Origin of the sequence: Streptomyces solicavernae, assembly GCF_029968095.1 — a bacterium.
GTDB classification, from domain to species: domain Bacteria; phylum Actinomycetota; class Actinomycetes; order Streptomycetales; family Streptomycetaceae; genus Streptomyces; species Streptomyces solicavernae.
Genome location: NZ_JASCIR010000017.1, coordinates 1 through 56,522 on the forward strand (window position 1 = coordinate 1; position 56,522 = coordinate 56,522).

48 protein-coding genes and 1 pseudogene (1 of these 49 running past the window's edge) are annotated in these 56,522 nt (G+C 72.2%); 24 read left to right on the forward strand and 25 right to left on the reverse strand.

The window, feature by feature from the left end; genetic code table 11:
• Positions 1-132: 132 nt before the first annotated feature.
• From QIS99_RS19780 to QIS99_RS19795, 4 genes are all read right to left on the reverse strand, one after another.
• Positions 133-2,958 carry a SpoIIE family protein phosphatase gene (locus tag QIS99_RS19780; protein ID WP_282514882.1) on the reverse strand — a complete coding sequence of 942 codons (2,826 nt, stop codon included), beginning with the start codon at positions 2,956-2,958 and terminating at the stop codon, positions 133-135.
• Between the two features lie 27 nt (positions 2,959-2,985).
• Complete coding sequence (locus QIS99_RS19785) at positions 2,986-3,639, reverse strand: TetR/AcrR family transcriptional regulator (protein WP_282514883.1); 654 nt, start codon at positions 3,637-3,639, stop codon at positions 2,986-2,988.
• A gap of 133 nt (positions 3,640-3,772) precedes the next feature.
• A complete protein-coding gene (locus tag QIS99_RS19790) occupies positions 3,773-4,966 on the reverse strand; it encodes an amidohydrolase (protein ID WP_282514884.1) in 1,194 nt (397 codons plus the stop codon).
• Positions 4,967-5,216: 250 nt separating this feature from the next.
• Positions 5,217-5,627: a hypothetical protein gene (locus QIS99_RS19795; protein ID WP_282514885.1), complete on the reverse strand. Its 411-nt coding sequence runs from the start codon at positions 5,625-5,627 to the stop codon at positions 5,217-5,219.
• Positions 5,628-5,828: 201 nt separating this feature from the next.
• Between QIS99_RS19795 and QIS99_RS19800 the strand changes: the two genes are divergently transcribed.
• Positions 5,829-6,743 carry a LysR family transcriptional regulator gene (locus tag QIS99_RS19800; protein WP_282514886.1) on the forward strand — a complete coding sequence of 305 codons (915 nt, stop codon included), beginning with the start codon at positions 5,829-5,831 and terminating at the stop codon, positions 6,741-6,743.
• Between the two features lie 27 nt (positions 6,744-6,770).
• Here the strand turns inward: QIS99_RS19800 and QIS99_RS19805 are convergent, their stop codons facing one another.
• The 3 genes from QIS99_RS19805 to QIS99_RS19815 all read right to left on the reverse strand — a co-directional run bounded on the left by QIS99_RS19805 (position 6,771) and on the right by QIS99_RS19815 (position 9,331).
• A complete protein-coding gene (locus QIS99_RS19805) occupies positions 6,771-7,436 on the reverse strand; it encodes a GntR family transcriptional regulator (RefSeq protein WP_282514887.1) in 666 nt (221 codons plus the stop codon).
• Positions 7,437-7,628: 192 nt separating this feature from the next.
• On the reverse strand, positions 7,629-8,249 hold the full coding sequence (locus QIS99_RS19810; protein WP_282514888.1) for an MBL fold metallo-hydrolase: 621 nt from the start codon (positions 8,247-8,249) through the stop codon (positions 7,629-7,631).
• Positions 8,246-9,331, reverse strand: coding sequence for an S-(hydroxymethyl)mycothiol dehydrogenase (locus tag QIS99_RS19815; protein ID WP_282514889.1), 1,086 nt, complete (start codon positions 9,329-9,331; stop codon positions 8,246-8,248). The genes QIS99_RS19810 and QIS99_RS19815 overlap by 4 nt, the downstream gene beginning before the upstream one ends.
• 310 nt (positions 9,332-9,641) lie before the next feature.
• On the opposite strand from QIS99_RS19815, the gene glyA reads away from it, so the two are divergent.
• Genes glyA through purU form a run of 7 tightly spaced genes read left to right on the forward strand, consistent with a single transcriptional unit; the run spans position 9,642 to position 18,327 of the window.
• The gene (glyA, locus tag QIS99_RS19820) at positions 9,642-10,958 is read left to right on the forward strand and encodes a serine hydroxymethyltransferase (protein ID WP_282514890.1); all 1,317 of its coding nucleotides are present in this window, start codon (positions 9,642-9,644) and stop codon (positions 10,956-10,958) included.
• On the forward strand, positions 10,955-12,175 hold the full coding sequence (locus tag QIS99_RS19825) for a sarcosine oxidase subunit beta family protein (protein WP_282514891.1): 1,221 nt from the start codon (positions 10,955-10,957) through the stop codon (positions 12,173-12,175). Before glyA ends, QIS99_RS19825 begins: the two co-directional genes overlap by 4 nt.
• Positions 12,176-12,198: 23 nt before the next feature.
• Positions 12,199-12,507, forward strand: a complete 309-nt coding sequence (locus tag QIS99_RS19830; RefSeq protein ID WP_282514892.1) for a sarcosine oxidase subunit delta — start codon at positions 12,199-12,201, stop codon at positions 12,505-12,507.
• Positions 12,504-15,404, forward strand: coding sequence for a sarcosine oxidase subunit alpha family protein (locus QIS99_RS19835; RefSeq protein ID WP_282514893.1), 2,901 nt, complete (start codon positions 12,504-12,506; stop codon positions 15,402-15,404). Before QIS99_RS19830 ends, QIS99_RS19835 begins: the two co-directional genes overlap by 4 nt.
• A complete protein-coding gene (locus QIS99_RS19840; protein WP_282514894.1) occupies positions 15,397-16,044 on the forward strand; it encodes a sarcosine oxidase subunit gamma in 648 nt (215 codons plus the stop codon). The genes QIS99_RS19835 and QIS99_RS19840 overlap by 8 nt, the downstream gene beginning before the upstream one ends.
• Positions 16,044-17,417, forward strand: a complete 1,374-nt coding sequence (locus QIS99_RS19845; protein WP_282514895.1) for an L-serine ammonia-lyase — start codon at positions 16,044-16,046, stop codon at positions 17,415-17,417. The genes QIS99_RS19840 and QIS99_RS19845 overlap by 1 nt, the downstream gene beginning before the upstream one ends.
• A 58-nt stretch (positions 17,418-17,475) precedes the next feature.
• Complete coding sequence (gene purU, locus QIS99_RS19850) at positions 17,476-18,327, forward strand: formyltetrahydrofolate deformylase (RefSeq protein ID WP_282514896.1); 852 nt, start codon at positions 17,476-17,478, stop codon at positions 18,325-18,327.
• Between the two features lie 35 nt (positions 18,328-18,362).
• Here the strand turns inward: purU and QIS99_RS19855 are convergent, their stop codons facing one another.
• The 4 genes from QIS99_RS19855 to QIS99_RS19870 form a co-directional block, all read right to left on the reverse strand.
• Entirely contained in the window at positions 18,363-18,569 is a 207-nt protein-coding gene (locus QIS99_RS19855) for a DUF2180 family protein (RefSeq protein WP_282514897.1), read from the reverse strand.
• Between the two features lie 201 nt (positions 18,570-18,770).
• A complete protein-coding gene (locus QIS99_RS19860; RefSeq protein ID WP_282514898.1) occupies positions 18,771-19,877 on the reverse strand; it encodes a CapA family protein in 1,107 nt (368 codons plus the stop codon).
• Between the two features lie 137 nt (positions 19,878-20,014).
• Positions 20,015-20,761, reverse strand: coding sequence for a PP2C family protein-serine/threonine phosphatase (locus tag QIS99_RS19865; protein ID WP_282514899.1), 747 nt, complete (start codon positions 20,759-20,761; stop codon positions 20,015-20,017).
• Between the two features lie 36 nt (positions 20,762-20,797).
• Positions 20,798-21,685, reverse strand: coding sequence for an HAD-IIA family hydrolase (locus QIS99_RS19870; protein ID WP_282514900.1), 888 nt, complete (start codon positions 21,683-21,685; stop codon positions 20,798-20,800).
• 183 nt (positions 21,686-21,868) lie between these two features.
• Between QIS99_RS19870 and QIS99_RS19875 the strand changes: the two genes are divergently transcribed.
• Positions 21,869-23,200, forward strand: coding sequence for a phosphoribosyltransferase family protein (locus QIS99_RS19875; RefSeq protein WP_282514994.1), 1,332 nt, complete (start codon positions 21,869-21,871; stop codon positions 23,198-23,200).
• Positions 23,201-23,323: 123 nt separating this feature from the next.
• Here QIS99_RS19875 and QIS99_RS19880 read toward each other — a convergent pair whose 3' ends face one another.
• Entirely contained in the window at positions 23,324-23,899 is a 576-nt protein-coding gene (locus tag QIS99_RS19880) for a rhodanese-like domain-containing protein (RefSeq protein WP_282514901.1), read from the reverse strand.
• An 82-nt stretch (positions 23,900-23,981) separates the two neighbouring features.
• Here QIS99_RS19880 and QIS99_RS19885 point away from each other — a divergent pair, with 82 nt between their 5' ends.
• Positions 23,982-24,269: a metal-sensitive transcriptional regulator gene (locus QIS99_RS19885; RefSeq protein WP_282514902.1), complete on the forward strand. Its 288-nt coding sequence runs from the start codon at positions 23,982-23,984 to the stop codon at positions 24,267-24,269.
• A 76-nt stretch (positions 24,270-24,345) separates the two neighbouring features.
• On the opposite strand, the gene QIS99_RS19890 is transcribed toward QIS99_RS19885, so the two are convergent.
• The 3 genes from QIS99_RS19890 to QIS99_RS19900 all read right to left on the reverse strand — a co-directional run bounded on the left by QIS99_RS19890 (position 24,346) and on the right by QIS99_RS19900 (position 28,701).
• Positions 24,346-24,846 (reverse strand): hypothetical protein, encoded by a 501-nt coding sequence (locus tag QIS99_RS19890; protein WP_282514903.1) that lies wholly within the window; start codon positions 24,844-24,846, stop codon positions 24,346-24,348.
• Between the two features lie 40 nt (positions 24,847-24,886).
• Positions 24,887-26,851, reverse strand: a complete 1,965-nt coding sequence (locus QIS99_RS19895; protein ID WP_282514904.1) for an oxidoreductase — start codon at positions 26,849-26,851, stop codon at positions 24,887-24,889.
• Between the two features lie 278 nt (positions 26,852-27,129).
• Positions 27,130-28,701 carry a PucR family transcriptional regulator gene (locus tag QIS99_RS19900; protein WP_282514905.1) on the reverse strand — a complete coding sequence of 524 codons (1,572 nt, stop codon included), beginning with the start codon at positions 28,699-28,701 and terminating at the stop codon, positions 27,130-27,132.
• A 297-nt stretch (positions 28,702-28,998) separates the two neighbouring features.
• On the opposite strand from QIS99_RS19900, the gene QIS99_RS19905 reads away from it, so the two are divergent.
• From QIS99_RS19905 to QIS99_RS19915, 3 genes are all read left to right on the forward strand, one after another.
• On the forward strand, positions 28,999-30,411 hold the full coding sequence (locus QIS99_RS19905; RefSeq protein WP_282514906.1) for a family 2B encapsulin nanocompartment shell protein: 1,413 nt from the start codon (positions 28,999-29,001) through the stop codon (positions 30,409-30,411).
• 156 nt (positions 30,412-30,567) lie between these two features.
• Positions 30,568-32,043, forward strand: coding sequence for a family 2 encapsulin nanocompartment cargo protein terpene cyclase (locus QIS99_RS19910; RefSeq protein WP_282514907.1), 1,476 nt, complete (start codon positions 30,568-30,570; stop codon positions 32,041-32,043).
• A gap of 20 nt (positions 32,044-32,063) precedes the next feature.
• Complete coding sequence (locus QIS99_RS19915) at positions 32,064-32,963, forward strand: geranyl diphosphate 2-C-methyltransferase (RefSeq protein WP_282514908.1); 900 nt, start codon at positions 32,064-32,066, stop codon at positions 32,961-32,963.
• Positions 32,964-33,105: 142 nt separating this feature from the next.
• Here QIS99_RS19915 and QIS99_RS19920 read toward each other — a convergent pair whose 3' ends face one another.
• Entirely contained in the window at positions 33,106-33,963 is an 858-nt protein-coding gene (locus QIS99_RS19920; protein ID WP_282514909.1) for an AraC family transcriptional regulator, read from the reverse strand.
• Positions 33,964-34,057: 94 nt separating this feature from the next.
• On the opposite strand from QIS99_RS19920, the gene merB reads away from it, so the two are divergent.
• Entirely contained in the window at positions 34,058-34,789 is a 732-nt protein-coding gene (gene merB / locus QIS99_RS19925) for an organomercurial lyase (RefSeq protein ID WP_282514910.1), read from the forward strand.
• Between the two features lie 80 nt (positions 34,790-34,869).
• On the opposite strand, the gene QIS99_RS19930 is transcribed toward merB, so the two are convergent.
• A complete protein-coding gene (locus QIS99_RS19930; protein ID WP_282514911.1) occupies positions 34,870-36,324 on the reverse strand; it encodes a sugar porter family MFS transporter in 1,455 nt (484 codons plus the stop codon).
• 495 nt (positions 36,325-36,819) lie between these two features.
• On the opposite strand from QIS99_RS19930, the gene QIS99_RS19935 reads away from it, so the two are divergent.
• A complete protein-coding gene (locus QIS99_RS19935) occupies positions 36,820-37,827 on the forward strand; it encodes a LacI family DNA-binding transcriptional regulator (protein ID WP_282514912.1) in 1,008 nt (335 codons plus the stop codon).
• Positions 37,828-38,110: 283 nt separating this feature from the next.
• Positions 38,111-39,664 carry a glycoside hydrolase family 32 protein gene (locus QIS99_RS19940; protein WP_282514913.1) on the forward strand — a complete coding sequence of 518 codons (1,554 nt, stop codon included), beginning with the start codon at positions 38,111-38,113 and terminating at the stop codon, positions 39,662-39,664.
• A 155-nt stretch (positions 39,665-39,819) separates the two neighbouring features.
• Here the strand turns inward: QIS99_RS19940 and QIS99_RS19945 are convergent.
• The 6 genes and pseudogenes from QIS99_RS19945 to QIS99_RS19970 form a co-directional block, all read right to left on the reverse strand.
• Positions 39,820-41,943, reverse strand: a pseudogene (locus tag QIS99_RS19945) (DUF4118 domain-containing protein); the annotation flags it as partial.
• Entirely contained in the window at positions 41,940-42,614 is a 675-nt protein-coding gene (locus QIS99_RS19950; RefSeq protein ID WP_282514914.1) for a potassium-transporting ATPase subunit C, read from the reverse strand. The gene QIS99_RS19950 and the pseudogene QIS99_RS19945, both read right to left, overlap by 4 nt.
• Before the next feature lie 5 nt (positions 42,615-42,619).
• A complete protein-coding gene (gene kdpB, locus QIS99_RS19955) occupies positions 42,620-44,725 on the reverse strand; it encodes a potassium-transporting ATPase subunit KdpB (protein ID WP_282514995.1) in 2,106 nt (701 codons plus the stop codon).
• 104 nt (positions 44,726-44,829) lie between these two features.
• Positions 44,830-46,494, reverse strand: coding sequence for a potassium-transporting ATPase subunit KdpA (gene kdpA, locus QIS99_RS19960; RefSeq protein ID WP_282514915.1), 1,665 nt, complete (start codon positions 46,492-46,494; stop codon positions 44,830-44,832).
• Positions 46,495-46,502: 8 nt separating this feature from the next.
• Positions 46,503-46,592 carry a K(+)-transporting ATPase subunit F gene (gene kdpF, locus QIS99_RS19965; RefSeq protein WP_282514916.1) on the reverse strand — a complete coding sequence of 30 codons (90 nt, stop codon included), beginning with the start codon at positions 46,590-46,592 and terminating at the stop codon, positions 46,503-46,505.
• Positions 46,589-46,732, reverse strand: coding sequence for a hypothetical protein (locus QIS99_RS19970; RefSeq protein ID WP_282514917.1), 144 nt, complete (start codon positions 46,730-46,732; stop codon positions 46,589-46,591). The genes kdpF and QIS99_RS19970 overlap by 4 nt, the downstream gene beginning before the upstream one ends.
• A 307-nt stretch (positions 46,733-47,039) precedes the next feature.
• Here QIS99_RS19970 and QIS99_RS19975 point away from each other — a divergent pair, with 307 nt between their 5' ends.
• On the forward strand, positions 47,040-47,315 hold the full coding sequence (locus QIS99_RS19975) for a chaplin (RefSeq protein ID WP_282514918.1): 276 nt from the start codon (positions 47,040-47,042) through the stop codon (positions 47,313-47,315).
• A 66-nt stretch (positions 47,316-47,381) separates the two neighbouring features.
• Here the strand turns inward: QIS99_RS19975 and QIS99_RS19980 are convergent, their stop codons facing one another.
• Together QIS99_RS19980 and QIS99_RS32200 are read right to left on the reverse strand one after the other, a co-directional pair.
• Positions 47,382-48,248: a tyrosinase family protein gene (locus QIS99_RS19980; RefSeq protein WP_282514996.1), complete on the reverse strand. Its 867-nt coding sequence runs from the start codon at positions 48,246-48,248 to the stop codon at positions 47,382-47,384.
• The gene (locus QIS99_RS32200) at positions 48,232-48,807 is read right to left on the reverse strand and encodes a tyrosinase family oxidase copper chaperone (protein ID WP_349017313.1); all 576 of its coding nucleotides are present in this window, start codon (positions 48,805-48,807) and stop codon (positions 48,232-48,234) included. The genes QIS99_RS19980 and QIS99_RS32200 overlap by 17 nt, the downstream gene beginning before the upstream one ends.
• A gap of 58 nt (positions 48,808-48,865) precedes the next feature.
• On the opposite strand from QIS99_RS32200, the gene QIS99_RS19990 reads away from it, so the two are divergent.
• From QIS99_RS19990 to QIS99_RS20020, 7 genes are all read left to right on the forward strand, one after another.
• The gene (locus tag QIS99_RS19990) at positions 48,866-50,005 is read left to right on the forward strand and encodes a glycosyltransferase (RefSeq protein ID WP_282514998.1); all 1,140 of its coding nucleotides are present in this window, start codon (positions 48,866-48,868) and stop codon (positions 50,003-50,005) included.
• Between the two features lie 173 nt (positions 50,006-50,178).
• Positions 50,179-51,498: an exopolysaccharide biosynthesis polyprenyl glycosylphosphotransferase gene (locus tag QIS99_RS19995; RefSeq protein WP_282514919.1), complete on the forward strand. Its 1,320-nt coding sequence runs from the start codon at positions 50,179-50,181 to the stop codon at positions 51,496-51,498.
• Entirely contained in the window at positions 51,498-52,856 is a 1,359-nt protein-coding gene (locus QIS99_RS20000) for an O-antigen ligase family protein (RefSeq protein ID WP_282514920.1), read from the forward strand. Before QIS99_RS19995 ends, QIS99_RS20000 begins: the two co-directional genes overlap by 1 nt.
• Complete coding sequence (locus QIS99_RS20005) at positions 52,849-54,501, forward strand: lipid II flippase MurJ (RefSeq protein ID WP_282514921.1); 1,653 nt, start codon at positions 52,849-52,851, stop codon at positions 54,499-54,501. Before QIS99_RS20000 ends, QIS99_RS20005 begins: the two co-directional genes overlap by 8 nt.
• The gene (locus QIS99_RS20010; RefSeq protein WP_282514922.1) at positions 54,491-55,264 is read left to right on the forward strand and encodes a polysaccharide deacetylase family protein; all 774 of its coding nucleotides are present in this window, start codon (positions 54,491-54,493) and stop codon (positions 55,262-55,264) included. The genes QIS99_RS20005 and QIS99_RS20010 overlap by 11 nt, the downstream gene beginning before the upstream one ends.
• 8 nt (positions 55,265-55,272) lie before the next feature.
• Positions 55,273-56,388 carry a glycosyltransferase gene (locus QIS99_RS20015; protein ID WP_282514923.1) on the forward strand — a complete coding sequence of 372 codons (1,116 nt, stop codon included), beginning with the start codon at positions 55,273-55,275 and terminating at the stop codon, positions 56,386-56,388.
• 5 nt (positions 56,389-56,393) lie between these two features.
• Positions 56,394-56,522, forward strand: partial view of a YveK family protein gene (locus tag QIS99_RS20020; RefSeq protein WP_349017312.1) — the beginning only. The gene runs 555 nt beyond the window's last position; 129 of the gene's 684 nt are visible here — the first part of the coding sequence; it begins with the start codon at positions 56,394-56,396; the stop codon falls past the right edge of the window.

Below are 56,522 nucleotides of genomic sequence, written 5' to 3' on the forward strand. Positions count from 1 at the left end.
CCCACCTAAAGGTGGGGGTACCCACGAAGGAGACAGGATGGGCGCCACGTTCCGGCCTCACGCGGCGTGCGGGTGGAGCGGCGTGCGGGTCGAGCGGCGTGCGGGTCCGAGCCCCGCAGGACTCTTCGGCGCTCAGAACTCCCCGTCGTCGCCCCACTGGTCGAGCAGGCTCTCCTCGGACTCGGCCTCCGGGGTGCGGGAGCCGTGGTGGAGGGACTGCTCGGTCCAGATGACCTTGCCGCGGCCGGTGTAGCGCGTACCCCAGCGCTCCGCGAACCGGGCGACGAGGAACAGTCCGCGGCCGCCCTCGTCCGTGGACTTGGCGCGGCGCAGGTGCGGGGAGGTGCTGGAGCCGTCGGACACCTCGCAGATCAGGCTGTTGCGGTCGTGCAGGAGGCGCAGCCGGATCGGGTCGGTGCCGTAGCGGATGGCGTTGGTGACGAGTTCGCTGACCACCAGCTCGGTCGCGAACGCCGCCTCGTCCAGGTCCCAGTCGGCCAGCTTGCGGGTGACGTCGGCGCGTACCCGGGAGACGGCCGCGGGGTCGGCGGGTACGTCCCACTCCGCGACCCGGTCGGGGACGAGCCGCCGGGTACGGGCCACCAGGAGCGCGACGTCGTCGCCGGGCCGCTCGGGCAGGACGGTGTCGAGGACGGCCCGGCACACCTCGTCCGGGCTGCGGTCCGCCGTCTCGGCGAGGGCGGCGCGCAGCAGGCCGAGGCCGACCTCCAGATCGCGGTGGCGGTCCTCGACGAGGCCGTCGGTGTAGAGGGCGAGGGTGCTGCCCTCGGGCAGGTGCAGTTCGGCGGTCTCGACGGGCAGTCCGGCGCCGAGGCCGAGCGGCGGGGAGACCGGCACGTCCGGGAACTCGGCGGTGCCGTCGGGGTGGACGACGGCGGGGCCCGGGTGTCCCGCGCGGGCCAGGGTGCAGCGTCCGGTGACCGGGTCGTAGATCGCGTACAGGCAGGTGGCGCCGGTGATCATGCCTTCGCCCGCGGCTTCGGGGTCGGCCTCGTCGGCGTCGATGCGGGCGACCAGCTCGTCCAGGTGGCCGATGAGTTCGTCGGGGCCGCGGTCCAGGGCGGAGAAGTTGTGCACGGCGGTACGCAGCCGGCCCATGGTCGCGGCGGCGTGCAGTCCGTGGCCGACGACGTCCCCGACGACGAGGGCGACCCGGGCGCCGGGCAGCGGCAGCACGTCGAACCAGTCGCCGCCCACCCCGGCCTCGGCGGGCAGATACCGGTGGGCCACGTCGAGGGCGGTCTGCTCGGGCAGGGCCCGCGGGAGCAGGCTGCGCTGCAGGGTGACGGCGACGGCGTGCTCGCGCGCGTACCGGCGGGCGTTGTCCACGGACAGGGCGGCGCGGGCGGAGAGTTCCTCGGCGAAGGACACGTCGTCCTCGGTGAAGGGTTCCTGCTCGGAGCGCCAGTAGTTGACCGAGCCGAGGACGACGCCGCGGGCGCGCAGCGGCACCGAGATCAGGGAGTGGATGCCGTGTTCGAGGACGCGCCGCGCCCGCTCCGGGTCCTGGGCGCGCCAGCCCTCGGAGGCGTGCAGGTCGGCGGCGAGCACGGCGTGGCCGGTCGCCAGGCCTTCGGCCATCGGGCTGCCGGTCACGAAGTGCAGGGACGAGCCGGCCGGGTACAGCGGCGGGTCGGCCTGGACGCCGCGGACGGCGATGCGGTGCATGGCGGCGTCGCCGGCGGCGTCGGTGTCGTCGGGTTCGTCGCCGCGCGTCACCGCGTCAAGGAGCTCGACGGTGGCGAAGTCCGCGAACCGGGGCACGGCGATCTCGGTCAACTCCTCGGCGGTACGGGCCACATCGAGGGTGGTGCCGATGCCCACCCCGGCGTCGTAGAGGAGTTGGAGCCGTTCGCGGGCGAGTTCGGCGCGGCCGGCGAGGGCGCGCAGTTCGGTGGAGTCGCGGAGCGTGGCGACGCTGCCGGCGGGGCCGCCGTGGCGGTCGACGGGCCGTACGTTGACGGCGAGCAGCCGGTCGCCGACCAGGTGCACGGCGTCGGTGACGGACTCGCCGGAGGCGAGGAGCCGGGCGGCGGCGGGGGCGAGGCCGAGCTCGGCGATCTGGCGGCGTTCGGCGTCGGCGGGGAGGTCGAGGAGGCGGCGGGCCTCGTCGTTGGCGAGGAGCAGCCGGCCGTCGGCGCCGACGATCAGGACGCCTTCGCGGACGGAGTGCAGGACGGCGTCGTGGTGCTCGTACATGCGCGTCATCTCGACGGGGCCGAGGCCGTGCGTCTGGCGCTTGAGGCGACGGCTCACCAGGGCCGCGCCGCCCGCCGCCACGAGGAGGGCGCCGCCCGCGGTGGCGAGCAGCACGGGCAGGCGGTGGGCGACGTCCCGGTTGACGTGCTTGACGGTGACGGAGACGGAGACGATCCCGGCGACCGAGCCGTCCGCGCGAAGCACGGGCACCACGGACTGGACGACGTCGGTCTCGCCGCCGGGCAGGACCGGACCCTGGGCGCTCTCGACGATGGTGCGGCCTTCGAGGGCGGGCCCGATGGTGCCCACGAAGGGCTTGCCGATCTGTTCCGGGTCGGGGTGGGTGAGGCGGAGGCCCTTGGTGTCGGTCACGACGACCGCGTCGAGGCCGGAGCGTTTGCGGGCTGCCTCGGCGCGGGGCTGGAGGACCGCGGTGGGGTCGGGGCCGTCCAGGGCGGCCGCCGTGCCGGGGCCGTTCGCGAAGGCCTCGCCGGCGACGAGCACCTCGTCCCGGGCCTGGTCGGCGGCCTGGTTGCGGACCTGGACGACGATGACGAGCAGCGTGGCGACGACGAGGATCACGACGATCCCGAGCTGCAGCAGGAAGACCTGGCCGGCGACGCTGCGCGCGTTGAGGCGCGCCCGGCGCCGCCCCGCCGGCCGCCCCTGTCGCTCGTGCTGTCCGCTCGGCCGGGGCGGGGGACTCGACGTCCGGGGCTCGGATCCGTGCTTACCCATGTGTCCCAGTCTTCCCGACTGTCCCGGTCAGGGGTTGTCCGGAGACATGCGCGTGGGCGCGGGCGCGGGCGTGGAGATACGGGGGATACGGCTGCGGCGGGCCGCCGGGCGGTACTCGACGAGGACCAGTGCCAGTTCGACGTACCGTTCGGCGAGGTCCGGCACGCTCTCCTCGCCGCTCTCCCGGTACCACTGGGCGACGGCGTTGCACATCGCGATGACGCCGCGGCGGGCGTCCTTCGGGTGCGGGGTGCGGAAGACGCCCTGGGCGACGCCGTCCTCGATGATCTGCTCGAACATGCGGGTGCCGTCGAGCCGCCTGCGCCGGAACTCGGCAAGCCCCTCCTCGGACATGCTGCGCCACTCGGTGAGCGTCAGGCTGCTCTCCAGGCGGTACTCCGCGCGGTAGCGCACGGTGGCCCGCACCACCGCCGCCAGCTGCTCGCCCGGGTCGTCGCCGGCGGAGGCCAGCTCCTCGCGGCAGGCGTCGAAGTAGGCCTGGCCGCTGCCGTTCACCAGGGCGTGCAGCAGGTCCTGCTTGCCGGGGTAGTAGTGGTACATCGCCGAGAGGCTGACGCCGGCCCGCCGGGCGATGTCGCGGATGGACACGGCGGCGTACCCGCGCTCCCCGAACTCCTGCCGGGCGGCGTCCAGGATCGCCTCCTTGCCTGTGCCTCGCACCGCTGTCCTCCCTTGTCCTCCTCCGCGCCCCTCCGGACGGCGTCGGGGCTGCATCGTAGCCTCCCGAACGACCGTTCAATCACCCTCTCCCTCACCCTCTCCATCGCCCTCTCCCTCTCCTTCACCCTCACCCTCAACCTCGGTGATCGCGCCGTACGGCCAGGGCGCGGGCCCTCCAGTCCGGGTCGGCGGCCAGGTCGAGGCCCGTCCAGGCCATCGCGAGGGCGCCGGTCAGGGCGGCCTCGTCGGCGGCGGGGCTCGCGGCGTCCTCGGCGAACGTGCGGGTGTGCGGGGTGCCCTGGGCGCCGTCGATGCCGAGGCCGGGGTGGATGGCGGGCAGGGCGTGCGTGACGTTGCCCATGTCGGTGGAGGCGCCGGTGCCGTGCGGGACGGGTCCGGGCTCGGGCACGTCGCGGCCGGTGGCCCGCAGGTTGCGCGCGTACGCCGCCATCAGGGCGGGGTCGTGGCGCAGCTCCAGGTAGTCGGGCTGGACGGGGCGTACGTCGAGGGTGGTGCGGGTGGCGAGGGCGGCGCCGCGGAAGCAGTCGAGGACGCGCTCGCGGAGGGTGTGCAGCTCCTCGCCGGTGGGCGTACGGACCTCGTACTCCAGGACGGTGCGCTCCGGGATGATGTTGGTGCGGTCGCCGCCGTGGCGGACGATCCCGGCGACGCGGTATCCGTCGCGGAGCTGCTGGCGGAGCTGGCCGACGGCGACCTGCGCGACGACGGCGGCGTCGGCGGCGTTGAGCCCGGCCTCGGGCGCGGACGCGGCGTGCGCGGCCCGGCCGGTGAAGGTGGCCTCGAAGCGGCCGACGGCGGTGCTGGAGCCGCGCGGGTCCACGGTGTCGCGGGGCTCGGGGTGGACCATCATCGCGACGGTGACGTCGTCGAAGGCGCCGCGCTGCAGCATCAGCACCTTGCCGCCGCCCTCCTCCTCGGCGGGGGTGCCGAGGAGTTTCACGCGGAACCCCAGCTCGTCGGCGGCCGCGGTGAGCGCGATCGCGGCGCCGACACCGGCCGCGCAGATCACGTTGTGCCCGCAGGCGTGGCCGAGCTCCGGCAGCGCGTCGTACTCCGCGCACACGCCGATGGTGAGGTCGCCGGCGCCGTACGTGGCGGTGAGCGCGGTCGGCAGCTCGCAGGCGCCGCGCCGCACGTCGAACCCGGCCTCTTCGAGGAGGACGGCGACGCGTTCGGCGGCGCGGGTCTCCGCGAAGGCGGTCTCCGGGTCGTCGTGCAGCGCGTGGCTGAGCTCGACGAGCCGGTCCTTGTACGCGTCGATCCGGGCGGCGGCACGGTCGCGCAGCGTGGGGCCGGCGACGGGCATGGGGGTCCTCCAGCTCAGGGCGGGCGCGCGCCGCGCAGGGCGGGGTGCGCGCCGGGAGACGGATACGGTGCGCCGGGGAGCGGGCGGGCTCCTCGGTGATCCCCAGGTGTACCGGTTCGCCCGGCCGATCGCCAACGTAAGGCCTGTTCAGGTACGTACGGAGCACGCGTTGAAGTACGTACGGAGCACGCGTTGAACGGCTCCGGGCGTTGAACGGCTCCGAAACGCGCGGCGGCCTGAGCGCCCGGGCTCAGTGCCGCCGCCCCGGCACCCGGTGCATCCGGCGTATCCGGCGTATCCGGCGCCGCAGCACCCGTACCACTCCGATCGGGCCGAGACCGAGACCGAGGCCGCGGAGTGCGGGGCGGTCGGGGCGAGGGGGCTGGGGGGTGAGGGGCAGCAGATAGCGGGTGTGGTCGCGTTCCATCAGGCACAGCGGCGGCTCGCCGACTCCGGCCACGGGTGCGATCAGGATGCGGAAGGGGCGGGGCGGGTCGTCGGGCAGTTCGGCGTCGAGCACGGCGGTCTCCCGGCCGAGTTCGCGGCGGTACGCGACGACCTTGCCGTCCACCAGGATTTCGACCGTCCCGTGCCCACCGGAGACCTGCACGGTCACGGAGTGGCCGTCCCGGTCGATGTGGAAGCGCTGACCCGTGGCCATGACTGCCTCCTGCCGCGTACGAGGGGCTCTGCCTCCAGCGTAGGCGCGGTCCACGGGCAGGTGGGCCGGGACCGGCCTGTCGACCACCCGGGCGCGCGGACGGCGCGGCGCCCGGGACGGAACGGGGCGGCGCGGCGCGGCACCCGGGACGGAAATGGGCTGAATCGGGCGATTCCCTCGCAGGCCGTGCAAGCTGTCCGCATGATTGATCCCCGGCTCCGGATCCTGCAGATGGTCGCCGAGCACGGCACGGTCACCGCCGCCGCCCAGGCCCTCAACTACACGCCGTCCGCCGTCTCGTACCAGCTGCGCCAACTGGCCTCGGACGTCGGCACCGAACTGCTCGTGCACCAGGGCCGGGGCGTCCGGCTCACCGACGCGGCGCGGATCCTGCTGCGGCACGCCGAGCGGCTGCAGGAGCAGTGGGAGCTGGCGCGCGCCGAGCTGGCCACCGCCGGTTCCGAGCCCGTGGGCCGGATCACGCTGTGCGGCTTCTCCAGCGCCGCGAGCACCCTGCTGCCGCCCGCCGCTGCCGCCCTGCGCGACGCGCACCCGCAGGTGGCGGTGCGGATCGTCGAGGCCGCGCCGGACCGCTGCTTCGACCTGCTCCTGTCGCAGGAGGCCGACCTCGCGCTGCTGGTCGTCACCGCCGACTCGCCGCCCCTGACGGACGGCCGCTTCGACCAGCAGCCGCTGCTCGACGAACCGTTGGACCTCGTCGTACGGCAGGGCCACCCGCTCGCGCGCAAGCGCCGGGTGACGCTCGCCGACGCCGCGCGGGAGGAGTGGATCGTCGGCAACCCCGGGACGACGTACCACCGGCTGGTGCTCGCGGCCTGCATGGGTGCCGGGTTCACGCCGCACATCGCGCACCACTCCGACGCGTGGGACACCGGCACGGCACTGGTCGCGCACGGCTTCGGGGTGTTCCTGGTGCCGCGGCTCGCGCGGCTGCACGAGGACCGGCGGGTCGTCCGCCTGCGGCTGTACGGGGAGCCCGCGCCTGCCCGCCGCATCATGGCGGTGACCCGCCCCGGCGGCCGCGGCGTCCCCACGCTGGCGCACGCCGTGCACACCGTCACCGAGACGGCCGGCCGACTCCTCCCGGCCCCCTGAAAGAGTCTGGCAGAGGAACCGAGCGCGTCAGATCGCCTCGCGGATCGCCCGCTCGAACCCCTCCACGTGCCCCCGCGCGAGCCGCCCCGCGCGGTCCGCATCGCCCGCGACGATCGCCTCGATCAGCGGGCTGTGCTCCTCGACGTGGCCGGACATGTCGTCCAGGCGGTCGACGAACAGGCACCAGATGCGGGTGGCGAGGTTGTCGTGGCGTACGAGGGTGTCCTCCAGGTAGGGGTTGTGCGTGGCCGCGTAGATGGCGCGGTGCACCTGGAGGTCGAGGCGCATCAGCTCGGCGGCGTCCCGGTGCGCGTCGGCCACTGCCCGCAGTTCCGCGAGCAGCGTGGCCAGGGCCTCGCGGTCGGCGGCCGTGGCCCGGCGCGCGGCCTGCGCGGCGGCGAGCGGCTCCAGCTCCTGGCGGACCTCGGAGATGTACGCGAGGTCGGTGATGTTGACCTCGGTGGCGAAGGTGCCGCGCCTCGGGTAGGTGGTGATCAGCCGCTCGTACTGGAGCCGCTTGAGGGCTTCGCGCACCGGGGTGCGGCCGAGCCCCAGGGACTGCATCAGCTGGTCCTCGTTGATCGGGTCGCCGGGGCGGATCTCCAGCATGACGAGGCGGTCGCGGATGGCGCGGTACGCCCGCTCGGCCAGCGACAGCGCATCGCCCCGGGGATCGGTCGCGACCTGCTGCATGAGTCCCCCTTGCCTACCGGGCGCGCACCCTGTGTGCTGCACGCCGAGTCTAGTGACTCACCCGTAGCCCGGTTGACTCGGTCACCTTTCCTCTCCCCCTGGGCGGCCCCCGTTCGCCCCGGACGGGCGGCCCCGTACCGGACCGCCGTGGGTGCAGTCACGGCGGTCCGGCGGCCGGGTGGGCGGTGCGGGCTACGCGGGGATGCCGGCCCGCTCCGCCTCGATCGTGGTGTCCGGGCCGTGCCCGGTGTGCACCACGGTGTCGCCGGGGAGCCGGAGCAGCCGGTCCCGGATGGAGCGCACGATCACGTCGTGGTCGCTGAACGAGCGGCCGGTGGCGCCGGGGCCGCCCTGGAAGAGGGTGTCGCCGGTGAAGACGGCGCCCAGGTCCTCGGCGTGGAAGCACACCGCGCCGGGCGCGTGCCCCGGCGTGTGCAGCACGCGCAGTGCGGTGCCCGCGACCTCGACGACCTGGCCGTCCTTCAGATCGCCGTCCCACCGGCTGTCGGGGTGCGTCAGCTCCCACACCGGCCGGTCGTCGGGGTGGAGCAGTACGGGCGCCTGCGTACGGGCGGCCAGCTGCGGGGCCACGCGGACGTGGTCGTCGTGGGCGTGCGTGCACAGGATCGCCCGCACGCGGCGCCCGGCGACGACCTCCAGGATGCGGTCCACGTCGTGCGGGGCGTCGATGACGACGCACTCCTCGTCGTCGCCGATCACCCACACGTTGTTGTCGACCTGGTGGGTCTCGCCGTCCAGGGAGAAGGTCCCGGAGGTGACGGTGTGCTCGATGCGGACGCGGCCGTGGCTCACAGGACCACCACCGAGCGCAGCACGTCGCCGTGGTGCATCCGCTCGAAGGCCGACTCGACGTCGTCGAGGGTGATCTCCTCGGTCACGAACGCGTCGAGGTCGAGGCGGCCCTGCTGATACAGGTCGATCAGCATCGGGAAGTCGCGCGAGGGCAGGCAGTCCCCGTACCAGCTGGACTTGAGGGCGCCGCCGCGGCCGAACACGTCGATCAGCGGGATGTCGGGCAGCTTCATGTCCGGGGTGGGCACGCCGACGAGGACCAGGGTGCCCGCCAGGTCGCGGGCGTAGAAGGCCTGTTGGTACGTCTCCGGCCTGCCGACCGCGTCGATCACCACGTCGGCGCCGAAGCCGCCGGTCAGCTCGCGGATGGCCTCGACCGGGTCCTGCTCCTTGCTGTTGACGGTGTCGGTGGCACCGAGGCCCTTCGCCCAGTCCAGCTTGCGGTCGTCGATGTCCACGGCGATGACGCGGGAGGCCCCGGCGAGGCTCGACCCGACGACGGCCGCGCAGCCGACGCCGCCGCAGCCGATGACGGCGACGCTCTTGCCGCGGCCCACGGCGCCGGTGTTGATGGCGGCGCCGAGTCCGGCCATCACGCCGCAGCCGAGGAGGCCTGCGGCGGCGGGCGAGGCGGCCGGGTCGACCTTGGTGCACTGTCCGGCGTGGACGAGGGTCTTCTCGGCGAAGGCGCCGATGCCGAGGGCCGGGGTGAGCTCCGTCCCGTCGGTGAGGGTCATCTTCTGGGTGGCGTTGTGCGTGGCGAAGCAGTACTGCGGCTCGCCGCGGTTGCAGGCGCGGCAGTTCCCGCACACGGCACGCCAGTTGAGGACGACGAAGTCGCCGGGCGCGACCTGGGTGACGCCCTCGCCGACGGTCTCCACCAGGCCGGCCGCCTCATGGCCGAGCAGGAACGGGAACTCGTCGTTGATGCCGCCCTGCCGGTAGTGCAGGTCGGTGTGGCAGACGCCGCACGCCTGCACCTTCACGACGACCTCGCCGGGTCCCGGGTCGGGGATGCGGATGGTCTCGACGGTCACGGGCGCGTCTTTCGACCGGGCTACGACGGCGCGGACTTCTTGCATGTCGGTGCTCCTGGATGTCGGTCTGCGTACGGGGAGGAGCCTGCGAGGCAATTGATATATCAGTGCCGGACGCAACGTATGCCCGGCGTTCGCGAGGGTCAAGGGTAGGGCCAACGGGAGGTTCGGCGGGCGATCGAGGGGAGTCGTGCGAGTCGGCCGCACTGACTCGTACGAGCCGGTGCCGCCGACTCGTACGAACCGGCCGCGTCGACCTCTTGACCCGCCCCGGCGGCACGGCCTACCTTCCAGGCAGCGCTGATATATCAGTCGAATATTAAAAGTTCCCAGTGGCTCGAAGGTGGTGTTCGGCATGGCAGCGAATCCGTCGGTGACCGATGACGGAGCTCTTCTCTCCCTCCCTCTGACCGGTCTGGACCCGGAGGTCGCAGCCGCGCTCTCCGCGGAACTGCACCGCCAGCAGTCCACGCTCGAAATGATCGCCTCGGAGAACTTCGCGCCCGCCGCCGTCATGGAGGCGCAGGGCTCCGTCCTCACCAACAAGTACGCCGAGGGCTACCCCGGCCGCCGCTACTACGGCGGCTGCGAACACGTCGACGTCGTCGAGCAGTTGGCGGTCGACCGCGTGAAGGAGCTCTTCGGCGCCGAGGCCGCCAACGTCCAGCCGCACTCCGGTGCCCAGGCCAACGCCGCCGCGATGTTCGCCCTCCTGAACCCGGGCGACACGATCCTCGGGCTCGACCTGGCGCACGGCGGCCACCTCACCCACGGCATGAAGATCAACTACTCCGGCAAGCTCTACAACGTGGTCCCGTACCACGTCAGCGAGTCGGACCTGCGGATCGACATGGACGAGGTAGCGGAGCTGGCCCGCACGCACCGGCCGAAGCTGATCGTCGCCGGCTGGTCGGCCTACCCGCGCCGCCTGGACTTCGCCGCGTTCCGTCGGATCGCCGACGAGGTGGGCGCGTACCTGATGGTCGACATGGCGCACTTCGCCGGGCTCGTGGCGGCAGGGCTGCACCCAAGTCCCGTACCGTACGCGGACGTGGTGACGACCACGACGCACAAGACGCTCGGCGGGCCGCGCGGCGGGGTGATCCTCAGCAGGGCCGGGCTCGCCAAGAAGATCAACTCGGCGGTCTTCCCCGGCCAGCAGGGCGGCCCCCTGGAGCATGTGATCGCGGCGAAGGCCGTGGCGTTCAAGGTCGCCGCGTCCGAGGCGTTCCGGGAGCGGCAGCAGCGCACCCTGGACGGCGCGCGCATCCTGGCCGGGCGGCTGCTCGCCGACGACGTGGCCGAGGCGGGCATCACCGTGCTCACCGGCGGCACCGAGGTCCACCTGGTCCTGGTCGACCTGCGCAACTCCGCGCTGGACGGGCAGCAGGCCGAGGACCGCCTGCACCGCATCGGCATCACCGTGAACCGGAACGCGGTGCCCTGCGACCCGCGGCCGCCGATGGTCTCCTCGGGCCTGCGCATCGGCACCCCGGCGCTGGCGACGCGCGGCTTCGGCGAGGACGAGTTCCGCGAGGTCGCCGACATCATCGCCCAGGCTCTCAAGGACGAGCGGTTCGACGACGAGCGCGCGGCCCTGCTGCGCGAGCGCGTCGAGAAGCTCGCCTTCGCCCTCCCCCTCTACCCGCACCTGAACGGAGAAGCGGCATGACCACCGAGTCGCTGCCGGAGCACCCCGACTGGCTCTGGCGCAACCCCGAGCCGCGCTCCTCGTACGACGTGATCATCGTCGGCGCGGGCGGGCACGGCCTCGCCACCGCCTACTACCTGGCCAAGGTGCACGGCATCACCAACGTCGCGGTCCTGGAGAAGGGCTGGCTGGCCGGCGGCAACATGGCGCGCAACACCACGATCATCCGGTCCAACTACCTGTGGGACGAGAGCGCCGCGATCTACGAGCACGCGCTGAAGCTGTGGGAGCAGCTGCCCGAGGAGCTGGACTACGACTTCCTGTTCAGCCAGCGCGGTGTGCTGAACCTGGCGCACACCCTGCAGGATGTGCGGGAGAGCGTGCGCCGGGTGGGTGCCAACAAGCTGAACGGCGTGGACGCCGAGTGGCTGGAGCCGGACGAGGTCGCCAAGGTCTGTCCGATCCTCAACGTGTCGTCCGACACCCGCTATCCGGTGCTCGGGGCAACCTTCCAGCCGCGTGCCGGTATCGCCAAGCACGACCACGTGGCCTGGGCCCTTGCCCGGCGCGCGGACGAGATGGGCGTGGACCTGATCCAGGGCTGCGAGGTGACCGGGTTCGTCAAGGACGGCAACCGGGTCGTCGGCGTGGAGACCAACCGCGGCCGCATCAACGCGGGCCGGGTCGCGCTCGCCGCGGCCGGGCACAGCAGCGTCCTCGCCGAGAAGGCGGGCGTACGGCTGCCGATCCAGTCGCACCCGCTGCAGGCGCTCGTGTCCGAGCTGCACGAGCCGGTGCACCCGACGGTCGTGATGTCCAACCACGTGCACGTGTACGTGTCGCAGGCGCACAAGGGCGAGCTGGTGATGGGCGCGGGCGTGGACTCGTACAACGGGTACGGGCAGCGCGGTTCGTTCCATGTGATCGAGCATCAGATGGCCGCCGCCGTCGAGCTGTTCCCGATCTTCGCGCGGGCGCATGTGCTGCGGACCTGGGGCGGCATCGTGGACACCACCCCGGACGCCTCGCCGATCATCTCCACCACCGAGGTGGAGAACCTGTACGTCAACTGCGGTTGGGGCACGGGCGGTTTCAAGGGCACCCCGGCCGCCGGCTGGACGTTCGCCCACACCATCGCGACCGGCGAGCCGCACCCCCTCAACGCCCCGTTCGCGCTCGACCGGTTCACCTCGGGCGCCCTGATCGACGAGCACGGCGCCGCCGCCGTGGCCCACTGAAAGCCTGTGGAGAGGAGCAGACCGTGCTGCTGATCAACTGCCCCTGGTGCGGGCCTCGCGACGAGACCGAGTACCACTACGGGGGCCAGGCCCACGTCCCCTACCCGGGCAACCCCGCCGACCTCGACGACCGGCAGTGGGCCGAGTACGTCTTCTACCGCGACAACACCAAGGGCCCGTTCGCGGAGCGCTGGATGCACGGCACCGGCTGCCGCCGCTGGTTCAACGTGCTGCGCGACACCGTCACCAACGAGGTGCTGGCCTCCTACCGCCTCGACGAGGCCCGCCCCGAACCGCAGCAGGCCGCAGCGCAGGCCGGAGGTCCCCGATGAGCGAGCAGAACAGTCAGCAGGCCCGTAGGCTGCCCGGCGGCGGCCGCATCGACCGCTCCACCGTGCTCCGCTTCACCGTGGACGGCCGCGAGCTGACCGGCCACCCCGGTGACACCGTCGCCTCGGCGATGCTCGCCAACGGCACGGTGAACGTCGCCCCGTCCCTGTACCGGGGCCGGCCGCGCGGCATCGTCTCGGCCGGCGTCGAGGAGTCCAACGCGCTGATCCAGGTGGAGAGCCACTGCTCGGAGGGCATGCTGCCCGCCACCACGGTGGAGCTGTACGACGGCCTCACGGCCACCACTCTCTCCGGCATGGGCCGGCTCGACCCGACGCCCGACACGTCGGTGTACGACAAGAAGTACGTGCACACCGACGTCCTGGTCGTCGGCGCGGGCCCGGCCGGTCTCGCGGCCGCCTCCGCCGCCGCCGGGTCCGGCGCCCGGGTGATCCTCGTCGACGACCGGGCCGAGCCGGGCGGTGCGCTGCTCTCCGGGCGCGCCGAGACGGTCGACGGGCAGCCCGCGCCCGACTGGGTCGCCGGGGTCCGCGCGGCGCTCGACGCCGCGCCCGAGGTCACCGTGCTGCCCCGCACCACGGCCTTCGGCAGCTACGACGCCAACTACGTCCTGGCCCTGGAGAAGCGCACCGACCACCTGGGGAACGCGGCGCCGCAGGGCGTGTCCCGGCAGCGGGTGTGGCACATCCGGGCCGGGCAGGTGGTCCTCGCGACCGGCGCGCACGAGCGTCCGCTGGTCTTCGCGGGCAACGACCGGCCCGGGGTGCTGCTCGCCGGTGCGGTGCGCACGTACCTCAACCGCTTCGCGGTGGCGCCGGGTTCGCGTGCCGTGGTGGCCACCACCAACGACAGCGCGTACGAGACGGTGGCCGATCTGCACGCCGCCGGGGTCGAGGTCGCCGCCGTGGTGGACGCCCGGCCCGAACTGACGGCGCGGGCCACCGAGATCGCCGTGCGGACCGGGGTGCGGGTGCTGGGCGGCAGCGTCGTGGCCGACACCGCGGGCGCGGACCGGCTCACCGGGGTCACCGTCCAGGGCCTCGACGCCGACGGTCAGCTCACCGGCACAGCCGAGGAGTTCGAGTGCGACCTGCTCGCGGTGTCGGGCGGCTGGAGCCCCGTCGTACATCTGCACTCGCAGCGGCAGGGCAAGCTGCGCTGGGACGACGAGCTGGTCGCGTTCGTGCCGGACACCGTCGTACGGGACCAGCAGGTCGTCGGCGCCGCACGCGGCACGTACGGGCTCGACGGCTGTGTCGTGGAGGGCGCCCGCGCGGGTGCCGTCGCGGCCACGGAGGCCGGGTTCCCGGTGCGGGTGCGGCCGGCCCAACTGGTGCGGACCGCGACGGCCCCGACCCGGGCCGTGTGGCTGGTGCCCGCGCCCGAGGGCGGCGATCCCGGTACGTGGGACACGCACTTCGTCGACCACCAGCGGGACGTGACCGTGGCGGACGTGTGGCGGTCCACCGGCGCCGGGATGCGCAGCGTCGAGCACGTGAAGCGCTACACCTCGCTCGGTACGGCGGGCGACCAGGGCAAGACCTCCGGGGTCAACGCGATCGGGGTCATCGCCGAGGCGCTCGGCGCGGGTGCCTCGCCCGGCGAGATCGGCACGACCGCGTACCGGGCCCCGTACACGCCGGTCGCGTTCGCCGCGCTCGCGGGCCGGGAGCGCGGGGAGCTGTTCGACCCGGAGCGCACCACGTCCATCCACTCCTGGCACGTGGCGAACGGCGCGGAGTTCGAGGACGTCGGCCAGTGGAAGCGGCCGTGGTTCTACCCGCGGCCCGGCGAGGACATGGACGGGGCGGTGGCCCGCGAGTGCCGGGCGGCGCGCGAGGGGGTGGCGTTCATGGACGCCTCCACACTCGGCAAGATCGAGATCCGGGGCGCGGACGCGGGCGAGTTCCTGAACCGCGTCTACACCAACGCCTTCAAGAAGCTGAAGCCCGGCATGGCCCGCTACGGCGTGATGTGCAAGCCGGACGGCATGATCTTCGACGACGGTGTGACCCTGCGCCTGGACGAGGACCGCTACTTCATGACCACCACGACCGGCGGCGCCGGAGGCGTCCTGGACTGGCTGGAGGAGTGGCTGCAGACCGAGTGGCCCGAGCTCGACGTGCACTGCACCTCGGTGACGGAGCAGTGGTCCACGATCGCCGTGGTCGGCCCGAAGTCCCGCGAGGTGATCGCCCAGCTCGCCCCCGACCTGGACGTGTCCAACGAGGCGTTCCCGTTCATGGCGTTCCGCGAGACGACGCTCGCCTCCGGGATCCCGGCGCGGATCTGCCGTATCTCGTTCTCCGGCGAGCTGGCCTTCGAGATCAACGTCGCCGCCTGGTACGGGCTCACGGTGTGGGAGGAGGTCGACGCGGTCGGCCGGCCGTACGACATCACTCCGTACGGCACCGAGACCATGCACGTGCTGCGGGCCGAGAAGGGCTTCATCATCGTCGGCCAGGACACCGACGGCACCGTCACCCCGCAGGACGCGGGCATGGGCTGGGTGGTGTCCAAGCGCAAGGACTTCGTCGGCAACCGTTCCTACACCCGCGCCGACACGGCCCGCACGGACCGCAAGCACCTGGTCGGCCTGCTGCCGTCGGACGGGACGACGCGACTGCCCGAGGGGGCCCAACTCGTCGCGCAGGGCGTGCCGTTGACGCCTCAGGCGGGTCCGGTGCCGATGCTCGGCCATGTCACGTCCAGCTACCACAGTGAGGCCCTGGGCCGCCCCTTCGCGCTCGCGCTGGTGGCGGACGGCCGTAACCGCATCGGCGAGACCGTGCTCGCCCCGGTGGGCGACGACCTGGTGCCCTGCCTGGTCGCCGACTCCGTCCTCTACGACCCCGAAGGGACCAAGCGCGATGGCTGAGCCGACCCTTGCAGGACCGGCGGTCCTGCGCCGCAGCCCCCTGGCACACCTGGAGGAGCGGCTGCGCGCCGCGACCGTCACGGGCGACCGGGGCGTCTCCCTCGCCGAGTGGCCGTACATCACGATGGTGAGCGTGCGTGCCGAGCCGGGGTCCCAGGCCGCGGCCCGCATCGAGAAGGCCCTCGCGGCGGACCTCCCCCGCGTCTGCGGCGAGACCACCACCGCCGGGCCGCACACCGTGCTGTGGCTGGGGCCCGACGAGTGGCTGGTCGTGTCCCAGGCCGAACACCCCTGCCTGACCGCCGAGTTGGCCCAGGCTCTGGGCGGCGACCCGGGTTCGGTCGTGGATGTGTCGGCCAACCGCACCACGCTGGAACTCTCCGGCCCGGCGGCCCGTGAGGTGCTGGAGAAGGGCTGCGCGCTCGATCTGCACCCGCGCGCGTTCGGCCCCGGCAATGCGGTCGCCACGCAGGTCGGCCCGGTGCCGGTGATCCTGTGGCAGACCGACGAGGCGCCCTCGTACCGGCTGTTCCCGCGCTCCTCGTTCGCCGACTACCTCGCGCGCTGGCTGCTCGACGCCGCCGACGAGTACGCACGGCCCGAGGTGACCGGCGAGTACGCACGGCCCGAGGTGACCTGATGGCACTCAGCGCGTTCGACCTGTACTCGGTCGGCATCGGCCCCTCCTCCTCGCACACGGTGGGGCCGATGCGGGCGGCCCGGCGCTTCACCGGGATCCTTGAGGACGAGGGCACGCTGGCCCAAGTCACCCGGGTCCAGGCGGAGTTGTACGGGTCCCTCGGCGCCACCGGGCACGGGCACGGCTCCGACAAGGCGGTCGTGCTCGGCCTGGAGGGCGAGGACCCGGCCACCGTGGACACCGAGCGGTCCGACGGCCGGGTGGCCCAGGTGCGGGCCGACGGGCAGCTGCTGCTCGGCGGCAAGCACCGGGTGCGCTTCGACGGCGACGCGGACCTGGTCCTGCACCGGCGCAAGTCGCTGCCCGCGCACCCCAACGGCATGACGTTCCGGGCGCTCGCGGCGGACGGCCGTGAGCTGGCCGCCCGTACGTACTACTCGGTGGGTGGCGGCTTCGTCGTCGACGAGTCCGCCACCGGCGCCGACCGCGTCGTGGAGGACACCACGGCGGTGCGGTTCCCGTTCGGCACGGCGGGCGAACTGCTCGGGCTGTGCACCCGCGAGGGCCTGTCGATCAGCGATGTCATGCTCGCCAACGAGGCGGCCTGGCGCGGCGAGGCCGAGACCCGGGCCGGGCTGCTGCACCTGTGGTCGGTCATGCGGGCCTGCGTGGACTCCGGCTGCCGGCGCGAGGGCGTCCTGCCGGGCGGCCTGCGGGTGCCACGCCGGGCGCCCGCGCTCTTCCGGGAGTTGAGCGCGGGGGCCGGGGAGTCGGACCCGCTGCACGTCATGGACTGGGTGAACCTGTACGCCCTGGCCGTGAACGAGGAGAACGCCTCCGGCGGCCGCATCGTCACCGCCCCGACCAACGGCGCGGCCGGCATCATCCCGGCCGTCCTGCACTACTACGTACGGTTCGTGCCCGGCGCGGACGACGAGGGTGTGGTCCGCTTCCTGCTCACGGCCGCCGCGATCGGCATCCTCTTCAAGCAGAACGCGTCCATCTCCGGTGCCGAGGTCGGCTGTCAGGGCGAGGTCGGCTCGGCCTGCGCCATGGCGGCCGGGGCGCTCTGCGAAGTGCTCGGCGGGACGCCCGCGCAGGTCGAGAACGCCGCGGAGGTCGGCATCGAGCACAACCTCGGCCTGACCTGCGACCCGGTCGGCGGGCTCGTCCAGATCCCGTGCATCGAGCGCAACGCCGTCGCCTCGGTGAAGGCGATCAACTCGGCCCGGCTCGCGCTCGCCGGTGACGGCACTCACAAGGTCACCCTCGACAAGGCCATCAAGACCATGCGGGACACCGGCCGCGACATGAAGGACAAGTACAAGGAGACCGCCCGCGGCGGCCTCGCCGTCAACGTCATCGAATGCTGAGAATCCTGAGCATGCTGAGAATGCTGAGAATGCTGAGAAACCCGAGATTGCTGAGGCCATGACCGAACACGTCCTCACCCTCGACTGCCCCGAGGCGCCCGGCATCGTGCACGCCGTCTCGCGGTTCCTCGTCGAGCACGACAGCGACATCATCGACAACCAGCAGTTCGGCGACCGCCGCGACGGCCACTTCTACATGCGGGTGCGCTTCGCGACGCCGGGCGGGGCCGCTGCGGCGGAGGGGTTGCGCCGGGACTTCGAGGCCGTGGCCGCCCCGCTCGCCATGCGCTGGAACCTGGAGCCGGTCAGCACCCGGCGCCGCGTCCTGATCATGGTGTCCAAGTACGACCACTGCCTCAACGACCTGCTGTTCCGCACCCGCAGCGGGGATCTGCCGATCGACGTGGTCGCGGTCGTCTCCAACCACCGCGACCACGAGGCACTGGTCGACTGGCACGGCATCCCGTTCTTCCACCTGCCGGTGAGCGCGGCGACCAAACCGCAGGCCGAGGCGCAACTCCTGGCTCTGGTCGAGGAGTTGGGGGTCGAGCTGGTCGTCCTGGCCCGCTACATGCAGGTGCTCTCCGACGAGCTGTGCGGGCGGCTCGCCGGGCGGGTGATCAACATCCACCACTCGTTCCTGCCGAGCTTCAAGGGCGCCAAGCCGTACCACCAGGCCCACGAGCGCGGCGTCAAACTCGTCGGCGCGACCGCGCACTACGTCACGGCCGACCTCGACGAGGGCCCGATCATCGCCCAGGAGGTCAACCCGGTCGACCACAGCCACACCCCGGAGGACCTCGCCGCGATCGGCCGCGACGCGGAGTCCGCGGCCCTGGCCCGCGCGGTCCGCTGGCACTGCGAGGGGCGGGTGTTCGTGCAGGGGCGGCGGACGGTGGTGCTGCGCTGAAGGGCGGTCCGAGGGGTTGCGCTGACGGTTGCGCGTCAGCGTGACTCCTCCGCCGCACTGCACACCACGCAGGTCAGCCGGCGGGCCGGACGGTCGTGGATGACCTTGCCGGGGTTGGCGGCCTCGCGGAGCTGCACGGACTCCGTGCGTACGTGGTCGGTGCAGACGGCGGCGCCGCACAGGTGGCAGACGGCGACGGCTTCCGCGGTGAGCCCTTGGATGGCGCATTCGTAGCAGTTCATGAGCGCGTTTCCAGATTCCGTGTTCCTTCGTACGGCTTTCCTCGTACGGCTTTCCTCGTACGGCTTTCCTCGTGCGGCTTTCCTCGTACGGCTTTCCTCGTGCGGCTTCCCTCGTACGGCTTTCCCCGTCCCGGCGGGCCGAGTTCCCCGCGTGCCTCCGTCCATGCGTGCGGCACGCATACGGCCGGCCGGAGCGGGCGGTCAGCGGGCCGTCCGCGGCACCAGCGTCAGCGCCCGCGGGTCGTCCGTGACGCACGGCTCGAAGCCCTCCGAGATCCGGTCGAGGAGCGAGCCGAGCCACCGGTGGTCCTCGGCCGGGGCGCGGACCAGGCGCAGCCGACGGGCCAGGAGCGGGACGAGGCGCAGGCGGAGCAGCCGGCCCGTGTCCGGGTCGAGCGAGACGAGGTGGAGGAGGCGCAGGTCGTCGCGGTAGCGCTCGTACCCGGTGATGCCCTCGTAGTCGTTGATCAGGTCGCCGCAGCCGTACAGCACGAGCCGCCCGCCGTACACCTCGGGCGGGCGGGTGTGGTGCGAGGAGTGGCCGTGGACGAGGTCCGCGCCCGCGTCGACCAGGGCGTGCGCGAAGGCGACCTGGTCGCGGGTCACGTCGTAGCCCCAGTTGGAGCCCCAGTGCACCGACACCACCGCGATGTCGCCCGGCTGCTTCAACTTCCTTATACGGGACGCCACTTGGGCCTGGGCGGGGGCGGAGGCCCCGGCGACGAAGCTGACCCCGGCACGGTCGTCGGTCGCCGCCCAGTCGTACGGGATGCCGCTGGACGGCATGCCGACGGCGAGGACGAGGAGCCGGTGGCCGGGGGCGAGCGGGACGGTCGCGGGGAGCGCGGCCAAGGCGGCGTCGCGGCCCGCGCCGGCGGTGCGCAGGCCCGCGTCGGCGAGCGCGTCGAGGGTGTCCGCGAGGCCGCGGCGGCCGAAGTCGAGCACGTGGTTGTTGGCCAGGACGCAGACGTCGGGCCGGACGGCGGTGAGGGAGGGCAGGTTGGCGGGGTGCATGCGGTAGTGCACGGCCTTGCCGGGGGCGAACCTGCCGGTGCGGGTGACGCTGGTCTCCAGGTTGAGCAGGCGCGCGTCGGGGGCGGCGGCGTCGAGGATCTCCAGGGCGTCGCCCCACGGCCAGGCGAAGTCGACGGGGCGCGGCACGGGCCCGTTGGCGGCCTCGGCCAGGCGGACGTAGTCGCGGGCGTCGTGCACGTAGTCCTCGCGCAGGGCGGGGTCGCCGGGGTGCGGCAGGATCTGGTCGACGCCACGGCCGAGCATGACGTCGCCGCAGACGAACAGCGTGATCATTGCGGGCCTCCGTCGCCGCGCTCCTGGTCGTATGCACGGACCGTCGGTCAGTACGTCCAGCCGGACCAGCCGGACCAGCCGGATCAGCCGGATCAGCCGGACCAGCCGGATCAGCCGGATCAGCCGGATCAGCCGGATCAGTCGACGATGCTGATCAGCGCCAGCGTGATGTTGTCGGGACCGCCCGCGTCGATGGCCGACTTCCACAGCGCGAAGGCCGCACGACCGCCGTCGTTGCCGCGCAGCACGGCGTCGAGGCGGTCCTCCGGCACGGGGTCGGTGAGGCCGTCGGTGCACACCAGGTAGCGCTCGCCGGTGCTGAGCGGCCGCGTACTGACGTGCGGGGTGACCGCGGTGAAGCCCGGGGCGCCGCCGAGCGCCTGGGTGAGGAGCGACGTGGTGCGCCGGCCCGGCGGCAGCGGCGGGTTGTCGTCGACGGTCAGCCGGTTCAGCATCGCGTGCCGGCTGGTCACGTCGAGCACCCGGCTGTCGCCGACGTTGAACACCAGCAGCTCCCGTTCGAGCACGACGACACCGGCGACCGTGGTGCCCATCGCCGTGCGCTGCGGGTCCCCGTCGGCGGCCGCGTACACGGAGCGGTTGCACAGGTCCAGCGCGTCCGTGACGGCCTGCTCGCTGTCCAGGGCCGCCCCGAGCGAGGCGAGCTGCCGGACCACGAGACTGCTGGCGACCTCCCCTGCGGGCTGGCCCCCGATGCCGTCGGCGACCGCGACGACGAGGGGCGTGCCGAGCGGGAACCCCAGCGTCTGCGGGTTCTCCGTCACGGTGGCGCACAGCGTCCACGGCCCGACGGCCAGGCTGTCCTCGTTGTGTTCGCGCATGAGCCCCGGGTGGCTCAGGGCGGTGACCGTCACGTACGGCATCTTCCTGCCGCCTCTCCGCACCGGCGGGCGCGTCGATCAGTCCCGACTCCCATTGTCGCCCCCCGCGCGCCCACCGGCGCGGTCGGAGCTCGCGTCGAGGCGGTCGAGCAGATCCGGCAGGTCGGCGAAGGAGTCGAGTACGTGGTCGGGGGTGCCGCTCGCCGCGCGGTGGGTCTCGGGCAGGTACTTGCCGGTCCGGACGAGTACGCCGGTGACACCGGTGCGCTGGGCGGCCAGGACGTCGGACTCGATGTCGTCGCCGACCATGAGCGTCGCGGACGGTGCGGCGCCGAGGTGGGAGAGGGCGGCGCCGAAGAACGCCGCGGCGGGCTTGCCGGTGACCTCGGCCTCGGTGCGGGCCGCCTGCTCCAGGCCGAGCAGGAAGGCGCCGGTGTCGAGGTCGAGCCCGTCGGCGGTACGCCAGTACAGGTTGCGGTGCATCGCCACGAGACGCGCGCCGCCCTGGAGGTGCCGGAAGACCCGGTTGAGGGCCGCGTAGTCGAACGCGTCGCCCGCGCCGCCGAGGACGACCACGTCCACGTCGGGGCCGGACTCGCCGGGACGGTCGGGCGCTTCCGGCTCGCTGACGAGCGTCACGCCGGTGAGGTCGTCGCGGATGTCACCGGCGTTGAGCAGCAGGCAGCGGGCGCGCGGATGGTGCTCGCGCAGATACGCGGCGGTCACGGACGGCGCGGTGAGGATGTCGTCGGCCGTGACGGGGAACCCGGCGTCCGCGAGGCGTGCGGCGATCGAGGCGCGGGTGCGGGAGGTGGTGTTGGTGACCAGGGCGAGCGGAAGCCCGGCGGCGCGCAGCCGTTCCAGGGCGGCGACGGCGCCGGGCAGCGGCTCCCAGGACACGGTCAGCACACCGTCGATGTCGATCAGGACGGCGCCGGCTTCCCCGCCACGGCCTGCTTGTTGCATACGACCGACGGTAGTGACGCCCGTACGCGCGCGCATACGGGCACGCGTACGGGCTGGCCCGCGTACCGGCGCATACGGGCGCGCGGCGGAGGCGCCCCGTTTGCAATCCGCCGGGAACGGAGTTACCCCGAAGGTGCGGATGGTCTTACGGATGTCCATGAGAGACGGATGGGGCGAGCAGCCATGCTGTTCACCGACCGTGTGGAGGCGGGACGGCGCCTCGCGGAGGCGGTGCGCCACCTGAAGGACGAACGGCCCGTCGTCCTCGGCCTGCCCCGGGGCGGAGTCCCGGTCGCCTACGAGGTGGCCCGCGCCCTCGAAGCCCCGCTCGACGTGATCGTCGTACGCAAACTCGGCGTCCCCCGCCAGCCGGAGCTGGGCTTCGGCGCGATCGGCGAGGGCGGCGTACGGGTGCTGAGCGAGGAGATCGTGCGGCATGCGGGGGTCGGGCCCAAGGAGGTCGCGGCGGTCGAGCAGCGGGAGGAGCAGGAGCTGCGGCGCCGGGCCGTGCGGTACCGGGAGGGCCTGGACCGGGTGCGGGTCGAGGGGCGCACGGTCGTCGTGGTGGACGACGGGATCGCGACCGGCGCCACGGCCGCGGCGGCCTGCCGGGTCGCCCGGGCGCAGGGCGCGGCGCGCGTGGTCCTCGCCGTGCCGACCGCGCCCGCGGACACGGCGGAGCGGATGCGTCAGGTCGCGGACGAGGTGGTGTGCCTGTCCGCGCCGCACCTGTTCGGGTCGGTCGGCGAGTGGTACCGGGACTTTTCGCAGACCTCCGACGAAGAGGTGATCGCCCTGCTGTCCCGGGCGGCGGCGGCCCACCCGCACGTGACCGGCGTCGGCGTCGAGGTCGCGGAGGAGCTGGAGGTCGAGGTGGACGCGGGTGCGGTCCGGCTTGCCGGAGACCTCGCGCTGCCGGAGGGCGCCGAGGCCGTGGTGATGTTCGCGCACGGCTCGGGCAGCAGCCGGCACAGCCCGCGCAACCGCTGGGTGGCGTCGGCGCTGCGCGAGGCCGGGCTCGGCACACTCCTTTTCGACCTGCTCACCCCGGCCGAGGAGGGCGACCGCCGGAACGTCTTCGACATCGGCACCCTGGCGGACCGGCTGCTCGGCGCGACGCGCTGGCTGCGTGAGCGCGAGTCCCTGCCCATCGGCTACTTCGGGGCCAGCACGGGTGCCGCCGCCGCACTGCGGGCGGCCGCGGGCGACGCGGCGGTCGGCGCGGTGGTGTCCCGCGGCGGGCGGCCCGACCTCGCCGCGCCCCGCCTCGGCGAGGTGGAGGCACCGACCCTGCTGATCGTCGGCGGCAACGACGCGCTCGTCATCGACCTGAACCGCGCCGCCCAGGCCGAACTCCGCTGCGAGAACCGCCTGGAGATCGTCCCGAGGGCCACGCACCTCTTCGAGGAGCCCGGCGCCCTCGACCAGGTCGCCGACCTGGCACGCGCGTGGTTCATCCGGCACCTGACGTCGGCGGGCGACCGTCCGGGGCCGGTGCACGTCGTGACGCCGTAGCGGTCACTGGGGTGTCAGCCTCTTGCGGGCGTCGACCTCCTTGCGGGCGCCGATCTCCTGCGGGCGTCAATCTCCTTGCGTACGAGGGAAGTTGCCTTCGTACGCCGTGCCCCTTCCGGGCGGTCAGCCGTTGCGCAGCGCCTCCAGCGTGCGGTCGAGGTCCGCGCCGCGGGGGCGGTTGTGCGGGAGCTTGCCGAGCAGGACGGCCATGCCGCAGGTGTTGGTGAGCGCGGAGAACACCAGGCCCGCCGCTATGGCGGCCGAGAGGAGCTGGAAGGCGGGGTGGACCAGGAGTCCGAGGAGCAGGCCGAGCAGCACGACCGTGCCCGCCGTGAACCGGACCTGCCGCTCCATGCCCCATACCGTCGGCGCGGCCCCCTGCGGGCGGTCGAGGTCATGGCCGTCGGCGGCCCAGGCGCCGGTGCCGCCGGAGAGGGTGGCGGTGTCGACGCCGTGCTCGGCGAGGATCCGGCAGGCGTTCGCGGAGCGGGCGCCGGAGGCGCAGACGACGAGGACGTCACCGCGGTCGGCGGCGCCGCGGATGTCGGGCAGGGCCCGCTCGATCCGGTCGAGGGGGATGTTGAGGGCGCCGGGGACGTGCCCTCCGGCGTACTCGCCCGGGGTGCGCACGTCGATGACGGTCAACTCGTGCAGGCGGCTGCGGGCTTCGTCGGTACTGAGGGCGCTGGGCGCGGTCATGGCTGGTGTCATCCTTGGTGATCGACGGTCCCCCCGTCAGTAGGCGTATATTACCCCTGGGGGTATGCATTGAGGAGTGGTGATGGAGCTTGATCCGGCGGGCGCCGAGCTGAAGTCGGTCCTCAACCGGCTGCGCCGGGCGCAGGGGCAGCTCGCCGGTGTGATCCGGATGATCGAGGAGGGCCGGGACTGCGAGGAGGTCGTCACCCAGCTGGCGGCCGCGTCCCGCGCGCTCGACCGGGCGGGCTTCGCGATCATCGCGACCGGCCTGCAGCAGTGCCTGACCGACCTGGAGGGCTCGGGCCGCTCCGCCGAGGACCGGGACGAGATGCGGGCCCGCCTGGAGAAACTGTTCCTCTCCCTGGCCTGACCCGCCTGCACCCGCGCCTTTGCCTTTGCCTGCGCCTTAGGGCCTGTCCGGCGGATCTTCGCGGGACAGGCCCTGGTCAGAACGCCGCCGGAATCCCGTACAGGACCAGCAGCGCCAGGCCCGCGGCGGCGAACGCTGCGGTCGTGCCGGTGGCGATGCGGCGGGTGCCGTTGAGTTTGCGCGGGTCGCGGTCCGTGGCGGGGGTGGTGAGGAGGCGGCCGCGGAAGGCGCGGGCCTCCGGGGTCGGCTCGGCGCCGCGGTCGGCGGTCCAGGTCGCCGCGGTGCTGAGCAGCAGCCCGATGAACACCGGGTCGGCCCAGACCGGCAAGTGCGCGCCGGCGACGTCCGTCAGCAGGGACGCCACGGTCACCCCCAGGATCAGGGCGAGGAACGAGGAGGCGGAGGAGAGGCCCGCGGCCACGATGCCGGTGACGACCATCACCCCGAGCACCGGCGCCAGCACATGCTGCGCGGCCCAGATGAACGCGACCTCCGACGGCCTGATGTCCGGGTTGAACAGATTGATGGTGAATGCCCCGAACGTGAGGAACAGATACAGCACGCCAACCGTGCCCATGGCGATGAACGCGCTGCGCAGAGAGACGTGTTCGTCGCGGTCAGAGGGCGTGGCCCAGGCGCATCCCTTCGAGGACCGCCTCCTCGACCGTGCGGGGCGACAAGCAGTCGCCGATCAGGTGGAGTTCGGGGCGTTGCGCCTCGGGCAGGGCCGCCTCGATCTCCTCGGCGAGCCCGGTCACGGGCGCGTGCCCGAGCGCGAGGACGACCGAGGCCACGCCCTCCACCAGCACCGGTTCGTCGGTCAGGACGTGCTGGAGGTAGACGGTGTCGGCGTCGGCCCCGTAGAGCCGGGTCAGGGGGACGATCTCCACCTTGTGGCTCAGGAGTTGGCGCAGGAGTTCGTCGCGGGTGTACTGCTGCAGGCTCTCGCCCGCCTGGTATCCGGTCGTGGCGAGGACGACCCGGTGGCCGCGTTCGGCGAGGAGGACCGCCACGCCGATCGCGGTCCAGTCGCCGCGCCAGTCCGCGACGAGTACGCGCCCTCTGGGCAGTCGGGCGCCCGCGATGACCTCCCAGGCGTCCCGGACCACCGCTTCCGCGGCGTCCAGTTCGGGCCGGTGGGGGCGGGCGCCGGTCGCCACCACGACGGCGTCGGGCGCCTGTTGCCGTACGAGGGACGCGTCCACGGTGACGCCGCTCTTGATCTGCACCGACGCCCGCCGCGCCTCCTCCAGGAGGTTGGTCACCGCGCCGCCGAACTCGGCCCGGCCGGGGAGCTGTTGGGCGAGCAGCACCTGACCGCCGGGGCGGCGGCCCGCGTCGTACACCGTGACCCGGTGCCCGCGCTGCGCCGCCACCACCGCGGCCTTCAGACCGGCGGGTCCGGCGCCCGCGACCAGTACCTCACGGGCGCGGCGGGCCGGGGTGAGCAGGCCGTAGACCTCCTCGCGGCCGGTCTCGGGGCGCTGGATGCAGGAGATCGGGTGGCCGGAGTGGAAGTGGCCGATGCAGGCCTGGTTGCAGCCGATGCAGGCCCGGATGCCGACGAGGTCGCCGCGCTGTGCGTACGCGGGCAGCTCCGGGTCGCAGATCAGGGCCCGGGTCATGCCGGCCGCGTCGGCGTCGCCGCGTTCGAGGAGCAGCTCGGCGTCCTGCGGCTGGTTGACGCGCCCGGCGACGATCACCGGCACGGACACCGCCTGCTTCACGCGTCGCGACTGGGCCGTGGTGCACAACGAGTCCCTGGTCATGGGCGGCACGATGTGGTCGGATCCGGCGAGGGTGGCGGAGGTGCCGGTGGTGACGGAGACGTAGTCGAGGAGTCCCGCCGCGTCGAGTTCGGTGACCGCCCGCAGCGCCTCGTCCTCGCTCAGGCCCCGGTCGTACGCCTCGCCGATGCTGATCCGCAGGCCCACCGCGAGGTGGCCGCGTACCGCCTCACCGGTCGCTTCGAGCACTTCACGCAGGAAGCGCAGCCGGTTCTGCCAGGACCCGCCATAGGCGTCGGTGCGCCGGTTGGTGGCGGGGTTGAGGAACTGGGCGGGCAGGTAGCCGTGCGAGGCGACGATCTCCACGCCGTCCAGGCCCGCCGCCCTCAGCCGGAGCGCGGCGGCGGCGAACCCGTCGACCACCTCGCGGACCAGGGCGTACGGCATGGCGCGCGGGAACACCCGGAAGCGTTCGGTCGGCACGGCCGAGGCGGAGTAGGACACCCCGAGCGAGCCGTCCTCGGCGTCCATCACCTCGGCGCCGCCGTGGAAGAGCTGCGCGAAGACGGTGGCGCCGTGCGCGTGCCCGGCCTCGGCGAGCCTGCCGTACCCCTCGACGCAGGCGTCGGTGTCGGCCATCAGCGCGTGCGAGGTGTAGCGGGCGCTGCCGTGCACGCCGCCGACCTGGAGCACGATGAGTCCGGCCCCGCCACGGGCGCGGGCCCGGTGGTAGGCGACGAGCCGGTCGGTGACCTTGCCGTCCTGCGCCATCACCGTGTCGTGCCCGGTGGACACGATCCGGTTGCGGAGCCTGGCGGGCCCGATGTCGAGCGGGGTGAAGAGCCGGGTGAGCATGGCGGATCGGCCTCCTGTCGTCGTCTGCCTGGGCGAAACGGCCTTCAGCGTGGGGGGTGCCGCCCCGGCACGACATGCGCCTGCCGACGCAATCTGGGGCGTGTGTTCATACCCGCGTATGAACGCCTGGGCGTTCGGTGTTCGGTGTTCGGCGTTCGGCGTTCGGCGAATGCCCGGGTGTTCGGCGTTCGGCGAATGCCCGGGTGTTCGGCGTTCGGCGTTCGGCGTCAGCGGGGGTGCGGTGCGGGTTCCGTGGCCGCCGCGGCGGAGCCGTACCGTCAGAGTTCCGTGATCCGCCGTGCCAGCAGCGCCATCCACAGGACCGCCACGTCACCGGTGCCGCGCAGGCTGCGGCCGGTGATCGCCTCGACCTTGCGCAGCCGGTATCCGAGGGTCTGCCGGTGGATGCGCAGCGCCTCGGACGCGTCCCGCCAGCTGCGGTCGCTGCCGAGGAACGTCTCCAGGGTGTGCAACAGTTCGGTGCCGTGCTGCCGGTCGTGGTCGAGCAGCGGCCCGAGGACCGTACGCGTCGCGTGCTCCGCGTCGGCCACGGTGCGCGGCAGCAGGATCGGCGCGGCGGTCTCGTAGTCGGCCACTCCCCCGCCGGAGGCGACGGCGGCCTGCAGGGCCCAGCGGGCCTGCCTTGCGGTGTCGGGCAGTTGGCCCACCGCGGACCCGCTCGCGGACACCCCGATCGCCGGGATCCGCTCCCGGAGCAGTGCGACGACCTCGGCCGCGCGGCGGGACTCGACGAGCAGCACCGCGGCCTCGCCCCGGACCTTCCCCAGCACCGCGGGCACCTCCGCGTCCCCGAGCAGCGCGGCGGCGACGGTCCGGGACTCGGCCGGGACCCCCAGGGCGGTACGGGCCCCGACGAGGCCGAAGCCGTCGAGCGCGAGGTTGCCCGCCTCGTCGCCGAGCCCGCCGTCGACCAGGCGGTCCCACAGCTCGGCCCCGGCGTCGTCCCGGGCGGCGCGTTCCCGGGCCGCGCGCTCGACCTCCACCGACACCAGGCTCTGCACGTGCAGCAGCAGGAACCCGTCGGCGTCCAGTTCCCCGGGGCCTTCGGCGACGAGCATGCACGGCCGGTGCGTGGACAGGGCGAGCGCGGTGGCCCGTACCTCTTCGGTTCCGGTGACGCAGAGCCGGGCGGGGAGCCGGGCGAGCTGGTCCGCGGTCTCCTCGCGGAGGCGGGCGGTGACGGCGGGGTCGAGCGGGTGCTGCTGCCGGAACACCTCGCTGCCCAGGGCCATGTCGAGGACGTGCAGCCGGTGGCCCAGCTCGGCAGAGAGGCGATCGAGCAGGGAACCGTCGCGGAAGGCGGCCGTGCGGGCGGGCTCGTACAGGCGGCTGACCCGCACGAGGCGCCGTACCTGTTCGCTCTGACTCGCCATGGCCACGGTCCGCCCGATCGCCGCGAACGGGGTGGTGTGGCCCACGAGGAGGACGGGGAAGCCGAGTTCGTCGGCGGCGTCCAGCATCGACCGGGTCAGCGGCGGCGCCTTGAGGTCGTCGCCGATGGCCAGGCCCGCGAGTTCGGCCGCGTGCAGCCCGGTGATCAGGCGGCGCTGTGCCTTGGCTCCGCGCGGGACGCAGATGCCGACGGTCATCAGGAGTTCGTCGGCCCCGAGCCAGCGCCAGGGGTCCGCCAGCTCGCAGGAGTGCGCCCACACCACCGGCCGGTTCAGCCCGCCGGTCCCGGCGAGGACCCGGCAGTCGAACTGCTCCATCCTCGCGAGGTCGCCCACGGTGAGGTGCTCGGCGGAGCGGGTCGCCGGGGCGCCACGGGGCAACGTCCCGTCCGGCGCCGGAGCCGCGCCCCGCGTCGCCGCGTCCGCAGAGTGCGCCATTACCGGATTCCTTCGGTCACGTACAGCCATGATCTTCGCCTCGGCGTGAACTTACCGCAGCTGATCGGCCAGTTGAACCCGGCCGCTGCGGCTCCGTAGAGCCTCGGGTGCGGCTCCCCCGCACCGGAGCACGACTCTGGAACGCGGCTCAATATCGCCGGACCCTGGGCAAACGTCGAGCGAGCATGATCATCGCATCGAGTTAATGTACGCGGCTTTCCATGGCTGGGCGGGCGGCTCCGTGACTAGCGTTCCCGATGCGCCCGACTCCGCCCGGAACAAGGAGAGTTCATCCCGATGACTGTCGAATCGAGCCCGGAAACGCGCCTCGAACCGCCGCGGCAGACCAGCCTGGGCACGGCGGCCGCCCGTAACCTGGCGACCACGACCAAGTCCGCGCCGCAGATGCAGGAGATCACCTCCCGCTGGCTGCTGCGCATGCTGCCCTGGGTGGAGACGAAGGGCGGCGCCTACCGGGTGAACCGCCGGCTCAGCTACACCGTCGGCGACGGGCGGGTGGAGTTCGTGCAGGACGGCGCCGACGTCCGGGTGATCCCCCGCGAGCTCGGCGAACTGAACCTGCTGCGCGGCTTCGACGACGTGGACGTGCTCACGGCCATCGCCGACCGGTGCGTCCAGCGGGACTTCGGCAGCGGCGAGACCCTGGTGGTCCGCGGCGCCCCCGCCGACCAGCTCCACCTCATCGCGCACGGCCGCATCAGCCAGACCTCCGAGGGCAGCTACGACGACGAGGTCGCCCTCGACGTGCTCGCCGACGGCGACCGCTTCGGCGAGCACGCCCTCCTGGACGACGACGCCCGGTGGGAGCACACCGCGATCGCCGAGACGGCGGGCACGCTCCTCACCCTGTCCCGCGCCGACTTCGCGAACGTCCTGTCCAACGCGCCCCAACTCCGGGCGCATCTGGACGAGTTCAGGTCCCGCGCCGAGCGGCCGCAGAACCACCGCGGCGAGGCGGAGATCGCCATGTCGGCCGGCCACATCGGCGAGTACGAGCTGCCCGGCGCGTTCGTCGACTACGAGCTGAAGCCGCGCGAGTACGAACTCTCGGTCGCCCAGACCGTGCTGAAGGTGCACACGAGGGTGGCCGACCTCTACAACCATCCGATGAACCAGACGGAGGAGCAACTCCGGCTCACCATCGAGGCGTTGCGCGAGCGCCAGGAGCACGAGCTGATCAACAACAGGGAGTTCGGCCTGCTCCACAACGCCGACTTCAAGCAGCGCTTCCAGACGCACTCCGGGCCGCCCTCCCCGGACGACCTGGACGAACTGCTCAGCCGCCGCAGGGGCTCCAGGTTCTTCCTGGCGCACCCGAGGACGATCGCGGCGATCGGGCGCGGTTTCAACGCGCGCGGGCTGTACCCGGACCACGTGGACCTCGGCGGCCAGCAGGTCCCGGCGTGGCGGGGCGTGCCGATCCTGCCCTGCAACAAGATTCCCATCACCAAGGAGCGGACCAGCTCCATCCTGTGCATGCGTACGGGCGAGGACAACCAGGGCGTCATCGGGCTGCGGCAGACCGGTCTGCCGGACGAGTACGAGCCGGGTCTGTCGGTGCGCTTCATGGGCATCAGCGAGCAGGCCATCACCTCCTACCTGGTCAGTACGTACTACTCGGCGGCGATCCTCGTGCCGGACGCCGTGGGCGTCCTGGAGAACGTGCAGATCGGCCACTGGCCCAGGTAGCGGCCCCGGTCCCGGGGGCGTGGTCCGCCGGTCCGGGACCTCCGGACTGGCCGCACCCGCCTGTCGCCCGAAGGTCCCGGGTCTCCCGCCCGGAGGCCGCCGGCAGGCGCGCCCGAAGGCCTCGGGCAGCCCGCCCATTTCACCAAGGAGCTACGGATGCCCGCGCCTGAGCCGACACCCCCGCAGTCGGGCCTGCCGGCTGCCGCTGCGCACTTCGGGGCGCATGTCCTCGCCGACGCGGCGGCCCGCGCCCACGACATCAAGGCCGCCACCGGCGGCCCGCCCGCCACACCCTCGCTGCCCGCCACGCCTTCGTTGCCCGCCTCCCCTCCGTTGCCCGCCACACCCTCGTTGCCCGGACCGCCCTCGCCGCCCTCGCCGCCCTCGCCGCCCTCGCCGCCCTCGCCGCCCGGACGACCTCAAGTCCCCGTCTCCGATTCCGTGCCCGTCCCCGCCTCCGCCTCCGCCCCAGCCCCCATCCCCGTACGACCAGTCCTCGACGTTCCGCCCGCCGCTGCGCCCGCCCAGGCTGCCGGGCTCGCGCGGGTGCTCGGGGGGCCGAACGGCCTGGGGACGGCGGGGCTGCGCCTGCGGCCGCGGGCCGTCGAACCGCGGGCCGTCGAGGCGCCGCCCGGTGCGGGACCGGCGGCGGAGGGCACGCCCGTCCCGGGGCTGTACTTCCACCCGATCGCCGAGCCCGATCCGGCGCGGGTCGAGGAGGTCAGCCGGCGGATCAAGTCCTGGGCGATGGACGAGGTCTCCCTCTATCCGGACGACTGGGAGGAGGAGTTCGACGGCTTCTCCGTGGGCCGCTACATGGTGGCCTGCCATCCGGACGCGCCCACCGTCGACCACCTGATGATCGCCACCCGCCTGATGGTGGCCGAGAACGCGGTGGACGACTGCTACTGCGAGGACCACGGCGGTTCGCCGGTCGGCCTCGGCGGACGCCTACTGCTCGCGCACACCGCGCTCGATCCGCTCTGCACGACACGGGAGTACGAGCCGCAGTGGGTCGAGTCGCTGCAGGCGGACGCGCCCCGGCGCGCGTACCGCTCCGCGATGGAGTACTTCGTACGGGCGAGCAGCCCCTCCCAGGCCGACCGGTACCGGCACGACATGGCGCGGCTGCACCTGGGGTACCTCGCGGAGGCGGCCTGGGCGCAGGAGGAGGAGATCCCGGAGGTGTGGGCGTATCTGGCGATGCGTCAGTTCAACAACTTCCGGCCCTGCCCGACCATCACCGACACCGTAGGCGGCTACGAACTGCCCGCGGACCTGCACGCGCAGGCGGCGATGCAGCGGGTCATCGCGCTGGCGGGGAACGCGACGACCATCGTCAACGACCTGTACTCGTACATGAAGGAACTCGCGGCGCCCGGGCGGCACTTGAACCTGCCCGTCGTGATCTCCGAACGCGAGGGCCTCTCCGACCGGGACGCCTACCTGAAGTCGGTCGAGGTCCACAACGAGCTCATGCAGGCCTTCGAGAGCGAGGCCGCGTCCCTCGCGGCGGCCTGCCCGGTGCCGAGTGTGCTGCGGTTCCTCCGCGGTGTGGCCGCCTGGGTCGACGGCAACCACCACTGGCACCAGACCAACACCTACCGCTACAGCCTGCCCGACTTCTGGTAGGCGACCGTCCCGTAAGAGAAATGGACACATCTGTGACGAGCAGTACCGAACTCACCGCCACCGCCACCGACGCTCCGCACATCCCGGGCCCGGCGACGCCCTACCAGGGGGACATCGCCCGCTACTGGGACGGGGAGGCGCGTCCGGTGAACCTGCGGCTCGGCGATGTCGACGGTCTCTACCACCACCACTACGGCATCGGCGCGGTCGACCACGCCGCCCTCGGCACCCCCGAGGACAGCGAGAGCGAGAAGAAGCTGATCGCCGAGCTCCACCGGCTTGAGTCGGCGCAGGCGGAGCTGCTCCTCGGGCACCTCGGCGACCTCGGCCGTGACGACACCCTGGTGGACGCCGGCTGCGGCCGCGGCGGCTCGATGGTCATGGCGCACCAGCGGTTCGGCGCCAAGGTCGAGGGCGTCACGCTCTCCGCCAAGCAGGCCGACTTCGCGAACAACAGGGCCCGGGAACTCGGCATCGAGGACCACGTCCGCGCCCGGGTCTGCAACATGCTGGCGACACCGTTCGAGACGGGCCGGGCCGCCGCCTCGTGGAACAACGAGTCGACGATGTACGTCGACCTGCACGACCTGTTCGCCGAGCACTCCCGGATCCTGGAGGTCGGCGGCCGCTATGTGACGATCACGGGCTGCTGGAACCCGCGGTACGGCCAGCCCTCGAAGTGGGTCTCGCAGATCAACGCGCACTTCGAGTGCAACATCCACTCGCGCCGCGAGTACCTGCGCGCGATGGCCGACAACCGCCTCGTCCCGCAGGCCGTCGTGGACCTCACCCCGGACACCCTCCCCTACTGGGAGCTGCGGGCCACGTCGTCCCTGGTCACGGGCATCGAGGAGGCGTTCATCAACGCGTACAGGGACGGTTCTTTCCAGTACGTGCTGATCGCCGCGGACCGCGTCTGACCGGACCGGCAGGCACAGTGACCGGACCGGCAGGCACAGTCTGACCGGACCGGCAGGCACAACGACAGGGCGCCCGGGGCCGTTACGGCTCCCGGCGCCCCTCTTGCCTCGGCGGGCTCGCCCGAACGCGGGGGCTTCCGCCTCACGCTCGGCGGCCGTCGGCTCTCCCGTACTGCGCCGCGAGGTAGGCGGCCGGGGTGACGCCGTAGGTGCGGGTGAACCACCGGGTGAGATGCGCCTGGTCCGCGAAGCCCGCCTCGGCGGCCGCGGAGGCCGGCGCCGTGCCCTCGGCCAGCAGTGCACGGGCGCGGCGCAACCGCAGGTCGCGCTGGTAGTCACTCGGGGCGAAGCCGTACACCGCGCGAAAGCCCCGATACAGCGTGAAGCGGCTGCATCCGGCCGCCCTGGCCAGTGCGTCGGCACCGATGTTCTCGGCGAAGCGCTGCCGCAGCAGGCTTCGGGCCCGAGCCAGGGCGGCCCGGTCCACCCGGCCCGGCTGCCCGTCCGGCAGCGGGGCCGGCCGTGTGGCGGCGCAGCGGGTCAGCGCCAGCAGGGCCGCGGTGAGCCGTTCCTCGACGGCCAGCCGGGCCGCGTTCCCGGCAACCGCGCCGTGGAGACGGGCCACGGTGCGGGCCAGAGCCGGGTCGTCCAGGACCGGGGTGTCGAACAGCGGCAGGCCCGTACGGCCGGAAGCCGCGTCGTCGAGAACCTCCCGGACGAGATCTTCGCCGAGGTGCAGCATGCGGTAGCGGTAGCCGTCCTGGACGGCCGACTGTCCGTCGTGCGGGTCGTCCGGATTGAACGCCATCACCAGCCCGGAGGCGCTGACGTGCCGGCCCCCTCGGCACACGAACGACTGCGCGCCGTCGTCGGTGACTCCGAAGGAGTACGTGTCGTGGGCGTGCATCGGATAGGCGTAGCGCTCGAAGCGGGCGTCCATGGCCTCAAGGGCGAGCCCGGGAACCCGCCAGTAGGCGGCGCGTTCCTCGGAGGGTGTCATGCCCCGATTGTGCCGCACGAGCGTTCAAGCATCCGTGGACCGCCGGGACGCACCCTGGACACCAGCGCCCCGATCAGCGAAGGAAACCACAGCGATGACCGATCCCACCCCAGCAGCAGCAACACCCACGGCACCCACGGCACCCACAGCTATTGCCGCGACGGAGCGGGTCCGGCTGGCCGTGTACCACGGGTACGCGAACACCGGACAGGCGCCGGGCGTGCCGGCACTCGCCGCCCGCACCGGACTCGCCCCCGACCAGGTGCGCCGGGAACTGCGCACCCTGCACGACAGCCATGACGTGGTTCTGGACCCGCAGGACGACGGCCGCATCGTGATGGCGCACCCCTTCGCCTCCGTGCCGCTCGGCTTCTCCGTCATGGGGGCGCACACCCTGTGGTGGGGCGGCTGCGCCTGGGACTCGTTCGCGCTGCCCCACCTGCTCAGGGACGAGCCGGACGTCCTGGTCGCCACCCGCTGCCCGGCCTGCGACACCCCGCACGCCTGGGTGGTCGGCCGGGACGCACCCCCCGCGGGCGACCAGGTGGCCCACTTCCTCACCCCCATGCACCGGGCCTGGGACGACGTCGTGCACACCTGCGGCAACCAGCGCCTGTTCTGCGCCACCGGATGCGTCGACGCCTGGCTGCAGAAGTCGGGGCAGCAGCGCGGGTACGTCATGGACCTGGCCACCCTGTGGCGCTTCGCCCGCGACTGGTACACCGGACGCCTGGAGCCGGGCTACACCCGCCGGGACCCCGCCGCCGCCAGTGCCTACTTCGCGGAAGTCGGCCTGCACGGCTCGTTCTGGGGGCTGCCCGACTGATGGCTGAGCCAGTGAGCCAGTGAGCGGGCAGCCGCCGGGTTCCGTGAGCTCCGCCGGGTCCCGTGAGCGCCGCCGGGCCCTCAGCCCCGCAGTGACGCGGAGATGTCCTCCAGGCTGCGGCCCTTCGTCTCCGGGAGCCTGCGGTGGAGGTAGGCGACGCCGAGGAGGCCGAAGAGGCCGAAGATCCAGAACAGGCCGGTGGGTGTGAGGGCGTTGATGGTGGTCAGGACGGTGAGGGAGATGGCGAAGTCGAGGCCCCAGTGGGTGACGTTGCCGAAGGAGCTGGCCTTGCCGCGGACGGCGGTCGGGAAGATCTCGCTGTTGATGAGCCAGATCGCCAGGCCGAGGCTGGGCGCGAACGCCGCGATGTACAGGCACAGTCCGGCCACCAGGAGTCCGCCCGAGACGGGGCGCCCGTCGTCCCCCAGCAGGTAGAGCGCGCCGAGGTACACCAGGGCGAGGACCACGACCGAGGTGCCTCCGAGCAGCAGCGGGCGGCGGCCGACCCGGTCGACGAGGAGCAGCGCCACGAACGTCAGGCACATGTTGACCAGGCCGATGCCGAGCGAGGAGAGGATCGCGGCGGAGCTGCCGAAACCGGCCTGCTTGAGCATGGTGGGCGCGTAGTAGATGACCGCGTTGACGCCGACGAGCTGGTTGGTGGCGGCGACGACCACGCCGAGCAGGACGGCGGGCCGCATCGCGGGACGGAGCAGATCGCGGTAGCTGGTCCGGGTCTCGGCCGCGGACAGCGCCTCGATCTCGGCGAGCTCCGCGTCGGCGGCCTCGGGGGTACGGGTGCGCAGCAGCGCCACGCGCGCCTCCTCACGGCGACCGCGCTGGAGGAGCCAGCGCGGGCTCTCCGCGAGCCGCAGCACGCCGAGGAACATGGCGAGGGCGGGCAGCAGTCCGAGCCCCAGCATCCACCGCCAGCCGTCCGCGTCGTCGAAGAGATAGCCGACGAGGTACGAGACGAAGATGCCGACCGTGATCATGAGTTGGTTGAGGGAGACAAGTCGGCCGCGGGACTCCGCCGGGGCGATCTCCGCGATGTACGCGGGCACGGTCAGCGAGGCGGTGCCGATCGCCAGGCCGAGCAGGACCCGGGCGGCGATCAGGACCTCGACGCCGGGCGCCGCGGCGGAGGCGACCGCGCCGACCCCGAAGACGGCGGCTCCTACGAGCAGCGTGCGCCGTCGGCCCGCCGCGTCGGTGACGGCGCCCGCACCCAGGACGCCGACGATGGCGCCGAGCAGCAGGGAGGCGACGGTGACCTGCTGCATCCCGTCGGAGAGGGCGAACTCCGGCGCGATGAACAGCAGGGCCGAGGAGATGATCCCGGTGTCGTACCCGAAGAGGAAACCGCCGAGCGCGGCGACCGCGGACGCGCCGAGGAGGGAGCGCCGGGCGGCGGAACTCAACGGAGGAGAACCCGGCGGCGCGCCGCCGTCGACGGCGGTGGCGGCGAGGGTTGCGGAGGTGGCGGGGGTTGCGGAGGTGTCGGAGGTGGCGGAGGTGGCGGGGGTCTGCGGCATGGGGCGGCTCCTGGTGTGACAGGGAAGTCGGGCGTAGGCAGGCCGGAGTGCACGGCGCTCGGAGGAGGCCGTGCGACGGGGCGACGCGGAATCCGGGCAGCGTGCACCGTTGCGGTCCGGCGCCCCGCACGGGTCGGCTGGGCGGGGCGACGGACCGCAACTGCTGCCGCTGCTGCGGAACATGGGCATGCTGCGCGGCTCCGGGGCGGTCACGAGCGTCCGCGGCGGCACGCGTCTTCGGGTGCCGTGGACGTCCGGTCGGGAAGCGACCGGCCCCGATGCAGCATCGTGACGGCAGCGAACGCTACGCGCAACCGTTTGCGCAATCGTTTTCTCAGAAAGCCTGTCGTACGATCCGGTAACACACGGCCGTACCGCGCGGCCGCAACCGCACAGCCGTGTCCGCACAGCCGTATCCGTACAGCCGAACCCGCACAGCCGTGCCCGCGTACCCCCGCGCGCACCGGCACCCCCGACCGAGCCGAGGAGCTGCTCATGGCGAAGATGGCCGACGTCGCCCGCAGGGCCGGCGTCTCCGTCTCGACCGTCTCGCACGTCATCAACGGCACCCGGTACGTGAAGGACGAGACCCGCGACCTGGTCCTGGAGGCGGTCCGCTCGACGGGCTACACGCACAACACCGTCGCCCGCTCCCTGAAGACGTCGAGCACCCTGACCCTGGGCCTGGCCGTCTCCGCCGTCGGGAACTTCCACTTCGCGGAGCTGGTGTCGGCCGTGGACGCGGCGACCCGGGCCTCCGGCTACACGCTGCTGATGGCCGACACCCACGACGACCCGGCCGAGGAGCTGAGCGTCGTCAAGATGCTGCACGAGCGGCGTGTGGACGGCCTGCTGCTCGCCACCTCGGCGGGGCCGCGCGGCGCCGCCCTGCGCTTCGTGAAGAACGCGGGCCTGCCGACCGTACTGATCGACCGCTGCGCCTCCCCGGCCTTCGACCAGGTGGCGACCGCCAACGTCGAGGCCACCGCACGGCTCGTCGACCACCTCGCCGACCTCGGCCACACCCGGATCGGCCTGGTCGCCGGGCGGCGCAGCCTGCGCACCAGCGGTGAGCGGCAGCGGGGCTGGCGGCGCGGCATGGAGCGCAAGGGCCTGGCGGCCTCCCCGGACCTGGTCGTGGTCGGCGACTCCCAGGCGTACCCGGCGGAGCTCGCCACCGAGCGCCTGATGAGCGGCGAGGACGCGCCCACCGCCCTGGTGTCCGGCAACAACCAGATGACCCTCGGCGTGCTGCGGGCCCTGGCCCGGCTCGGCCGCAAGGTCCCCTCGGACGTGGCGCTGTGCGCCTTCGACGACTTCGAGTGGGCCGACCTGATGCACCCCTCGCCGACGGCGATCGCCCAGCCCGTACGGGAGACCGGGCGGCAGGCCGTGGAGCTGCTCATCGAGCGGATCGCGGACCCGGACGGGGAGCGCAGGACGGTTCTCCTTGAGCCGACCTTCGTGCACCGCGCGTCCTGCGGCTGCGCCCCTGTGGCGTGAGGCGCGGTGTCGTGGCGTGAGGCGCGCTGTCGTGGCGTGAGGCGCGCGCTGTCGGCGGTGAACTTTCCTTTCTTGCGAGGGGGGTTGACGTAACCACGTCGGATGGTTTTTCGTGACGGGGCGGTGATCGGGCCCGCTCGTCGGCTGGCGGCCCCGGACCTCCGCGCCTTTCTCCAACCTGTTTCTCCAGCCCCCGCACGCCCGGTCGATCGGGAACGGCCCGGTGCGGTGGAGCTGATCCGTCACGCGCGACCACTCGCTACTCCTCGATGTGGAGAGACTCATGCCGTTCCCCAGCCGCCGTTCCGTCCTGTCGTCCGCCCTCGGTCTGTCGGCCGCCGCGGCGACGACGCCCTTCCTCTGCACCACCGCCGCCGCGGCCCCCGCGGTACGTGACGCCTCCGGCCTGCGCGCCGAGACCTACCGCCCCCGGCTGCACTTCTCCCCCGCCAGGAACTGGACCAACGACCCCAACGGCCTGATCTTCCACGAGGGCCGCTGGCACCTGTTCTTCCAGTACAACCCCGAGGGCGACGTCTGGGGCAACATGTCCTGGGGCCACGCCGTCAGTTCGGACCTGGTGCAGTGGGAGGAGCGGCCGGTCGCCATCGCGCACGACGACCAGGAGATGATCTTCTCCGGGTCCGTGGTGTACGACGAGCGCAACACGAGCGGCCTCGGCTCCGCCGACCGGCCCCCGCTCGTCGCCGTCTACACCAGCACCCTCAAGGACGACTCCGGCCTGCAGCGCCAGTCCCTGGCCTACAGCACGGACGCCGGGGAGACCTGGACCAAGTACGCGGGCAACCCCGTCCTCGACATCGGTGCGCGGGACTTCCGCGACCCGAGCGTGTTCTGGCACGCGGACAGCGGCCGCTGGGTGATGGCCCTGGCGCTGCCCACCGAGTACAAGATCCGCTTCTACGCCTCCGACGACCTCAAGTCCTGGCGCCGCCTCAGCGACTTCGGGCCGCTCGGCGCGACCGGTGGCATCTGGGAGTGCCCCAACCTGTTTCCGCTCGGCGACCGCTGGGTGCTGCTGGTGAGCCTCAACCCCGGTGGCCCGGCCGGTGGTTCGGCCACGCAGTACTTCACCGGTACGTTCGACGGCACCGCGTTCACGCCCGACGCCGGGCAGGGCACCCGCTGGGTCGACTGGGGCGCCGACTGCTACGCGGGCATCACGTACAACGACGCGCCCGACGGCCGCCGGGTCTTCGTGCCCTGGATGAACAACTGGCTGTACGCCGACCGCGTCCCCACCTCTCCGTGGCGCGGGGCCATGGGCTTCCCCCGCGAACTCACCCTGAGGGACGGCCGGTTGAGGCAGCGCCCGGTGCGCGAGCTGGAGTCGCACCGTACGCGCAGGCTGCTGTCCCTGACCGGTGAGACGGCGCCCGAGGGCACCCGCCGACTCCTCGCCGACACCGGCCAGTTGTACGAGCTGCAGGCCGTGCTCGCCCCCGGTTCCCCGGCCACGTCCGACTTCGGCGTCGACGTGCGGTCCGGCGGGGGCGCGTACACCCGCATCGGGTACGACACCGTGGCGGGCGAGCTGTACATCGACCGCAGGAGCTCGGGGGCCGTCGGTTTCGCCGCCGAGTTCCCGGGCGTGCACCGGGCTCCCGTCGCCCTGCCGGACGGCGGGCTCGACCTGCGGGTGCTGGTGGACGCCTCGTCCGTCGAGGTGTACGCGGCCGGGGGCACGGTCTGTCTGACGGACCAGATCTTCCCGGACCCGGACGCGTGCGGCCTGCGCACGTACGCCCGCGGCGGCGCACTCCGCATCGAAACCCTCACGGCCCGTTCCCTCCGCCCGGCCCGGCCCGGCCACTGAGCCCCCGCCTGCCGCCTGCCGCCTGACTCGTGCTGCCTGGTGCCTGCCGCCTGCCGCCTGACTCGTGCTGCCTGCCGCCTGCCGCTGTCTCAGTCGGCGGCAGGCGGCTCGCGTGCGGCCCGCGTGCGACGTTCTGGTCCACCGTCCCGTGCGCCCTGAAAGGGTTCGAGGATCAGGAGGTTGCCGACCAGGTGGTCGAGGCGGTCGGCGCCGTCCTCGATGCCTTCGAGGAGTTCCGCCCGGTCCTGCTCGGACCACGCCACGTCGTCCGAACGCAGCGAGGACACGGCCGCCTTGATCCCGGCGAGCGGCGTCCGCAGGTCGTGCGAGACGGCGGCGAGCAGCGCGGTGCGGATGCGGTGGTCCACGGCCAGGGTGCGGGCGGCCTGTTCGGCCTGGTCCTGCAGGCGTCGGCGGTCGAGGACCACGGCTGCCTGGGCGGCGAAGGCGGCGAGGACTCGGCGGTCCTCTGCGGGGAGCACCCTGCCGGTGAGCGCCAGGGACAGGTCGTCGCCGACGGGCACGTCCACATCGGCGTCCTCGGGCCGGGCGGGCGGCTCGCCGCCCCCGAAGTGGGCCGTGCACGTCCACGGGAGGGCGGGGGCGTCCCTGCCGACGTCGCCGGCGCGTTCCAGGAGGGCGGCGGACTCCATGGTGAACGTCGCGCGGACGCGTTCGAGGAGGGCGTCGAGGCTGGTCTCGCCGCGCAGCACGCTGCCGGCGAGGAAGGAGAGGATCTCGGACTCGGCGCGCAGCCGGGCCGCCTGCTGAGTGCGGCGGGCGGCCCGGTCGACGACCGAGGCGACCGCGACGGCGACGCCCACGAAGACGGCGACGGCAAGGGCGATGGCCACGACGGACTGCGGGTCCGAGACGGTCAGCGTGTGCCCGGGCGGGGCGAAGTACCGGTTGACCAGCAGGGAGCTCAGCACCGCGCACCCGAGGCCCGGCCACCGGCCGCCGAGCAGGGCGGCGCCGACCGTCAGGCCGAGGAACAGCAGCACGTCGTTGGCGGGACCCGCATCGGGCAGCACGCCGGTGAGCAGCAGGGTGAGCAGCGCCGGGCCGGCGACGCCGGTCAGCCGGCCGGCGAGCACCCGGCCCTTGCCGAGCTGCGTCGAACGGGCCGCCGGCAGGGCGCGGCCCTGGCCGATGGCGTCGTGGGTGACCAGGTGGACGTCGAGGTCGGGGCCCGAGTCCCGGGCCACGGTCGCGCCGACGCCGGGCCCCAACGCGTACTGCCAGGGCTTGCGGCGGGAGACGCCCAGGACGATCTGGGTGGCGTTGGCGCCGCGCGCGAACTCCAGGAGTGCCGTGGGGACGTCGTCGCCGATGACGTGGTGGAAGGTGCCGCCGAGGTCGTCGGTCAGGGTGCGCTGGCCGACGAGTTCCCCGGGCGACGCTGCGGTCAGGCCGTCGCTGCGGGCGACGTACACGGCGAGCAGCTCACCCCCGGCGCCCTTCTCGGCGAGCCGGGCCGCGCGGCGGATGAGCGTACGGCCCTCCGGGCCACCGGTGAGGCCCACGACGACGCGCTCGCGGGATCCCCCGATCTCCGCGGCGCCGTGCTGGGAGCGGTACGCGTTGAGGTACGCGTCGGCCCGGTCGGCGGTCCAGAGCAGCGCCAACTCCCGCAGGGCGGTGAGGTTTCCGGGCCGGAAGTAGTGGGACAGGGCCGCGTCGACCTTGTCGGGCTTGTAGATGTTGCCGTGGGCCATCCGGCGGCGCAGCGCCTGCGGTGCCATGTCGACGAGTTCGATCTGGTCCGCACGGCGTACGAGTTCGTCCGGAACGGTCTCCCGCTGCCGTATCCCGGTGATCGACTCGACGACGTCGCCCAGCGATTCGAGGTGCTGGATGTTGAGCGTCGAGACGACGTCGATACCGGCGGCGAGCAGCTCCTCGACGTCCTGCCGGCGTTTGGCGTTGCGGGAGCCGGGGACGTTGGTGTGCGCAAGCTCGTCGACCAGGGCGACCGCGGGCCTGCGCGCCAGTACGGCGTCCACGTCCATCTCTGTGAAGACCGCGCCCCGGTACTCCACTTCGGTGCGCGCGATGTGTTCCAGGCCGGGCAGCAGCGCCACGGTGTGCGGCCGGTCGTGCGTGGCCACGAAGGCGACCACGCAGTCCGTGCCGCGCCGCACGCGGCGGTGCCCCTCGGACAGCATCGCGTAGGTCTTGCCGACGCCCGGCGCCGCACCGAGGTAGATCCTGAACCTGCCGCGGCGTCCGCCTCGTACGGAGGATTCCGCAGGTCCGCCGGGAGTGCCGGTACTCATCGGCTCTTCGCCGCCAGTTCGGCGAGGGCGACGTTGAGCTGGAGCACGTTGACGCGCGGCTCGCCCAGGAAGCCGAGGGTGCGTCCCTCGGTGTGCGCGTCGACCAGCTTCCGGACCTGCCGGACGTCCAGGTGGTTCCGGTCCGCGATGCGGTGGACCTGGAGTTCGGCGTAGCGGGGGGAGATGTGCGGGTCGAGGCCGGAGCCGGAGGAGGTGACCGCGTCGGCGGGTACGTCGGAGGGGTTGACCTTGAAGTCGGCGGTGGAGTTGTCCTTCACCACGGCGGCCTTCGCTTCCTTGACCCACTGGAGGAGTTCCGCGTTGTCGCCGGCGCGGTTGGTGGCGCCGGAGAGGATCAGGTCGTACTGCGTGTTGGCGCTGTTCTCGCCCAGGCCGTTGGAGGGGCGCGGCTGGAACCATCTGAGGTCCGGGTCCGGGGTCTCCTGGCCCTCCTTCAGCGGCAGGTCGTAGCGCTGGCCGATGAGCCGGGAGCCGACGACGCGGCCCGTGGAGTCGGTGATCTCGGAGCCGTTGGCCTTGTCGTGGAACAACGTCTGGGCGACGCCGGTGACCGCGAGCGGGTAGAGGACGCCGCAGAGCGCGGTGAGGACGAGCAGGGCGCGCAGGCCGGCGCCGAGCAGTCTGGCGGTGTTTCCTACGGAGTTGTTCATGACGGTCAGCCGATCCCGGGAATCGTGGAGATGACGAGGTCGATGAGCTTGATGCCGAGGAACGGCGCGACCAGGCCGCCGAGGCCGTAGATGCCGAGGTTGCGGCGGAGCATCCGGTCGGCGCTCGTCGGCCGGTACCGGACGCCCTTCAGGGCGAGGGGCACCAGGGCGACGATGATCAGCGCGTTGAAGATCACCGCGGCGAGGATCGCGGACTGGGGCGAGGACAGGCCCATGATGTTGAGCTTGTCGAGCGACGGGTAGGCCACCGCGAACATCGCCGGGATGATCGCGAAGTACTTCGCCACGTCGTTGGCGATCGAGAAGGTGGTCAACGCCCCACGGGTGATGAGGAGTTGCTTGCCGATCTCGACGATCTCGATCAGCTTCGTCGGGTTGGAGTCGAGGTCGACCATGTTGCCGGCCTCTTTCGCGGCCGACGTACCGGTGTTCATCGCGACACCGACGTCCGCCTGCGCGAGCGCGGGGGCGTCGTTCGTGCCGTCGCCGGTCATCGCGACCAGCCTGCCGCCCGCCTGCTCGCGCTTGATCAGGGCCATCTTGTCCTCGGGCGTGGCCTCCGCGAGGAAGTCGTCGACACCCGCCTCCTCGGCGATGGCCTTCGCGGTCAGCGGGTTGTCGCCCGTGATCATGACGGTCCTGATGCCCATGCGGCGCAGCTCGGTGAACCGCTCGCGCATGCCGTCCTTGACGACGTCCTTGAGGTGGATGACGCCCAGCACTCGTGCCCCGTCGGCGTCGTCCACGGCGACGAGCAGCGGCGTACCGCCTGCCTGCGCGATGGTGTCGGTGAGCTGCTGTGCTTCCGGAGAGACGCTGCCGCCGCGCTCGGTGACCCAGGTGACGACCGAACCGGTCGCGCCCTTGCGGACCTTGCGGCCGTCCACGTCGACGCCCGACATGCGGGTCTGCGCGGTGAAGCCGATCCAGCTCGCGTGGTCCAGCTCGCCCTGCCGGCGCTCGCGCAGCCCGTACTTCTCCTTCGCGAGTACGACCACGGAGCGGCCCTCGGGAGTCTCGTCCGCGAGCGAGGAGAGCTGTGCCGCGTCCGCGAGCTCGGCGGCCGCGGTGCCCGGGACCGGGACGAACTCGGCGGCCTGGCGGTTGCCGAGGGTGATGGTTCCGGTCTTGTCCAGGAGCAGGGTCGATACGTCACCGGCGGCTTCGACCGCCCGACCGGACATGGCCAGGACGTTGCGCTGGACCAGGCGGTCCATGCCCGCGATGCCGATCGCGGAGAGCAGCGCACCGATCGTGGTCGGGATCAGGCACACGAGCAGTGCGGTGAGGACGACGAGCGAGGTCTGTCCGTCGGCACCGGCGTAGACCGCGAACGGCTTCAGCGTCACCACGGCGAGCAGGAAGACGATCGTGAGGGACGCGAGCAGGATGTTGAGCGCGATCTCGTTGGGGGTCTTCTGCCGGGCGGCGCCCTCGACCAGGCTGATCATGCGGTCGATGAACGTCTCCCCCGGCTTTGTCGTGATCCTGACGACGATCCGGTCGGAGAGCACCTTCGTCCCGCCCGTGACCGCGCTGCGGTCGCCGCCGGACTCCCGGATGACCGGGGCCGATTCACCGGTGATGGCCGACTCGTCGACCGAGGCCACTCCCTCGATGACATCACCGTCACCGGGAATGATGTCGCCCGCCTCGCACACCACCAGGTCGCCGATGCGCAGCTCGGTGCCCGGCACCCGCTCCTCGTCGGCGCCGGTCACCCGGCGGGCGACGGTGTCGGTCCTGGCCTGGCGCAGGGTGTCGGCCTGGGCCTTGCCTCGGCCCTCCGCCACTGCCTCCGCGAGGTTCGCGAAGAGTGTGGTGAGCCAGAGCCAGGCGGTGATGGCCCAGCCGAACCAGTCACCGGGGTTCTTGACCGCGAGCGCGGTGGTGCCCACCGAGCCGATCAGGACCACGAACATGACCGGCGACTTGACCATGACGCGCGGGTCCAGCTTGCGGAACGCGTCCGGCAGGGACTTGCCCAGCTGCCTGGGGTCGAACAGCCCCGCCCCCACCTTGCCTGCGTCCTGCTGGTGGCCGGTGGGCACATCGCTGTGCGGGGCCCGGGCCGGGGTGGTAGTGGACATGGCCTCCTGCTCCGTCGAGTCGTACTGCTTGGCGTGCTGCTTGTCGTGCTGCTCGATGGTGTTGGTGGGGGTGGTGTTGGTGGGGGTGGTGTTGGTGGGGGTGGTCATGCCGCCAGTCCTTCCGCGAGCGGGCCGAGGGCCAGGGCGGGGAAGTAGGTCAGCCCGGTGACGATCAGGAGGGTGCCGGCGAGGAGGCCGGTGAACAGGGGCTTTTCGGTACGCAGCGTGCCCGCGGTCGCCGGGACCGGGTTCTGCTCGGCGAGTGAGCCCGCGAGGGCAAGGACGAACACCATGGGCAGGAAGCGGCCGAGCAGCATCGCGATGCCGATGGTGCTGTTGAACCACTGCGTGTCGGCGTTGAGTCCGGCGAAGGCCGAGCCGTTGTTGTTGGCGCCCGAGGTGTACGCGTACAGGATCTCGGAGAAGCCGTGTGCGCCCGAGTTGGTCATCGAGTCGGCCGGGGTGTCCAGGGCCATGGCTGCGGCGGTGAAGCCGAGCACGAGGGCCGGGGTGACCAGGATGTAGCAGGCGGCGAACTTGATCTCGCGGGTGCCGATCTTCTTGCCGAGGTACTCCGGCGTACGACCGACCATCAGTCCGGCGATGAAGACGGCCACGATCGCCATGATCAGCATGCCGTAGAGGCCGGAGCCGACCCCGCCGGGCGCGATCTCGCCCAACTGCATGCCGAGCAGCTGGATGCCGCCGCCGAAGCCGGTGAAGGAGGAGTGGAAGGAGTTCACGGCGCCCGTGGACGTGAGGGTGGTCGCCACCGAGAACAGCGCGGAGCCGCCGATACCGAAGCGGGTCTCCTTGCCCTCCATGGCGCCGCCCGCGGCCTCGAACGCCGGTCCCCTGCCCGCGAATTCGGTCCACATCATCAGGGCGGTGAAACCGATCCAGATGACGGCCATCGTGCCGAGGATCGCGTAGCCCTGCTTGAGGGAGCCCACCATGCGGCCGAACGTGCGGGTCAGCGAGAACGGAATGACGAGGATCAGAAAGACCTCGAAGAGGTTGGAGAACGGGCTCGGGTTCTCGAAGGGGTGGGCCGAGTTGGCGTTGAAGTAGCCGCCGCCGTTGGTGCCCAGCTCCTTGATGACCTCCTGCGAGGCCACCGCCCCGCCGTTCCACTGCTGCGTACCACCCATGAACTGGCCGACTTCGTGGATGCCTGCGAAGTTCTGGACCGCCCCGCAGGCGACGAGGACGAGCGCGCCGAGCACCGCCATGGGGACGAGGATCCGTACGACGCCCCGCACCAAGTCGGCCCAGAAGTTCCCGAGTTCACCGGCCGGGGTCCGGGCGAAGCCGCGTACGAGCGCCACCGCGACCGCCATGCCGACGGCCGCCGACACGAAGTTCTGCACCGCGAGGCCACCGGTCTGCACGACGTGCCCCATGGCCTGTTCGCCGTAGTACGACTGCCAGTTGGTGTTGGCGACGAAGGACGCGGCGGTGTTGAACGCCTGGTCCGGGTCGATCGACGCGAAGCCGAGCGAGCCGGGCAGGGAGCCCTGCAGCCGCTGCAGCAGGTAGAGGAACAGTACGCCGACGGCGGAGAAGGCGAGGACACCGCGCAGGTAGGCGGGCCAGCGCATCTCGGCGTTCGGGTCGACGCCGACGGCCCGGTAGATCCACCGCTCGGCCCGCAGGTGCCGGTCGGCGGAGTAGACCCTGGCCATGTGGTCGCCGAGGGGGCGGTAGGCGAGCCCCAACGCCGCTATGAGCGCGAGCAGTTGGAGCACACCAGCAATTTCGGGACTCATGTCCGGCTTCAGAACCTCTCCGGATCGATGAGGGCGAGCACGAGGTAGCCGAGGAGGGACACGGCCACGATCAGGCCGACGGCGGTTTCGGCGTTCACAGCTTTGCCACCCCCTTGGCGACAAGGGCCACCAGCGCGAACACCGCGACCGTGGTGACGACGAAGGCCACGTCGGCCATCGCGAACTCCTGAGGTGAAGGGAAGGGAAGGGAAGGACGAGTGGTTGCCCTGTCGAGCAACTCCGTCGAGAAGAGGAAACCCCCTCCAACAGGGGCGGACGACCCCCGTTGACGGCTCCCATACGACCCCGCACCCGCTCTTGACGAGCCTCATACGACCCGCCGCCGTGCTGGGGTGGCGCGGTGATGACGGCACGCTGCACGCGGGTCCGACACCACGGAGTGCCATGCGGTGGGCAGAGCTGCGGACAGGGGCCGGCCTCGACGCCGCCCATGTGGGGCAACTTGCGTGTCCAAGTGGCCGTTACGCCGTTGCAGGAGGTGATGGCCGTCTTCTGTCGGCCACTTCACGTCCAAGGAGAATCTGATGTCCCGCATCGTTAAAGCCGTTGCAGTGCTCGCTGGAACGGGAGCCGTTGCACTGAGCGGAGCCGGCATGGCTGTGGCCGACTCGGACGCCCATGGCGCTGCCGCCGGGTCGCCCGGTGTTGGTTCGGGCAACGTCGTTCAGGTGCCGGTCCACGTGCCCGTCAACGTGTGCGGCAACACCGTCAACGTCATCGGTCTGCTGAACCCGGCCTTCGGCAACACCTGCGTGAACGAGAGTGACAAGAACGGGCACCACAAGGGCTACGGTGCCTGAGTTCCAGCTCGGAGCGTCCCCCGGCCCGCTGATGGGCCGGGGGACGCTCCGTGTCTGGGCAACGGCCTACCGGTAACGGTAGATCCGCGCATGGCTGAGCATCTGCGCCGGGGTCACGCCCCACGGGCCCATGGGCTGCTCGCGCGCGGCGACCCGTTCATGCTGGGGATCGCCCGGCGGGGGTGGAGTGCTCGGCAGGTAGCCGGCGCGCGGATGGTGCCGTTGCCAACGTGACCAGAGCAGGTCGACGTACGAGTGGTTGAGCCAGAAGACCGGGTCGTTGACCGAGGCTCCCCCGAGCATGTGCCCACCGACCCAGCGGTGCACGCGGTTGTGGATCAGGAAGCGATCGTCTCCCTCCCCCGCGCCCCACCCCTCCAACCGGTTGCGGAAGCCGGACCGGCTCGTCGAGTTCCAGGGCGCCACGTCATAGACCGTCTGCCGCATCACGCGATCGACCTGGCGCCTGGTGGGCAGTGAGAGCGGGTCGTCGGGACGGCCGAGGTTTCGGGTGAGGAAATCGCCGTCCGTCATGGCGTACCGGACCCGCCACCGTCCTTCCGCGTGGGCGAACGGGCCGCTCATGACGCGCCGATCGCCGCGGCGTCCGGTGCCGCCCATGAAGTCGTCCCTCCAGAGCGTCGAGTCCGCGGTGCGGTCTCTGGTCCAGTCCCAGTACGGGACGGTGACGGACGAGTCGATTGCGCGCAGGGCTCGTTCGAACTCAAGGAGGAACTTCCGGTGCCAGGGCAGGAAGCTCGGCGCCATGTGCGCGAGCCTGAGTCGGTCCTCGCCATCTGCCACGTAATAGTCGATGTGCACACGGACGAATTCATCGTATTCACCGGACCGTTTGAGCTCCAGCACGGCGTTGATGAACCTGCGGCGCTCGGCCTTGCTGAGATCACCGACGTCCTTACGCGTGTACACCATGTGCGCCCCTTTCCCCGCCACCGCCGTGCACCGCGGCCCACCGGCTGAGCTGAGCGGTGCCCAGCGCGTCAACTGCCGTACGGGCAGCCTCCAGTGGCGTCGGCGAGGACTGGTAGTGGTCGAGCGGGGTGACGTAGCCCCCGTCGGCACAGCGCATGAGGTGCAGGGGGCGATGGTCGATGAAGAGCCGGGGCGGCCCCTGCGCTTGAGCGATTCCCTGGATCCAGCGCCCTCTGTACACCTCGGCGAACGCGCCGCCGGATGCCGAGTCGTGTGGAGCGGCTGTGCAGGCAGCCGTGAAAGTGGCGGGCAGAGTGAGGAGGGAGCGCATGATGACGCGGCGAGAAGCGGTCACGAGTGAACTCCTGTGCGGTGGTTGGCCTCCGATGGTGCGAAGTGCCTCGCCGGGCATGGAGAAGGAACCTACGTCAGACGGCCGGGGAAACACCGAAGGCGCAGGGCAACCGTGCGGGTGAATATTCCGCACGCGCGAGCCACCATTCAGGTGTTTATGAGTGGCCTCACACCACGTATCCCGATCTGGTCGACGGCTTTCCATATGGTTTCGCTCCGTGCTGGTCACAAATTATGTTCAGCCCTGCGGAAGAAGGCCGAACGTGCAGAGCGAGTTCGCGGCAACAGGCCACAAATTCAAGGCTTTTCACATCCTGCAGCCGGAGGGTGGAGGGGTACCACGCGTTGTCGCCGACCTCGTTCGCGAGCAACTCCAGGCCGGGATGGACGCTGTCGTCGCGTGTCATCCCGGGCTCTCCTCGGCGGGTGACTTGCGTGCCGCCGGAGCGCACGTCCTGCCGTGGCGGGCCACACGCTCCCCGGGCCCGCGACTGGCGTCCGAGGTGCGTGCGGTGGCCCGGATGGTGCAGACCTGCCGGCCCGACGTCGTGCACGCGCACAGCGCCAAGGCGGGTGTGGCGGCGCGTCTGGCCCTGCGCGGCCGGGTTCCGACCGTGTTCCAGCCCCATGCGTGGTCCTTCTCCGCCGTCGAGGGAACCATGGCCGCCGCGACGCTCCGTTGGGAGCGCTTCGCCGCCCGCTGGTGCGACCGCATCGTGTGCGTCAGCGCAGCGGAGCGGAACGAGGGGCAGGCGGCGGGGATCGCGGCGCGCTGGGACGTGATCCCGAACGGTGTCGACCTGTCGCGGTTCGGCCCGGCACCGGGGAGCGGGGAGCGCCGTCGGCCGCCGTTGGTGGTCTGTGTGGGCCGGCTGTGCCGCCAGAAGGGCCAGGACGTTCTGCTCCGGGCCTGGCCCGAGGTCCTCGGGGCCGTGCCCGATGCACGTCTGGCGCTGGTCGGTGACGGGCCGTTGCGCTCGCGGTGGGAGGCCACGGCACCGGCGCGGGTCGAGTTCGTCGGTGGCGTCGCCGATGTCCTTCCTTGGCTGCACCGGGCCGATCTGCTGGTTCTTCCCTCGCGCTGGGAGGGGATGGCGCTGGCTCCGCTGGAGGCCATGGCCACGGCGCTGCCGGTGGTGGTGACCGATGTGAACGGGGCTCGGGAGAGTCTGCCGACGGGCCACCGCGACGTGGCTCTGGTACCACCGGAGGATCCGCGGGCGCTGGCACGGTCGGTGGCCACGCTGCTCGCGGACGCGCCGCTTCGGGTGGCGATGGGCCGCCAGGTGTTCAGTCACGCTCAGGAGTCCTTCGATGTGCGCCGCGCCGCACAGGCGGTCATGGACGTGTATCGGCGCGTGACTCCGCCGGCGCCCGCCGCACGTGAGCGGCAGCCCGTATGACATCGGAGAGCGCTGCTCTGCCGGCGCCCGCCCGGTCAGCGCGCGACATCACGGACGACGCGGCGGCACACGCCGGTCCTGGTGCTTCCCGAACCGAGGGGCGGCCGGGCCGCCCGCTGGTGCCGGGGGCGCGGCGGCGCGGCCGGTTCGCTCTTCCCCTGTGGATCGGCGATATGAGTGCGGTGGTGTGCGCCGGCGCAGCGGTGCACCAGATCGAGCAAGCGCTGCCTCTGGCCGCCCTGTTGGCCTTGGCGCAGAGCAAGCTGCATCTGAGCAGGGGCCTCTACCAGGTGCGGCTGAGCTCTTCGGCACTGGCCGAGGTCCCGGCGCTTGTGTCCTGCACTCTGTTCGTCTGGGGGATGGCGGCGGCGCTGCTCGCGGCATGGGATCTCGGGTACGCGTTGTCCCTCGCCCACCTGACCGTGGCGGTGGGCGTGCAGTTGCTGGTCCTGGTCTCCGTACGGGGTGCTTGTCACCAGGTGAGGCGGGTACGGCGCAGGCGACGACCGCATCCGACCCTCGTGATCGGGCGCAGCACCGACGCATACCAGTTGGTCCAGGTACTGCAGCAGCAGCCGCAGTTGGGGCTTCGTCCGGTCGGACTCTCCACGACCAGCCGCATCCCGCCTCCCGCAACGGGCGGCAAGGAACCCGCGCTGCCGGTTCTGGGGGACCGTGACGCCGTGGCGCGGGCGCTCATCCAGAACGGGGTGGAGCACGTCGTCCTGGCGAGCTCCGGCGGCTCTCCCCCATGGGTGGCCCCTGACTTGATGCGGCTCTTCGACAGGTACGGGCAGAAGGTCTGGGTCATCGACTCCGGTGAGGAGGACCATCACCTGGTCGCCACGCGTTCCGTGCCGGATCACCTGTACGGATATCCGGCCCAGATGCTGCGCTTTGGTGCGTCACGTCGTCCGTCCATGCGTGCCAAGCGGGCCGTCGACGCCCTGCTGTCCGGGGTTGCGCTGGTGGTGCTCTCCCCGGTGGTGTTGGCGTGCGCACTGGCGGTACGGTGCAGCGACGGACCCGGCGTGCTGTTCCGTCAGGTGCGGATCGGCCAGGACGGACGGCCGTTCACGTTGGTGAAGTTCCGCACCTTGCGGCCCGCCGATGCCACCGAGTCCGAGACACGGTGGAACATCGCCGGTGACGCCCGGCTGAGCCGGGTGGGCGGCTTTCTGCGCCGCAGCTCTCTGGACGAGCTGCCTCAGCTGTGGAATGTGCTGCGTGGGGACATGAGCCTCGTCGGGCCCCGGCCTGAACGGCCCTACTTCGTAGCGAAGTTCACCAAGGAGCATCCGGGGTACGCGGCCCGGCACCGCATGCCGGTCGGCATCACAGGGCTTGCCCAGGTCAACGGGTTGCGAGGGGACACCTCCATCGCGGACCGGGTCCGCTTCGACAACCGTTACATCACGACGTGGACGTTGTGGCAGGACATGTGTGTCGTGCTGCGCACCGTGGTTTCGCTGCTCCGTGTGAGGGGCGGCTGATGGCTGACCTCGTACTGAATCATCCGCTGCGGGCATCGGCTCCGCCCGGCGCGCGTCGGACCGTCGGGGCTCTCACCCTGGTCCTGCTCACGGCGCCGGTCCTGCTGTTGGCGGTTCCGTACACGGGCGGGGATGCCACCACCGTCGACGTCACACCGGCCGACGTGGGCACCGCGCTGCTGGTCGGCTTCTGCTCCGTGCAGGTTCTGCGGGGCCGCACCCGGCCGCTGTCACCGGTCGCTGTCCTGGTGTTCGCCGCGCCTACGGTGGCACTGGCCGTGGCGTGCGTGACGGCGTCGGATCCATGGGCGGCTCTCCCCGGCCTTGCACGCTATCTGCAGATCTTCGTGCTGATCCCGGCAAGCGTGGTTCTGCTGGTCCGTGACCAGCAGGCATTCCGTGTCGTGGCGGCAAGTCTGGTCCTGCTCGCAGCCGTTGAAGGCGGCATCGGGCTGCATCAGTACGCCAGCGGCACCGGCGCCTCGTACATGGGACAGGACATCCGGGCCGTCGGGACCTTCGGGGCCACCGACGTCATGGGGATGGCGACGGTCGTAGCGCTCGGGGCGGTGGTGGCGGTGGCCCTGGCGCTCAAGCCGCCAGTGCCCCGCCCGGCCTGGTGGCTCCCCGGATTGCTGGTGACCGGCTGTCTGCTGACTGTTCCGCTGGTGGTGTCGTTCAGTCGCGGTGCCTGGATCGCGACGGTGCTGACGCTGCTGGTTCTGATCTCTTTCGCGGGCCTGCGTCGGCTGCTGCAGATCCTGGCCGGGGCGGCGGCCGCTCTGGTGGTGCTGATCGGCGGCTTCGGAGTCGGCTCCGCTCTGCTGAACGAACGGCTGAGCAGCATCACGCAGGTCACCGACTCCCCCGACCAGTCCGTCACGGACCGGTACACCATGTGGTCGGCGGCCGCCGGCATGTGGCAGGAGCACCCCGTCACGGGTGTCGGGCTCAAGGGGTTCGCCGCGCACCGTGACGCGCATGCCGGGCTGTCGCTGTCCGCGGGCAGTGACACCGCCGGCGCGGGGCGGGACTTTCACCGCCAGCCGCTGCTGTCGCCGCACAACATGTACCTGCTCGTCCTCAGCGAGCAGGGGCTGCTGGGGGTGGTGGGCCTCGTCGGCAGTTGGCTGGCCCTGCTGGTACTGGCGTTGCGCCGGACCTGGCGGGCCACGTTCCGCGGCTGCGGGCAGGGAGCCGACTGCGGGCTTGTCGCGGTCGGCCTGCTCGTATGGCAGCTGATCGACTTTCTGTACGCGGACATCGGCGGCCCTTCCACCGCGCTGACCGGCATCGTCTTCGGTCTGTGCGCCTGGTGGGCTCTGGCCGCGCCCGAAGGCGCCGGCCGCCATGGGTAAGGCCGTATGCGGCGGCGGACCGCTGCCCGGGACGCCGCTCGACCTTCCGGCGCCCACGCCCCCTGTTCCGGCCGGGCCCGACCGGCTGGGCCGAGTCCTCGCCCGTGCCGCCGCGCTCACCGCCGCGCTGACGATCGCCGGGGCGGTCCTGGGTCTGGTCCGGGACCAGTACATCGCGCACCTCTTCGGAGCCGGCGAGGACAGTGACGCCTTCCTCGTCGCCTGGACGGTGCCGGAGATGGCCTCGACGCTGCTGATCGAGGACGGGATGGCCCTGGTCCTGGTGCCCGCCTTCAGTCACGCACTCGCGCGGCGGGCCGCCCGCCCCACCCAGGACCCCGATCCCGTACGGGCGTTGGTCGGCTACACGCTGCCGCGGCTCGTCCTCGTCCTGACCGGTTGTGCCGCACTGCTCGTGGCGGCCGCGCCCCTGGCCGTCCAGCTGTTGGCGCCAGGACTGAGCAGGCCGGACGTCGCTGTGGCCTGCACGCGTCTGACGGCTGTCACGCTGCTCGCCTTCGGACTGACCGGATACTTCAGTGCCGCACTGCGGGCACACCGCAGCTTCGCCGCTCCCGCCACCATCTATGTGGCCTACAACGTCGGCATCATCGGCACGATGCTGCTCCTGCACGACGCGTGGGGGATCCGCGCCGCGGCGGCCGGGGTCGCCCTCGGCAGCTGCCTGATGGTTCTGGTGCAGTTGCCCTCGTTCCTCTACCACCGTGCCGCGAGCGTCCGCATCCCCGCTCCTCGTGCCGGGCACGGCGCCGTCGCGCACCCGGCGGCGCTGACTCTGGCGGCCCTCGCCCCCATCGTGCTGTTCACGGTGAGCCGCCAGCTCCAGGTGGTCGTCGAGCGTTTCCTGGCGGCGGGGTTGCCGGCCGGCGCCATCTCGCACCTCAACTACGCGCAGAAGGTCGCGCAGATCCCGATGGTGCTGTCGCTGATGATCTGCACCGTCACCTTTCCCGTGGTCGCCCAGGCGATGGCCGACGGGGACTCCGAGCGGGTCCGGCACCGCATCGAACGCGACCTGATCGGTGCGGCCCTCGTCGTGCTGGTCGGATCGGCCTTCGTGATCGGCTACGCGCCGCAGATCGTCGAAGTGCTCTTCCAGCGCGGCGCGTTCGATTCCGCCGACGCCGCTGTCACCGCCGGGGTGATGCGGGTCTACGCCTTGGGGTTGCTGGGACAGTGTCTGGTCGGTGCGCTGTGCCGCCCGTACTTCTCCACCCGGCGCCCCACCTGGTATCCGCTGGCGGCGATGGTGGCGGGCCTGTCCACGAGCACGGTGGCCGGCGCGCTGGGCGTTCACGTGTGGGGGGCGTACGGCATCGCCGCCGCGAATGCCCTGGGCATCAGCGTCGCGGCCGCACTGCTCCTCGGCGGCCTGGGACCGCGGGTGGTGCCCATCCGTCTGAGCACCACGGCCATCGCGCTGGCCAGGCCGGCGGCCCTGGCGGCCATCAGCGCGGCCGCCGGCTTGCTGGTGGGCCCTCTCGTGCCCCACGCCTTCCTCAGTCTGTGCGTGGGGTGCCTGCTGGTACCCGCGCTCTTCCTCGCATCTGGTGCCGCCCTGCGGGTGCCGGAGATCCTCGACCTGATCGACTGGCTCCGTAGGAAGGTCCGTCATGCCCGTTGAGACGGGGGCCGCCCCCGCAGCCACGCCTCTGCGGTCACCGGCGCCGTGGATCTGGATGTACCACTCCGTCGACGACGCCACCTGCGACCCGTACGGCATCACCGTCGAACCGGCCCGCCTTGAGCAGCAGATGGGCTGGCTGCGGCGGCGCGGGCTCAGAGGCGTCGGGGTGGCGGAGCTGCTGCGCGCCCACGCGGCCGGGAGGGGGCACAACATGGTGGGGCTCACCTTCGACGACGGCTACGCCGACTTCGTCGCGCACGCGCTGCCCGTGCTGCGGCACCACGGTTTCACCGCCACGGTGTTCGTGCTTGCCTCACGGCTCGACGGGGTCAACGCCTGGGATCCACTGGGGCCGCGTAAGCGACTGCTGTGCGCCGATGGGGTCCGTGCGGTCGTCGGGGCCGGCATGGAGGTCGGTTCGCATGGTTTGCGGCACCGGGATCTCACCCGTCTCCCGCCCGCTGATCTGCGCAGCGAGGTCTCGGAGAGCCGCGACGTGCTGACCCGCGTGACGAACCAGCCGTTGCGCGGCTTCTGCTATCCGTACGGACGACTCGACGAGCAGACCGTACGAGCCGCGCGGGAGGCCGGCTACCAGTACGCGTGCGCGATCAGCCCTGGTCCGCTGCTCGGACTCCTCGCCCTCCCGCGGGTCCACATCAGCCAGGCCGACCGCGCCTGGCGGCTCCACATCAAGCACCTGATGCACCAAGCCCCCCGGTGTTTCAGCACGATCCGGCCCACTCCCTCCGATCAGTAGGCGACGCCATGAAAACCCTCCACGTCATCACCGGACTCGGCATCGGCGGAGCGGAGCAGCAACTGCGCCTGCTGCTGCGGCATCTGCCCGCGCGCAGCGATGTCGTCGCCCTCACCAACCCCGGGCCGGTGGCCGGTCAACTGCGAGACGACGGTGTGCAGGTCACGCACCTGGGCATGCGCGGCAACCGAGACCTGCGTGCGGTGCCGAAACTCGCCCGGATCATCGCCAGGGGCAACTACGACCTCGTCCACACGCACCTCTACCGGGCCTGCGTGTACGGCCGTTCGGCTGCCCGCCTGGCCGGGGTTCCGGCCATCGCCACGGAGCACTCCCTCGGCCGGCACCACATCGAGGGCCGGCCACTCAGCCGCGGCAACCGCGCGCTGTACCTGCTCACCGAGCGCCTGGGCCACGGCACCGTCGCCGTGTCGGAAACGGTCGCCATGCGGCTGCGCAAGTGGGGAGTGCCCGACCGGCGCATCCACGTCGTTCCGAACGGCATCGACGCCGCACAGTTCCGCTACTGCGAGGACCGGCGCCGGCAGACACGCGCACGGCTGGCCATCGCGCCGGACACGTTCGTCGTCGGCGCGGTCGGACGGCTGGTCCCGGGCAAACGGTTCGAACTGCTGCTGCGGGCCATGGCCGAGACACCCGGCGCCCACCTCCTGCTCGTCGGCGACGGACCGGAGCGGCAGAGCCTGGAACGCCTGGCACTTGAGCTCGGGATCACCGACCGGGTGCACCTGCCGGGCGCATGCGGTCTCGACGGTCGAGTGCTGAACATCCCAGGTCTCCTGGCCGCCATGGACGTGTTCGTCTCCACCTCACGTGAGGAGGCTTTCGGACTCGCCGTCGTCGAAGCACTCGCGGCCGGGCTGCCGGTGCTGCACACCGCATGCCCCGCCCTGGAGGACCTGCCTGCCGAGCACACCACGGGGGCGGTACGGGTCAGCAGTCATCCCACACTCCTGGCACGGGAGTTGACCCGGTACGGCCGGGCCGGCACCAGGCGGATTCCGCCCCCGGCCGCGGTCGGGCACTACGACATCTCGCACAGCGCGGACCGCCTCATGCACATCTACGACGCCATCCTTCGCCGCACGTCTTCCAGGAGCTGACCACTGTGCCCTTCCGCTTCCGCACTCCGTCGTTCTTCAAGGCCGCACAGCGACGGCTGCTCGACACCACACCGACTGTGCCGTTCTGGTGGCCGCTGCCCGCGTGCGCGGCGCTCGGACTCGCGGCCGGGTCC

Bases quoted from the DNA above. Each gene is read 5' to 3' on its own strand.
- QIS99_RS19780 (WP_282514882.1), bottom strand. From the start codon at position 2,958: ATGGGTAAGCACGGATCCGAGCCCCGGACGTCGAGTCCCCCGCCCCGG.
- QIS99_RS19790 (WP_282514884.1), bottom strand. From the start codon at position 4,966: ATGCCCGTCGCCGGCCCCACGCTGCGCGACCGTGCCGCCGCCCGGATC.
- QIS99_RS19795 (WP_282514885.1), bottom strand. From the start codon at position 5,627: ATGGCCACGGGTCAGCGCTTCCACATCGACCGGGACGGCCACTCCGTG.
- QIS99_RS19800 (WP_282514886.1), top strand. From the start codon at position 5,829: ATGATTGATCCCCGGCTCCGGATCCTGCAGATGGTCGCCGAGCACGGC.
- QIS99_RS19805 (WP_282514887.1), bottom strand. From the start codon at position 7,436: ATGCAGCAGGTCGCGACCGATCCCCGGGGCGATGCGCTGTCGCTGGCC.
- QIS99_RS19815 (WP_282514889.1), bottom strand. From the start codon at position 9,331: ATGCAAGAAGTCCGCGCCGTCGTAGCCCGGTCGAAAGACGCGCCCGTG.
- glyA (WP_282514890.1), top strand. From the start codon at position 9,642: ATGGCAGCGAATCCGTCGGTGACCGATGACGGAGCTCTTCTCTCCCTC.
- QIS99_RS19825 (WP_282514891.1), top strand. From the start codon at position 10,955: ATGACCACCGAGTCGCTGCCGGAGCACCCCGACTGGCTCTGGCGCAAC.
- QIS99_RS19835 (WP_282514893.1), top strand. From the start codon at position 12,504: ATGAGCGAGCAGAACAGTCAGCAGGCCCGTAGGCTGCCCGGCGGCGGC.
- QIS99_RS19840 (WP_282514894.1), top strand. From the start codon at position 15,397: ATGGCTGAGCCGACCCTTGCAGGACCGGCGGTCCTGCGCCGCAGCCCC.
- QIS99_RS19845 (WP_282514895.1), top strand. From the start codon at position 16,044: ATGGCACTCAGCGCGTTCGACCTGTACTCGGTCGGCATCGGCCCCTCC.
- purU (WP_282514896.1), top strand. From the start codon at position 17,476: ATGACCGAACACGTCCTCACCCTCGACTGCCCCGAGGCGCCCGGCATC.
- QIS99_RS19855 (WP_282514897.1), bottom strand. From the start codon at position 18,569: ATGAACTGCTACGAATGCGCCATCCAAGGGCTCACCGCGGAAGCCGTC.
- QIS99_RS19860 (WP_282514898.1), bottom strand. From the start codon at position 19,877: ATGATCACGCTGTTCGTCTGCGGCGACGTCATGCTCGGCCGTGGCGTC.
- QIS99_RS19865 (WP_282514899.1), bottom strand. From the start codon at position 20,761: ATGCCGTACGTGACGGTCACCGCCCTGAGCCACCCGGGGCTCATGCGC.
- QIS99_RS19870 (WP_282514900.1), bottom strand. From the start codon at position 21,685: ATGCAACAAGCAGGCCGTGGCGGGGAAGCCGGCGCCGTCCTGATCGAC.
- QIS99_RS19875 (WP_282514994.1), top strand. From the start codon at position 21,869: ATGCTGTTCACCGACCGTGTGGAGGCGGGACGGCGCCTCGCGGAGGCG.
- QIS99_RS19880 (WP_282514901.1), bottom strand. From the start codon at position 23,899: ATGACCGCGCCCAGCGCCCTCAGTACCGACGAAGCCCGCAGCCGCCTG.
- QIS99_RS19885 (WP_282514902.1), top strand. From the start codon at position 23,982: ATGGAGCTTGATCCGGCGGGCGCCGAGCTGAAGTCGGTCCTCAACCGG.
- QIS99_RS19890 (WP_282514903.1), bottom strand. From the start codon at position 24,846: ATGGGCACGGTTGGCGTGCTGTATCTGTTCCTCACGTTCGGGGCATTC.
- QIS99_RS19895 (WP_282514904.1), bottom strand. From the start codon at position 26,851: ATGCTCACCCGGCTCTTCACCCCGCTCGACATCGGGCCCGCCAGGCTC.
- QIS99_RS19900 (WP_282514905.1), bottom strand. From the start codon at position 28,701: ATGGCGCACTCTGCGGACGCGGCGACGCGGGGCGCGGCTCCGGCGCCG.
- QIS99_RS19905 (WP_282514906.1), top strand. From the start codon at position 28,999: ATGACTGTCGAATCGAGCCCGGAAACGCGCCTCGAACCGCCGCGGCAG.
- QIS99_RS19910 (WP_282514907.1), top strand. From the start codon at position 30,568: ATGCCCGCGCCTGAGCCGACACCCCCGCAGTCGGGCCTGCCGGCTGCC.
- QIS99_RS19915 (WP_282514908.1), top strand. From the start codon at position 32,064: ATGGACACATCTGTGACGAGCAGTACCGAACTCACCGCCACCGCCACC.
- QIS99_RS19920 (WP_282514909.1), bottom strand. From the start codon at position 33,963: ATGACACCCTCCGAGGAACGCGCCGCCTACTGGCGGGTTCCCGGGCTC.
- merB (WP_282514910.1), top strand. From the start codon at position 34,058: ATGACCGATCCCACCCCAGCAGCAGCAACACCCACGGCACCCACGGCA.
- QIS99_RS19930 (WP_282514911.1), bottom strand. From the start codon at position 36,324: ATGCCGCAGACCCCCGCCACCTCCGCCACCTCCGACACCTCCGCAACC.
- QIS99_RS19935 (WP_282514912.1), top strand. From the start codon at position 36,820: ATGGCGAAGATGGCCGACGTCGCCCGCAGGGCCGGCGTCTCCGTCTCG.
- QIS99_RS19940 (WP_282514913.1), top strand. From the start codon at position 38,111: ATGCCGTTCCCCAGCCGCCGTTCCGTCCTGTCGTCCGCCCTCGGTCTG.
- QIS99_RS19950 (WP_282514914.1), bottom strand. From the start codon at position 42,614: ATGAACAACTCCGTAGGAAACACCGCCAGACTGCTCGGCGCCGGCCTG.
- kdpB (WP_282514995.1), bottom strand. From the start codon at position 44,725: ATGTCCACTACCACCCCGGCCCGGGCCCCGCACAGCGATGTGCCCACC.
- kdpA (WP_282514915.1), bottom strand. From the start codon at position 46,494: ATGAGTCCCGAAATTGCTGGTGTGCTCCAACTGCTCGCGCTCATAGCG.
- QIS99_RS19975 (WP_282514918.1), top strand. From the start codon at position 47,040: ATGTCCCGCATCGTTAAAGCCGTTGCAGTGCTCGCTGGAACGGGAGCC.
- QIS99_RS19980 (WP_282514996.1), bottom strand. From the start codon at position 48,248: ATGGTGTACACGCGTAAGGACGTCGGTGATCTCAGCAAGGCCGAGCGC.
- QIS99_RS32200 (WP_349017313.1), bottom strand. From the start codon at position 48,807: ATGGAAAGCCGTCGACCAGATCGGGATACGTGGTGTGAGGCCACTCAT.
- QIS99_RS19995 (WP_282514919.1), top strand. From the start codon at position 50,179: ATGAGTGCGGTGGTGTGCGCCGGCGCAGCGGTGCACCAGATCGAGCAA.
- QIS99_RS20000 (WP_282514920.1), top strand. From the start codon at position 51,498: ATGGCTGACCTCGTACTGAATCATCCGCTGCGGGCATCGGCTCCGCCC.
- QIS99_RS20005 (WP_282514921.1), top strand. From the start codon at position 52,849: ATGGGTAAGGCCGTATGCGGCGGCGGACCGCTGCCCGGGACGCCGCTC.
- QIS99_RS20010 (WP_282514922.1), top strand. From the start codon at position 54,491: ATGCCCGTTGAGACGGGGGCCGCCCCCGCAGCCACGCCTCTGCGGTCA.
- QIS99_RS20015 (WP_282514923.1), top strand. From the start codon at position 55,273: ATGAAAACCCTCCACGTCATCACCGGACTCGGCATCGGCGGAGCGGAG.